Genomic DNA, 57,671 nt, shown 5'->3' with positions numbered 1-57,671 from the left:
ATTTCGAGTTTTTTTCGAATCCTGTATGAATAATAAAGTAGTTTGACTATATTCCTTATTTATTGCAGGAATCATTTGTAAAAATACCTAAATCTTTAGTGGATGAATTGAGCTTGATAGTGAATAAAATGAAAAAGAGACAAGAGTCTGTAAGGCAAAAGATTATCGAGGATTCCGCCCATCAAAATGTTTCTGCAACCTATGCTCTGGAATTGCTCGCTGCCCAGCGTTGGCTGGAGCATTTGGTTGTACATTCTGAATGGGTTGCAATTCTGCTGGGTGATACTGATCAGGGCATTGTCCATGAGGAATTGGCTTAATGCAGAGATGTGGTTAAAAGCCAGAACAGGCAATAATACAAAAAGAGTCGGGAAGTCTAGACTTGAAAGTTTTGTTATAAATCAGCATCACAAATCGTTAAATATCAATTTTTGATGATAAGGTTAAACTGCGTATAATCTTTTTAAAGACGATAAGATATAAAGGATCATTCATGACAACCGATCAACAATTTCCAACACCTGCCAACCTTGGTATTGCGGTATATGCAAATAATGCCGAAGCCATTGGTAATACACCTTTAGTTCGTATCAATCGCTTGATTAAATCAGATGCTACAGTATTGGCAAAAGTTGAAAGCCGTAATCCTGCATTTTCAATAAAATGCCGTATTGGTGCAGCCATGATTGCAGATGCGGAAAAACGTGGTGTACTTAAAACTGGTATGCATATTGTTGAACCGACCAGTGGTAATACAGGGATTGCTCTGGCATTTGTGGCGGCGGCAAAAGGTTATCCCATTACCCTGACTATGCCTGCAAGTATGAGTCTGGAACGTCGTAAGGTGCTGAAAGCCTTGGGTGCGAACCTTGTACTGACTGAACCAGCCAAAGGCATGAAAGGTGCGGTGGATGAGGCGGTACGCTTAGCCACTGAAAACCCTGAACAATATTTCTTACCACAACAATTTGAAAATCCAGCCAATCCACAGATTCATACAGATACTACAGGTCCTGAAATCTGGAATGCCACAGGGGGTAATGTTGACATTTTAGTGGCGGGTGTGGGAACTGGCGGCACCATTACAGGGATTTCACGTTATTTTGAGCAAGTGCAGAATAAGCCATTGTATTCAGTGGCAGTTGAACCAGCTGAATCACCAATTATTACCCAAACTAAAAATGGTGAGAGCATTACACCTGCACCGCATAAAATTCAGGGGATTGGTGCCAACTTTATTCCTAAAAACCTGGATTTGGACCTGGTTGATGAAGTCCTGCCAGTGAACAGTGCGGATGCGATTGACTGGGCAAGAAAGTGTGCAACGCAAGAAGGAATTTTAGTGGGTATTTCAAGTGGTGCGGCATTGGCGGCAGCGGCCCAGATTGCTGAACGTCCAGAAAATGCAGGGAAAACCATTGTGGTGATTTTACCTGACAGTGGTGAGCGTTATCTATCTTCAGTGTTATTTGAGGGCTTGTTTGACGAGGCTTAATCAGTCGTTGAATATAAAAAACCATGCCTTTAGCGCATGGTTTTTTTATTGTCCAATTTAAAGTGCTTTTTTTAAAGCCTTTTCATGTCGCTTCACCGATCTTGCATATTTCTTGCCTTTGTGTCGTGTCCAGAAACTGCGTTGATAACCTGTTGGTCCAACATTGTAATAGGCAACGGCTTTTGACCAGCTTCCCGCAGATTTATAGTAGGTCGCAAGGACCTGGGTGCCACAGTTAATATTGACACTTTCATCATAAAGATTGCCAGGACAGGCCTGACGCCAATGACTTGGAATGATTTGGGTCAGTCCCACCGCGCCCGTCGGTGAGCGTGCGGCGCTATTGTAGTTGGATTCCTGTCGAATAATCGCCGCAATTAAAAGTGGCGAAACATCGTAACGCTCTGAGCTTTGAATGATGATTGGCGATACGCGATTGGCGGTACTAGGTGAAACAGAATAAGCGGTTTGTAATCCTGATGAGAGTTGATTGGAACGATTGGCAAATGATCCGCTTAGACTGCTGCATGCAGACAGGGTGATAGCGCTCAGAACCAGCCCGATTCTTAAAAGCAGCAAGATGGGTTTTTCAAGAATGTATTGTTGAGTTGTTAGGATTTGCAAAGCAAACAACCAGAAAAATAAAATGATGAGTCATGGTATTAAGCCAAATTGAGGGAGTCAATAGCGATTATTTTATCGTTCTATGTCTATGCGAATTAAACACCAGGGCAATAAAAAAGCCCCGACATCCTGTCGAGGCTTTCTCATATTTGGTTTCTTACCGCCAACTCCTGTCAACGACCACGTCCTGTGCTTCTTGTTGTTCTGAATGAGACTTCCTGTCTCTCTATGATTTGTATATTAGGGGATAAACCTGCTATCAGCTATTCGCCAATCACCGCAACCTGTGTACGCTTTAACCTACAAAATACAGGGTCATGGCCAGATGGTTACATTTTATCAGTGGGGGTTGAGGCATGCAGCAGTATGTCCCGCAGAAAATCATATGCAATGCCCAACGTTTCAGGTTTTTTAAAGGCGGTCATTACAGGGAGTCTAAAAAAGACTAAAATCAAATTAGACCTGTAGAAAAAGCTGATTTATGTCGGACATTGTCAAAACCCATATTGAATATGGTTCAAAATCATTTACCGCGATTTTATGGTCATTGTTCTTTGCAGGGTTTGCCTCTTTCTCATCCCTGTACTGTGTGCAGCCGATGATGCCGATTTTTGCAAAGTTCTTTCAGGTCAGCCCGACACATAGTAGTTTTCCATTATCCTTTTCCACCATTGCCCTGGCCATTGGCCTGCTGTTTACAGGCTTTATTTCTGATCGTTTCGGGCGCAAACCGATTATGGTGTTTGCCTTGTTCCTTGTTTCGGTTTTATTGCTGGTCAGTGCGTCTTTTCCAATCTGGGAAATTTTCTTAACAACTCGTATTTTTATAGGCTTGGCGGTGAGTGGTGTTGCCGCAGTTGCCATGACTTATATTGGAGAGGAGATTGCACAGAAAGATATTGGTTTGGCGATGGGGCTGTATATCTCAGGCACAGCGATTGGAGGGATGGGCGGACGCTTGATTGCAGGGGTATTGGTTGATTTTATCTCATGGCAATCAGCAACTTATATTATTGGTTTTATCAATCTTATCATTGCCTGTCTGTTCTATTTACTCTTACCCAAGTCCCAGCATTTTCAACCCTATCCTTTTCGATTTTCCCGTTTTAAGGCAGCGTTTGAACAAAACTTAAAAGACCGTAAATTACGCATCCTGTTTGCCGAGGGTTTTATCCTGATGGGATGTCTGGTCACGGTGTTTAATTATATTAGTTATCACCTGCTGGAAGCACCATTTCAATTATCACAAAGCTGGATTGGTTTAATCTCGATTGCCTATTTGGCAGGAATTTACAGTTCATCAAAAGCAGCACAGTGGAGCTTTAAATATGGTCGGGCCAAAGTTTTACCCCTCATGTTATTGATGATGATGGCTGGATTGTTGATTACCCTGATTCCAGCGCTTTGGGCCATTCTGTTGGGACTGATTATTTTTGCCTTTGCCTTTTTTGCAGCACATTCCACCGCCAGCAGTTGGGTATCTGTGCAGGCAATTCAGTATCGGGCGGTGGCTGCATCGCTGTATTTATTCTGCTATTACATCGGTTCCAGTTTGCTGGGAAGTAGTGGTGGCCTGATCTGGGAAAACTTTGGCTGGATTGGGATCAATCTCAGTGTGGTGTTAGTATTGGCTTTTGGCCTGATTTTATCAATTCATCTAAAGGCTTTATAATAAAAATAACATGATGAAATGTGTAGAGATGGCAAGAAATGCAATTCTTGAGCAATATCCATTATTAAGAACGATTCAGTTGGTAACGAATGGTTATTACAGGCCTCATTGAGTACTCACTTGAAAATTTATAGATTGCGAGTGAATTTTAGGCAGATTAATTCTTATCTCTTTGTTTCTGTATGTTTTATAAACAAGGAAAATGAATCAAATTCATGTTAAAATGATCGGCTTTCATCTTTAGATGTCTCTCCTCCATCTGCTAGCCGAGATTCGCAAGCCATGTCTACTGCCTACACCATGCAGACCGCGCCCAAAGCGCTGTTTGATTACGACAAATATTGGGCGTCGTGTTTTGAACCCGCACCATTTTTGCCGATGTCACGAGAAGAAATGGACCTGCTGGGCTGGGATGCTTGTGACTTTATTTTAGTCTGTGGCGATGCCTATATTGACCATCCTTCCTTTGTGTCGGGTGTGATAGGGCGTGTGCTTGAGGCACAGGGCTTCCGTGTCGGGATTATTGCGCAGCCAGACTGGACCAATGTCGAGAGTTTCCGTGTGCTGGGTAAGCCCACCATTGCGTGGGGGGTAACGGCTGGGAACATGGATTCAATGATCAACCGTTATACGGCAGATCGTAAAATCCGCTCGGATGATGCCTATTCTCCAAACAATGAAGCAAATAAGCGTCCAGACCGTGCAGCAACCGTGTATTGCCAGCGTTGTCGTGAGGCATTTCCAGATGTGCCTGTATTGCTGGGAGGGATTGAGGGCAGTCTACGTCGTATCGCACACTATGATTATTGGTCAGACAAGGTTCGTCGTTCCATTTTGATGGATTCAAAGGCCGACCTGTTGATGTATGGTAATGGTGAGCGTGCCATTATCGAGGTGATGCACCGCTTGGCCAAAGGTGAAAAGGTGCATGACATTACCGATGTTCGTGGTACAGCATTTATCATTAATAAACATAATAAAGCCTCCAAGGCAAAATTCGTTGAAATTGCCAGTAACGATGTCGATACCATTGGACGTGTCGATCCCATCATCAATCCGTATGTGATGACAGAAGACATTGATGGTTGCGAGGTTGAGAAAGAAAAAGGCAATTCCTTAGCCCAATATCAAAATTTCCAGAAAGAAATTGTGGCAAATCCAATTGTACGTGAGGGCGATCAGTTAGACCCTGATACCCAGATTGTGCAACTGAGAGCTGCACCATCCAAGGCAATTAAGCATAAACTGCCACCACGTGAACTGGCGGTGATTCGTTTGCCCTCATTTGAAGAGGTGGCGAATGACCATGTGCTGTATGCCCATGCCAACCGTATTTTGCATCTTGAAACCAATCCAGGCAATGCGCGTGCCCTTGTTCAGCGCCACGGTGAGCGTGATGTGTGGATTAATCCACCGCCGATTCCACTGACCACAGAGGAAATGGATTACGTGTTTGACTTGCCGTATGCACGTTTACCACACCCTTCCTATGGGGATGCACGTTTCCCTGCATTTGACATGATCAAGTTCTCTGTCAACATCATGCGTGGCTGTTTTGGTGGCTGTACATTCTGTTCGATTACGGAGCATGAGGGGCGGATTATCCAGAACCGTTCGGAAGACTCGATTTTACGTGAAATTGAAAAGATCCGTGATACTGCACCGAATTTTACAGGCATTATTTCAGACTTGGGTGGTCCAACCGCCAATATGTACCGTCTGCACTGCAATGATCCTGAAATTGAGAAGAACTGTCGTAAGCCATCCTGTGTCTACCCAGGCGTATGCCAGAACCTGCACACTGATCATGCGCCACTGGTTCAGCTGTACCGTAAGGCACGTGAAATCAAGGGTGTGAAGAAGATTCTGATTGGTTCAGGCCTGCGTTATGACCTTGCGGTACTCAATCCTGAATATGTCAAGGAACTGGTACAGCACCATGTCGGTGGTTACCTGAAGATTGCGCCTGAGCATACCGAACAGGGGCCACTCTCCAAGATGATGAAACCTGGAATTGGTACCTATGACCGCTTTAAGCAAATGTTTGAGCGTTTTAGTAAGGAAGCGGGTAAGGAACAGTATTTAATCCCATACTTTATTGCTGCACATCCAGGTACAACCGACTATGACATGATGAATCTGGCGGTCTGGCTGAAGAAGAACGGTTTTCGTGCCGATCAGGTACAGACGTTCTATCCATCACCAATGGCTACTGCCACCACCATGTATTATTCAGGTAAAAACCCACTGTCAAAGGTGGCGCGTTACACTGAAAATGTGGATATTGTTAAGGGTGAGAAACGTCGCCGTTTGCATAAGGCATTCCTGCGGTACCATGATCCAAACAACTGGCCTCTATTGCGTGAAGCCTTAAAGGAAATGGGACGTTCGGATTTGATTGGAAATTCCAAACAGCACCTGATTCCGACCTACCAGCCACAGGGAACCGCTGAGGGGGAATATAAGTCTGCTCGCAAGAAGAACTCCACTGTGTCGGGAGATTCCGCAAAACGTACAGGACAGCCGCAATTAGGCCAGAAACGTCCACAAAAAGGGCAGATTCTGACCCAGCATACGGGCTTGCCACCGCGTGAAACAGGTGAGAAACGTCCTTTCTCGGCAAAGCCAAAACCCAAGTCCAAGACCCATCGTTAAGTTGAGTTTGGGAAAGCCTGAGTCTTTCATGCTTTCCCTTTGATACACAAATGAGAGGGTAGTCACAAATGATTGGTAAAACTACAATTTATAGAAACATATACTGACAATATCGAGTTGAATATTCCCCGCAGGATGATTATAAATAAAGGTGAAGGACACTTTTACGACTTTGGTCGGCTGTTCAAACACGATTAAAAAATTTAAGTTTGTACTGCGAAAATGACTTTACTATCGCTCGCTGTTGATTAAAAAGTATTGATTAAAAAAATTGGCATCAAAGCCAAAATGATTATAAAAAATCTAAAGGGATTGGTTAGAAATGTATTATTTCATAACAATAGTTGGACTACTGTTTATTACAGTATTTGCAGTTCGAAGTTTGCACCAAAATCGGCGTCAGGACAGCCCACTGAAACGACGTGGTATCCTGAATATTTCTGAACAGATTACCCTGATGCGTTTAAAGGCGGTTTTGCCACGGCATACCGTATTGGCGCATGTGTCTTTTGATGCCTTGCTCACCACAAAGTTTGCCCATACCCGCCGTAAGTATCAGGGGCTAGTTGCCGATTTTGTGGTGCTGGACCAACAGCATCAGGTGCTTGCCATCATTGAGATTGCAGACGAGTCCTATGTTAATCGCCTGCAACAAAAACATTATCAGGACAGTCTGCTGGAACTGGCTGGATACCGTGTATTGCGTTACAGCGCGATTCCAACTGAACAGGAATTACGGAAAGACCTGATTCCTGACCTGTTCGCGCCTGCTACACCAAGAACCGCTACACCAGTGACCATGCCACAGGCGGCGGAGCGCGCGATAAAATACAACGTTCTGGCGGTGAAATCGTCCTAGTCTGGACGCACTGCCGTGACGGTCATTTCCACCAGAACATCAGGCGTATAGAGCTTGGATTCCACACAGGTACGCGCTGGGGGATGCCCCTCAGCAATCCACGCATCCCAAACCGCATTCATGGCCGCATAATCTTTTTCAATGTCTTTCAGGAAAATAAACACAGATAGAATATGGGTTTTGTCTGTGCCTGCCTCAGACAGTAAACGGTCAATGTTGTCTAAGGTTTGCTGGGTCTGTGCGCCAATATCCAGGCTGGTGTCATCTGCCAGTTGTCCAGCCAGATGAACCTGATTTCCTGAAATTGCAACTTCGCAATAGCGTGAGGTGACACGTAGTCGTTGCACAGACATAATGGTAACCTAATTAAAAAAAACATAGGATGATTGTACTGCATGCCCCTCGCCACAGTGTAATTTTGTTTGACATCCTCCCCGACCTAAAGGACGGGGATTCCTACTGCTAGACGCTCATGTCCGAGCGCAAGAATATTCAGTGCGGAATTTACATCCCGATCATGGAGCGTACCGCACTCCATACACTGCCATTCTCTTACTCCTAAGCCTGCTCTACCTTTCGGACTACTACAGCGTGAGCCACAGCACGAACAAGTTTGGGTGGTATAGGCCTCATTGACTTCTTCATACCATGCCCCTGCGTTCTCGCATTTATACTTAAGCATGGTTCTTAGTGTTGTCCAACTTGCATCTAATACAGACTTAGCTAATTTAGTCCGTGCTAGTGCTTTGGCATTCACATTGCCAATGAAGATTGCTGCATGTTCATTCACCAGTTTATGACTGAATTGATGCAACATGTTTTGACGTATATTTTTAATCTTGGCGTGAATCGCTTTGACGCGCTTTTTATTTCTCGCACGTTGAGCTATGCCAAGTTTTTGTTCATATTGCCGATAGATTTTAGGGGCTTTGAGCTTTACTCCATCTGAACAAGTGGCTAAATCCTTTAAACCCAAGTCTATGCCAATTGAGGTTTTAGCGCTGGTTTTCTCTGTTTTAATTGAATCAACTACAAGACAGACATACCAACGCCCACGACTATCCTCTACAAACGAGCCTGTTTTAACATTGTATTTGCTTAGTCCGTAGCTGTCCCATAGTTTGAATTGATGCTTGCCGTATTGAACATATCCATCAGCATATTTGATTGCTACTTTCTTGAACGGTATCCAGCCCAATGAACGCCTAGCTGATTTTTTATTGCTGACTCGCCATTTCAGTTTTGCTTTTTTGAATTGCTTGCGTCTTGTCACTAATTCTTCTGTCACTGCCTGAATAGTTTGACTGTGCAAGTTGCATTCTTTCGATGTGCCTTTTGTGTATTTGGCAATGTCGTATGCTGAAAAGAATTGTTGTTTTCGTTGTAGATGTTTAAAACACAAATCATTCACGTAATTCCAGACAAAATTCACCTCAGATGCCATTTCGTTTAGCACCTTGCAATGTTTGTCTTTTATGCGTAATTTAAGTGTTTTCATACTTAAAATATATTTGGTCTATGAGTAATAGTCAAGAGATTAGAACAGGTCGCCACTGTGTTTTTAATATGCACGTTCATTTAGTCTTTGTGGCTAAATATCGGCGTGATGTTTTTACTAAAGCAATGCTTGAAACGATGCGTGAAGTATTTGAGCGTGTATGCTTGGACTTTGAAGCTGAGTTGGTAGAGTTTGACGGTGAACATGACCATGTACATTTGCTCGTCAATTATCCACCTAAAGTCGCTATTTCTAGTTTGGTAAATAGCTTGAAAGGTGCATCTAGTCGAATTTTACGAACCAAACACCCTGAAATTAAAAGCAAATTATGGGGTAATGCCTTGTGGTCGCCTAGTTACTTCGCTGCATCATGCGCAGGTGCACCTATTGGGATTATTAAGCAGTATATTCAACAACAGCAAACACCGCATTAATGGCTTACGCCAGTCGCTTATATCCTCGGGCTAAACCCCGAGGTTTTACGCTCCAATGGATAAATCAGCCAGCAAAGCTTTCCATGCGAACCAGCCTGCGTTGCTGGAAAAATAAAATGGAGTGTTGCTGCGGGCAAATGATCATATTGCCAAGATTCAGCAACTGAATTTTTGCTCCTCTCAATTGAGTCAGGCAGAAGTCTCGCGCATTCAAGATATTATAATTGTATGGATACAGTTTAGTTGAACACAGTAGGGAGAAAAGTGCAATCCTGAAAATTTTATGGGTGGGGAAATTGAGAAAGGACACCAGAAGTGCCCTGTAATATTCGGATTTGATCGTCACGCCAACCACAGGAGCAGATGCTAAAAGTGAGGATTTCTTTAGCATCAGCAAATCACATGGATAATGTGATTGCGCTGCCTAGAGTACTGAAAAGCGCATAAAAAGCAAACATAAATTTAAACAAAAACCATGCTTTTGAGTAAAAAAACGCCACTACCACAAGCAAAGCTGGGGTTCCTGCTGGGCGTGCTGTAATTGATACAAGCCCACGCCAACCAGCCGAAACTGTAAACTGGGTTCAATATGCATTTCATTCAGCAATTGCAACACCACCTGCCACAGGTCCTGCTGCGATTGCAGGGGCTGTTTAAAGCTTTTACTGTGCTGTAAAACCTGAAAATTCTTTAACTTCAACTTGACGTTGACACCACGGGCCGTCAACTGCTTCTTATTCAGGCTACGCCAGACCTGTTCTGTCAATGGCTGCCATGTATGGCTGCATTGATCAAGGGTGTAGTCAGCATCAAAGGTGATCTCCTTGGAAATTTGCTGGCGTTCCCGTTCAGCCTTGACGGGGCGTTGGTCAATGCCTTGGGCATATAGATAGAGCTGTTTGCCATATTTGCCAAAATGGTGAATCAATATATTTTCATCAATTTGTTGCAGTTGACCCAGGGTGTGCAGATTGAGTTGATGCAGCTTTTGTTGGGTCACTTTGCCGACGCCGTGAATTTTACTGACGGGCAAATCCTGAATAAAGCTGAGTACCTGTGAGGGCTTGATCACAAACAGGCCATTGGGCTTGTTCCAGTCGGATGCGATTTTTGCCAGAAACTTATTCGGGGCAACGCCTGCGGAAGCGGTCAGCCCAGTGGCTGCCAGAATATCGGCACGGATCAGTGTTGCAACCTCGGTGGCGCTAGGGATGTTTTTTAGGTTCTCGGTCACATCCAGATAGGCCTCATCCAGTGACAGCGGTTCAATCAGTGGGGTATATTGCTGAAAAATCTGGTGAATTTGTTCAGATACCTCTCGGTATTTCTCAAAGTTGGGTTCAAGTACAATCACCTGTGGGCAAAGTTTTCGCGCCTGTCCCATCGACATGGCGGAACGCAGGCCAAAGACACGGGCAGGGTAGGATGCGGCGGCGACCACGCCACGGGTATGATGAAAGGCCACCACCACAGGCAGGTCCTTGAGTTCGGGACGTTCCCTTAACTCAACTGAGGCATAGAAAGCATCCATGTCGATATGGATGATCTTGCGCAGCTCATTTGCCATCCTGAATGCCTTGTTGTGTTAAAAAGATGCGCCACTGTTTGGGAGAGTCGGCATAAACATTTAAATCGACAGGTTTATCAATACCATCAATTTTGCCATTCTGGGTATGTTGCCAAAACAACCATTGTCGTCCATCTTTCAGCTTGGGCTGTTCCTGATAATCACGTACCCAAAGCGGTGTATTAACGAAGCTACCCATCAGCACAATATGGTAAAAACTCTTGGAAATATAGAAAATGGGCTGCTTGCCATAATGCTGCTGTAGCTGGTCATGCATGACCTGAATTTCCCTGAGTAACTTCTCCTTGGTAAAGGTGTTGATACAGTTGCTGTCATATTCAAGGTCAATCACAGGCGGCAGGGCATCCGCTTTGTTGGGTACGGTGGCGATAAAGTTTTCCGCCTGCACCTTGCCATCCCGACATAAACGATAGAAGTGGTAGGCACCAACATGCAGGCCCTGTTCGCGTGCCTTAAGCCAGTTTTCCTGAAAGTTTCGGTCCTTAAAATCACCACCCTCGGTGGCTTTTAGATAGACAAACTGGTACTGCACTGGAGAGATCTTTTTCCAGTTAATCTCACCCTGATGGTGCGAAACATCAAAGCCACGAATGGCGTAGTCCTGCGCAGAGGCTTTCTGCTGATGGAACAGGCCGAAATAGCTCACCACACCAAGCATGACAGCCAAGCCAACACTGGCATAGGTTGGATAATATCGGGAAAGTGGATGTTTCGCAGGTTTCTTTGCCATGTTGTCAGCTATATTTTTTTCACGCATTTAGTCTGCCATTTCTTTTGGAATTTGCCAAAATACCAGTGCGGTGACCAGGTTGATACAACCCAGTGTGATTAATGTGGCATGGAACGCAGTGGTGAGGGAAGCGGTTGAGAAATGCTGACCAAACACATTAATCAAGGTTCCTGCCAACGCCACCCCAATACTCATGGATAGCATCATGATCATGGAAAGGAAACTGTTGCCACTGCTGGCATCCTGTTGCGGCAGGTCTTTCAGGGTTAGGGTGTTCATCCCGACAAATTGCAGCGAATTTAGTGTACCAAAGATAAACAGGTGCAGCACTTTAAGCCATAGTGGGGTTGCTGCTGTCATTAGGGCGAAACTGGCGATACATAATCCAACCAGAACGGTATTGGTCAGTAGAAAACGGCGGTAGCCAACACGCTGGATCAAAGGGCGGATAATTGGCTTAGAAAATAATGAGCCCAATACCAGTGGAATCATCATTAAACCTGTGAAGAACGGTTCAAAACCAAAAGCCACCTGTAGCATCAGCGGTAAAATAAAGGGAATGGCGTTACTGCCCAGACGTGCAAAGAAGTTGCCTAAAACCCCAATCGAAAAGATTTTGTAGCGAAACAGGCGGCCATGAAACAACGCGTTTTGATGGCTATGCGCATGATAGGCATAGCCAATGGTGGCAATAGTTCCTATCACCAGCAGGCTAATGCTGACAAGGCGGGAATATTGGGGTGCCGCAATATTTTCAATACCCAACGACAGGCCGACCATCGCGATCATCAACAGAATGAAACCACTTAAATCAAAGGGTTTTACCGTGGGTTCGGTCTGGTTCGGCATGACTTTCAGGGTCATGATCATGCCAAGTACGCCCATCGGCAGGTTGATCAGGAAAATCCAGTGCCATGTCGCCACTTCAACTAGCCATCCTCCTAAAGTTGGACCCATCAATGGGCCAATCAACCCAGCCAGACTCATTAAACTCATGGCGGAAAGGAACTGCGAGCGTGGAATAATCTTCAGCAATGCCAAACGTCCCACGGGCATCAGCAATGCGCCACCAACGCCTTGTATTACCCGAAAAAACAGCAGTTGATTCAGGTTCTGCGATAACCCACAGCCCAGTGAGGCAAGGCTAAAAATCATCATTGAGGCAAGGTAGACATTGCGAATCCCAAAGCGGTCGGCCAGCCAGCCACTCAATGGAATACAGGCCGCCACAGACAGCACGTAGGCCACGATCACCCCATGCATCTGCAAGGGATTTTCATTGAGCTGGGCCGCCATGCCTGGAATTGCGGTGTTGACAATGGTGGTGTCCAGCGCCTGCATAAAGAAGCCAATGGAAACCAGTAACACCAGCAGTCGAAATTCAGGCTGTACCGCTTGATGGGTGGTTGTGGACATGCAATATCATGAATAAAGGTTTTAGCTTAGTTTAAGGCAACCCTGATGAAAATAAAGGCTTAAATTGTCAAGGAGCTGTCATGAAATTGACATGAGACTGTCATCCAGCTTGAATCTCAAGGCATTAGCTTAGCCGTACAAAAGAAATGTATGGGAGTTGATGATGAAATTTAAGATTTCAGTTTTATTGACGGCACTGTTGTCGATGGGGATGGTTGGCTGTGAAGATGATCAGGACATCTTGACGAAAGAAGAAGTGCAGCCAAAACCAGAAGTGGTTGAGCCGAAGCCTGAACCTAAGCCAGAGGTTGAAGCAACGCCAGAGCGTATTCAACTCAGCTTGCTGGGGCGTTATGAGGCGGGTGCGTTTGGTGTCAGTGCTGCGGAAATTCCAGCCTATGATCCTGCAACGAAACGTGCGTTTATTGTCAATGCCAAAGCAGGCGCATTAGATGTCCTTGATTTATCCAATCCAGCTCAGCCTGTGTTGCTCAAATCGCTGACTGTAACGGATATTGCTGCGGGTGCAACCGTGAATAGTGTCAGTATTCGTCAGGGGATTATTGCGATTGCCATTGAAGCGGGCAAGAAAACCGATACAGGTTTTGTGGCTTTTTATCAGGCAAGTGATTTAAGCCGTTTAAGCTATGTGCCTGTGGGGGCATTGCCTGATATGTTGACCTTTAGCCCAGATGGTCAAACGGTATTGGTTGCCAATGAGGGTGAGCCGTCAGACGATTACCAAATTGACCCAGAGGGTTCAATCAGTGTGATTAATGTCAGTGACATTCATAAACCAAGCGTGAAAACGGCAGATTTTAAGGCATTTAATAGCCAAACAGCAGCATTGCTTGCCAAGGGTGTGCGTATTTATGGGCCGAACGCCAGCGTTGCCCAGGATTTAGAGCCTGAATATATTGCGGTTTCCAGTGATGGCAAAACCGCCTGGGCAAGCCTACAGGAAAATAATGCGATTGCGGTGATTGATATTGCCACAGCAACCGTGACTTCAATTGAGGCATTCGGACTGAAAGATCATGGTTTAACGGATAGCTCATTTAAATCCATGCTGGATAGCAGCAAAAATTCAAGTAATGCCTTGGATGTGAGCGATTTTGATGGCAAGAAAACCGTACAGGATATTCTGATCAAGGCATGGTCGGGCCTGAAAGGCATGTATCAGCCAGATAGTATTGCTGCATATACCGCAGCGGATAATAAAACCTATTTGATTTCTGCCAATGAAGGTGATTCACGTGCATGGGGTGAGACGACCGTAGAATATTTTGGCCTGACCAAACCAAAAGATTTTGAGAAAAATAAATTAAAACGTTGTGATAATGACAACAGCAAAGGCTTTGTTGAAGAATGGCGTGTGAAACACCTCGTGCATAAAGATGGTTTTGACCGCCGTTGTGCCGATGATTTACCTGCACATTTACGTGATCTCGCTGCAGGTGCGCATTTGAACCCAACAGTGTTTGGCTATTGTGGCGCAACCAAGGGCAATGCAGGCGATTGCCGTGATGATAACCAGTTAGGTCGTTTAAAAGTGACATGGACACAAGGTTATCAAACTGAAAATGGTAAACCTGTGTACTACTCCAAAGCAGGCGATAAAATCGGGGTCAATGGTAATCCACTCACTGACTATTTGATGTATGACGCGTTATATGTATTGGGTGGCCGTTCATTCTCGATTTGGGACACGCAGAATCAGGTTAAGATTGCCTATGATTCAGGCGACTTTATTGAACAGTACCTGAATAGTGATCAGTGTAAGTTGGGTAAGGCGCGTAATATTCCATGTAAAAACTGGTTTAACAGCAACCATGAAAAAGGCAATACACTGGGTGGGCGTAGCAGTAACAAAGGCCCAGAACCAGAAGGTCTGACCATTGGTAAAATTGGCAATAAACAATTCCTGTTCTTGGGTCTTGAGCGTATGGGTGGGGTGATGGTCTTTGATGTGAGCCAGCCAAAACAACCGATTTTTCAGGACTATTTAAACACTCGTGAAATCTGGGATGAAGCAGATCCATCAAAGAACTTGTCTGCACATGGCGATCTAGGCCCAGAGGGATTGATCTTTATTGCCGCCAAGGATTCACCAAATGGCAAACCAATGTTGATCGTTGGTAATGAAGTCAGTGGTTCAACCGCGATCTATCAGGTCAATACACAGTAAAAAATAAAGCGGATCAGATGATCCGCTTTTTTATGTTCTTTTTAAACCCTGATATGTTCAGGACTATTCAGATTTTTGATGACATTGGAAATCTGCTCAGGATTTTCACAAATAATCAGTTTGGCACGATGCTGGGGCGGTAAAAAGCCCTCATCAACGGCATGGTCAAGCTGGGCAATCAGCGCATCATAAAAACGGTTGACGTTATAGATAATCATGGGTTTTTGGTGCTGGTTGAGCTGTCCCCAGGTGGCGATTTCCAGAATCTCCTCGAACGTTCCCAATCCGCCTGGCAGGGCGATAAAGGCGCTGGCACGTTCCGCCATCAAGGCCTTGCGTTCATGCATGCTTTTGACGATATGCAGTTCGGTCAACTGGCTGTGCGCAATTTCATAGTCCAGCATAAATTCGGGAATCACCCCCACCACTTCACCGCCATGCTCAAGCACGGTGTCGGCAACCTGACCCATCAGGCCAATGCTGGCCCCGCCATAGACGATTCCGAAACCCTGGGTGGCAATATGCTGGGCCAGTTCAATGGCTGTGTCACGGTAAATGGGTTTGTTGCCTGTACGGGAACCGCAATATAAGGCAATCAGGGATTGGGTAGTTTTGATGGGAGATGTTTCGTTGTTTTCAGTCATTTTTACAATACTATTCATTCAGTTTATTTTTACCTTATCATTTTCACTGTCGTTGTCTAGGTTAAATGACTTTTATGACAATTTGATGCACACTTTCCATACAAGCTTCTCTGTAAACTTTAGAAAAAAATTACCAAGATCATGCTTATAAAAATGATGAATTTCACCGCAATCTTGCCTATACTGAAAATCCTTTTATTAATCTATGTACCTCTATGAGTAGTGGTTGTTGTCGCTCCGCTTTGTTCTTTTTTCCTATAAAAAATGTTTTGGCTACCTGTGCCGACCTTTTAGATTTTAAATTTCATCATAACACTGCCAATTTTGCAGAGGAGTCAGCTCAATGATTCTGGAATGGATGTCCGACCCCTCTGCATGGGTTGGTCTGGCGACATTGGTTGTACTTGAAATTGTACTGGGTATTGATAACCTGGTGTTTATCGCCATTTTGGCAGAGAAACTACCACCTCACCAACGTAACGCCGCACGTAGAATTGGTTTAGTGCTCGCTTTGCTAATGCGTCTGGTGCTGCTCGCATCTATTGCATGGGTAGTGACCCTAACCGAACCACTATTTCATATATTTGACCATGCTTTCTCAGGTCGAGACCTCATCCTGTTGTTCGGTGGTGTGTTCCTCTTGTTCAAGGGAACCATGGAACTGCATGAACGGATTGAGGGCAAGCAGGCATTAAAAGAAGAAAACCCTGTCCATGCCGCGTTCTGGATGGTGGTGGTTCAGATCGTGGTGCTGGATGCCGTGTTCTCACTCGACAGCGTGATTACTGCCGTGGGGATGGTGAAAGAGCTTTCCATCATGATGATCGCAGTGACCATTGCGATTGGTATCATGCTGCTGGCGTCACGCCCGTTGATGGATTTCGTCAATAAGCATCCAACCGTGGTGATCCTGTGTCTTGGCTTCCTGATGATGATTGGTTTCTCGCTGGTGGTTGAGGGCTTTGGCTTCCATATTCCGAAAGGCTACCTCTATGCAGCGATTGGTTTCTCTGTACTGGTCGAAATAGTCAACCAAACCATGCGCCGCAATCAGGAGAAACTGGTCACCACCACAGATTTACGCTACCGCACCGCATCGGCTGTTTTGCGTATGCTGGGCAGTAAAGGCAATGGTGGTGAAGGGCAGAACAACGAGTCTGAAGATGTGTTGGCGACACAGGCCTACGCCAAGGAAGTGTTTGATGAGGACAATGGCGTGTATCACAGCGTACTGGTACAGGGCGTATTGGGGCTGTCTGAGCGTCCTGTAAAATCAGTGATGACACCACGTCCTGAGCTGGAATGGCTTGACCTTGCGGCTGACCCAGCCGAATTGAAAGAACGTTTGATGGCAATGACCCATTCACGCCTGATCATTGCACGGGGTGAGCTGGATAATATTGAGGGTGTGGTACTGACCCATAAAATTCTCAATGAATACATTGAAACAGGAACGATTGATTTCAGTAAACATCTGCGTGAACCTGTGATTGTGCATGAAAATGCGCAGGTGTTGATGGTGATGGAGCAACTGCGTCAGGCACCCTTGCAAATGGCAATCGTACTGAATGAATATGGTTCGATTGAGGGCATTGCCACACCAATTGACGTACTGGAAGCGATTGCGGGTGAATTCCCTGATGAGGACGAACTTGAAGCGGCGGCGGAAAGCCTTGAAGATGGTTCCATGATACTGGAAGGTTCAACCGATATTCGCCATGTTTCATTGCTTCTGGGTAAAGACCTTGTAGATGAAAGTGAGGAATACTCAACTCTGTCGGGTTATCTTTTGTTCCATTTGGGCCGTTTACCTGAAAATGGTGAGACGGTTGAAGCAGATGGCTACCGCTTTGAAGTGGTGACCATGGATGGACACAAGATTGAGAAAGTGCGCATTATCGCGGAAGAGAAACAAGCAGAGAAGTAATTAGTTTCCATCTCAATAGCCTTTGAGTTTGATCTTGTTGTACAAGATTTTCTCAGGGCTATTTTTATTTGAGAGTTGAAAATGACCTCCTTAGAAAACTGTCCATGCGGGCAGGGGCAATATGTGGTGTGCTGCCAGCCTCTGCATTTGAAACAGAAAACGGCCCAAACGGCCGAACAATTGATGCGTTCACGCTATAGCGCCTTTGCCTTGCAGCAGATTGACTACATTCTGGAAACCACGGCGTTGGGGCAGCAGGCTTTTTTAGACCGTGCCGCGATTGCGGATTGGAGTCAGGCGAATCAGTGGCTGAAACTGGAAGTGGTACAACACCAGCCCAAGCTTGATAAAAGCCATGCCTTGGTAGAATTCAAGGCCTATTACCATGATGGAAAACAGCAACACATTCATCATGAAATTTCACATTTTGTGTTGCATCAGCAACACTGGTATTTTCTTGATCCAACGCTGGATATGCAGATCACCATGAAACAACCCTGTATCTGTGGCTCGGGGAAAAAATTTAAGCAATGCTGTGCGCAATTCATCTAAGTTTGACTTAAAATAGCGCACACTTTTATGCCTGATTTAAGGATGTAGGCAGATGTTACTCACCGTGATTTATATAATTGCCATCACTGCGGAAGCCATGACAGGCGCACTGTCGGCAGGGCGACGGAGTATGGACTGGTTCGGTGTGGTGCTGATTGCCTGTGTCACTGCACTGGGTGGTGGCTCCGTGCGTGATGTGTTGCTGGGACATTATCCTTTAACCTGGGTCAAGCATCCTGAATATCTGGTTTTGACCTGCTGTGCGGCATTTGTCACCATTATTATCGCCAAGTGGATGAAACATTTACGCAGTGTGTTCTTATTGCTTGACGCCATGGGATTAATTGGTTTCACCATCATTGGTTGTCAAATTGCCTTGTCGATGGGGCATGGTTTTGTGGTTTCCGCCGTGGCTGGGGTCTTAACAGGGGTATCGGGGGGTATTTTGCGCGATATCTTGTGTAATGATGTGCCACTAGTGTTCCGTCGTGAGCTGTATGCCAGTATTTCCTTTGTTGCCGTGATTTGTTATTGGGTCTGTCTAGAGGTTGGACTACCACATGACCTTACCGTAATTTTTACCTTGGTGTTTGGTTTCACCTTGCGCGTGATTGCAATTTATTTTGGTCTGGAAATGCCAAAATTTATTTATAAGGAAGATGATGCTGAGTCTGCATCTTCAACGGATGAGCATTGACAAGACACCACTTGACGCATAAACAACAACAAAGACTTGTCACAATGCTTTCTCCGCATATGAGCTGCGGTTATAGCAGCGCAAGGGCATTTACGATAACATTAAGTAAATTTTTTATATGACTCGCTGAAATGACCAGCCTTGCACATCATGCAACAGAAAACCGCTCCGTAGCCGAATTCACAGAACAAGCTTACCTCAACTATGCCATGTACGTAATTATGGATCGTGCATTGCCCCATATCAGTGATGGCCTGAAACCCGTACAGCGCCGTATTGTCTATGCGATGAGTGAACTGGGTCTGAAATCAACAGGCAAGCCAAAGAAGTCCGCACGTACCGTAGGTGATGTACTGGGTAAATATCATCCACATGGTGACTCTGCCTGCTATGAGGCGATGGTATTGATGGCCCAGCCATTCAGCTATCGCTATCCGCTAATTGAGGGGCAGGGCAACTGGGGTTCACCTGATGATCCAAAATCCTTTGCGGCAATGCGTTATACCGAAGCCAAACTTTCTGCCTACAGTGAACTGTTGCTGAGCGAGTTGGGACAGGGCACTAGTGAATGGCAGGACAACTTTGATGGTTCGATGAAAGAACCAATCACTTTACCCGCCCGTATTCCAAATATTCTACTCAATGGTACGACGGGCATTGCGGTGGGTATGGCAACCGATATTCCACCACATAATTTACGTGAAGTGGTCAAGGGAACGATTGCCCTGATTCGTAACCCTGAAACCACTGATGAAAAACTGGCGGAATATATTCCTGCACCAGATTTGCCGACCAAAGCTGAAATCATTACCCCGCCTGAAGAGTTGTTAAAGATTCAAACCACAGGGCGTGGTAGCTATCGTGCGCGGGCAGTGTATACGGTAGAAAAAAATGAAATCGTGATTACGGAGCTTCCATATCAGGTTTCAGGCTCTAAAGTTGTGACCCAAATTGCTGACCAGATGATTGCGAAGAAGTTACCTCTGGTCGCAGATATTCGTGATGAGTCGGATCATCGAAATCCAACGCGATTAGTCATTGTATTGCGTTCCAACCGTGTCGATGCTGAAACGGTGATGAGCCATTTATTTGCCACCACTGATCTGGAATCCAGCTATCGCGTCAACCTGAACATGATTGGGGCAGATGGCCGTCCGCAAGTCAAATCCATTCGCCGAATCTTGTTGGAATGGATTGAGATTCGTAAGCAAACTGTGACTCGCCGTTTGCAATACCATTTAAATAAAATCGAAAAACGTTTGCATATCCTGGCAGGTCTTTTAATTGCCTATCTTGATATTGATACCGTGATTCGCATCATCCGTGAGGAAGACCAGCCGAAACCTGTGTTGATGCAGCATTTCGGTATTGATGACATTCAGGCCGAAGCCATTCTGGAACTCAAGCTTCGTCATTTGGCCAAGCTTGAAGAAATGGAAATCCGCCGTGAGCAGGAGGAGTTGGAGGCAAAAGCAGCCATTATCCGTGAACAACTGGCAAATCCAGAATCATTGAAAAGTCTGATTATCAATGAACTGAAAGAAGATGCGAAAAAATTTGGTGATGACCGACGTTCGCCAATCGTTGCGCGTGCGGATGCCGTCCAGATTAAGGAACAGGATTTAATGCCTGCCGAAACCGTGACGGTGGTGTTGTCCGAGGCTGGCTGGGTACGTGCCGCCAAAGGTGCGGAAGTTGATGCGGCCAACCTGAATTATCGTGCAGGTGACCAATACTTGAGCCATGCAGTTGGTAAAACCAATCAACGGGTGTATTTCCTCGATGAGACAGGGCGTAGCTATGCCTTGCCAATCAGCAGTTTGCCATCCGCACGTGGTTTGGGTGAGCCTTTAAGTTCCAAGCTTGCACCTGCAAGCGGCGTATCTTTTATTCAGGTCTTTATTGCAGATGATAACAGTGAGCTGCTTGCCGTCAGTTCAAATGGCTATGGCTTTAAAACCCAAGCCGCACAACTGGATACCAATGCCAAGGCAGGTAAGGCGTTCTTGACGGTTGCAGACAAGGCAACGGCCTTGCCCCTACTTCCAGTTCAGCAGGCCACACATGCCGCCATCCTGAGTTCATCAGGCCGTTTACTCATCATTGACTTGGCCGAACTGCCTGTCCTGAACAAAGGAAAAGGTAACAAGTTGATACAACTTGAGGAAAAAGAGCAGATTTTATCCATGACAACCCTGACGTTAGATGAAATAATCCAAGTCGCTGCAGGACAACAGCACTTAAAACTGAAAGGGGATGATCTCCAAAAATATATAGGAAAAAGAGCAACAAAGGGGCAACTTTTACCACGAGGATATCAAAAAGCAAATAGACTCCTCATTCAGAGATAAGGCTAGTATTCTGTGATATAAATACGTTATATATGACAATGTATTCATATTGTTTGAATAGATTGACACGGCAATTCACAAAGTTAAAAAAATGTTTTGTCATGGAAGTAACATTGTTACTATTTTTAAGGATTACCACTCGGAGATAATGGCATTATGGAAAAGATTTGGTTTGCTGAATACAAAAAGACAGGAATTCCAGAAACAGTTGCACTACCTGCTGAAAACACCTCACTTGTTGATATTTTTGAACGCAATTTCCAAAAATTTGGTTCACGTGATGCCTTTATCTTTATGGATAAAGTTTTAACGTATAATGAATTAGAAGTCGCCAGCCGTAAATTTGCCACCTACCTGCAAAGTCTGGGCTTGAAAAAAGGATCGCGTGTTGCGGTGATGATGCCGAACGTATTCCAGTATCCAGTGGTGGCATTGGGTGTGTTCCGTGCAGGTCTGGTCCTTGTGAACGTGAACCCACTCTATACAGCGCGTGAGCTTGACCATCAGTTAAATGACTCAGGTGCTGAAGCACTGGTGATCATTGAAAACTTTGCCAGCGTATATCAAAGCATTATTGGCAAAACACCTGTGAAGCATGTGATTGTTGCCTCTGTGGGGGATATGTTGGGGACGCTTAAAGGCACCATCGTAAACTTCGTTTTACGCAAGGTCCGCAAGCAAATTCCAGCATGGAATATCCCTGGTCATGTGAAGTTCAACACTGCGTTGAACAAGGTGAGCCCAAGCAACTACAAGCGTCCAAGCCTGACTTTAAGCGATACGGCTGTACTTCAATATACGGGCGGTACCACAGGTGTTTCTAAAGGTGCTGAGTTAACACACCGTAACTTGGTTTCTAACCTATTACAATGTGATGGTATTTTCTCAAGCAAGTTTGGTGAGGGTGATGGTTCAAAAGACGACCGTATTGTCTGTGCATTGCCGCTTTACCATATCTTTGCATTCATGGTGTGCGCGCTTTACGGTATGTATAAAGGTCAAGCCAATATCCTGATTCCAAACCCACGTGACCTACCAGCAGTCGTTGGCGAATTACGTAAATACCAGCCTTCATTCTTCCCGGCAGTAAACACATTGTTCAATGCTCTGGTGAATAACGAAGAATTCAAACAGCTTGACCATAGCAAATTGAAGATGGCAATGGGTGGTGGTATGGCGGTATTGCCATCGACTGCTGAAGCGTGGAAAAAAGTAACAGGCACCATCATCATTGAAGGTTATGGATTGTCTGAGACTTCACCTGTTGCAACGGCAAACCCTCCTGCAACGACTGAGTTTAGCGGCACGATTGGTATTCCATTGCCGTTGACCGAAGTTGTCTTGCTTGATGATGATGGTAATGAAGTTGCTTTAGGTGAACAGGGTGAAATTTCGATTCGTGGTCCTCAAGTCATGAAAGGCTACTGGAACCGTCCTGATGAAACTGAAAAAGTCATGACGAAAGATGGCTTCTTCCGTACTGGCGATATCGGTGTCATGGACACACGCGGTTACTTCAAGATCGTAGACCGTAAGAAAGACATGATCCTGGTATCTGGCTTCAACGTTTACCCAAGTGAAATTGAAGAAGTGATTGCAAAACATCCGAAAGTATTGGAAGTGGCTGCAATTGGTGTTCCAGATGAAAAATCAGGCGAAGTGCCGAAGTTGTTCATTGTGAAGAAAGATCCATCTTTAACCACTGAAGAAGTGCTTGCTTATGCAAAACAAAACCTAACTGGCTACAAGTGCCCGCGTTATGTTGAGTTTATGGAAGAACTACCTAAATCAAACGTTGGTAAAATCCTGCGTAAAGATTTACGTAAACCAGCTTAAGCTGTGCTGTAAAAAACGCCGCAATTGCGGCGTTTTTTTATTTATGATTAGATTTCATTAACCAACGATCAATATAAGGACGGCCAATTCCCACAATTCCTACAAATACCAGCATGGTGGCAAGCTGAAAACGCAAGCGGCTCGGGTCGATTGCATTAAAGCTAAAATAATTGTCGGCAAAGACATACAGCGCAATCACCACTAGCCAGTGCCAAAGAGTGAAACGCTGAATCCCCACCGCATAAAAGGCAATGGTCAGCACCACAAAAGTTCCCAATGTAGACTGCCAGTTTAAGTTGGCACAAATCACGCTCAGCAGAAATGCCATAATAGGCAGAACCACTTTCAGCACGCGATCAACCAAAAGCTGATGCTGCCGTTGTTTGGCAAGGACATCAAACATTTCTTTTTGATTTTGAGGTTGCATAACTTGACCTTAAAACAGTATGAAAAAACAGAACTTTTACACAAAGAAAATATTTAAAGGAAACACTTGGCGAACAAGCACAAATGAAAATTCAATAGATTATGAGTTATGATAGCATGATCAGCAGAACTTCAAATGATGGATGTGAGCATGCAAGGTATTAGCGGCATTATATTGATGATTATCGTCGCATGTTTGTTGCCGTATGTTTTTACCCTGATTGCAAAAGCAAAAGGTGGCTTCCAAGCAAAGGATAATCAGAATCCGCGTGAATTTTTGGCGAAAACGACAGGTCTAGCCGCCAGAGCCAATGCAGTACAACAGAATAGTTTTGAAAGTCTACCCTTATTTATCGCTGCAATTTTAATGGCCGAATATATGGTTGTGCCTGAGAAATTTATTCTGAGCTTAGGCTGGGCATATATCGTATTTCGCATTATTTATGGCATCTGTTATTTAGCGAACCTAGCCACTTTACGTTCGATTATTTGGTTTTTTTCAATATTTTGTCCAATTTTATTGTTTGTGATTACGATTAAAGTGACCTAAATTGATGTTGAGTATAAAATTCTTTAACGCTCAGCATATCTAGCATCATTTTTATGGTATTCACGCTATAATCTGTCGGATTTACATCTAAGTTCACAAGATAAAAGAGTGTTGATATGAGTTATAGCAATATTCCTGCGGGTAAAGACGCACCAAATGACATCTATGTCATCATTGAAATTCCTGCAAACGCAGCGCCAATCAAATACGAAATCGATAAAGATTCTGATGCGTTGTTTGTAGACCGTTTCATGGGTACAGCAATGTTCTACCCAGCAAACTACGGTTATGTACCAAATACATTATCTGAAGATGGCGATCCATTAGACGTACTTGTTGTAACTCCACACCCTGTTGCTGCGGGTTCAGTAATCCGTTGCCGTCCAGTGGGTAAACTGAATATGGAAGATGATGGTGGTATCGATGCGAAACTGATCGCAGTTCCACATGAGAAGTTATCTCCTCTCTATAAAGATGTGAAAGAATATACCGATCTTCCACCTTTATTGATCAGTCAAGTTGAGCATTTCTTCCAGCATTACAAAGATTTAGAACCAGGTAAATGGGTAAAAATCAGTGGTTGGGAAAATGCTGATGTTGCAAAAGCTGAAGTGTTGAAAGCAATCGAAGCTGCTAAAAAATAATTTTAAAAGATAAAGTCTGATTTTATCACCCTAAAATCAGGCTCATATAAAAAAACCGCCATTCAATTGAATGGCGGTTTTTTTATGAGTTGATCTAAATTGAATTAGAACAGTTTCACAGGAATATCAAGGAACAAACGCCATTCATTGGTTGAGCCAATGACATTGCTGACATATTGACCAGAAACATTATTATAGGTATCACTTGAACGTAAGTAAGAATAGCGAACACGTAGGCTTGCATCTTTCAATGCACCTGTTTGAACAGTATATTTGACTTGGTTAAACAACTCATGTTCTTCGGCTTGGTCAATGATTTTTGAGCGATCTGTTATTTTAGCGATATCAATATCCCAGCCATAAACAAATGCAGTTGTCCAGTTTAGACCAGGTAAACCGTGATTTTTAAAGTTATAGTTATATTGTAGCCCGACAGATTTTTCATCATTACCATTAAAGTCACCTAAATAGGAATTAGGCACATAGATACTTTGTAAACCATCAGCATTATAGCCATAGTCATACCCAGTATTACCTGTGTTATCTTGATAAGAAAGCATGACGTTATGTACATCTTTGCCATAGCCCACTGAAACAGCCCAAATCGAGTTTTTACGGTTTGCTAGATCATCTGTGGTATGTGAATCAGTGAGCGCATCTTTATCCCATTTTGTATGATAACCCATGGCATCAAGTGTTAAGGTACTCTTGTCTTTTAAGCTTTGGGTAAAGTTTACATTGGCATAATGACGTTCTAACTTATCTTGAACGTCTAAGCCATAATACGATGAATTGAGTTGATCATTAAATTTATATTTAGCACCCCAAACTACTGCACGATCAAGCCCTTGACCTGTCACATCTTTATCGGTACTAATTTGGTTTGACATTTGGTTTTTTGTGAACTTACCTGCAACCACATTTAGATTTGGAATTTCATTACTTTCAACGAAAACACCTGTGTAATACTCAGGTACTAAACGGGCTTGATTACTTGCCATGACAGGAAGTGTTGATACCTGTGTACCATAAGTCACGGTTGTGTTGGAAAGACGTGCTTTCACATTGGCACCACCACGAGCCCAATGATCATAAGCAAATCCACGATCATCTACAGGAATCATTTGATTACCCGTATTATTATTCGGACCAAGCTTAAAAGATGCATCACCTACTACGCCAACACCAAAGCCAATAATACCCTTTGTAAAACCTGATTGAAGATCAAAAATGGCAGTTTGCGCTGTTGAGCTTGTATCATTTGTTAAACCGTCTTTTTTATCACGATTGAAAAAGCCTGTGCGGAACAATACTGAACCATTTGCATCCTCAACAAAACCTTTTGCTTCGCTTTGTTCGCTTGCGTATGTTGAGGAGATCAATGCGGCATTAATCAAAACCGCCAATATAAGTTTCTGTGCCTTTGGCATGGTAAGCCTCGTAAATAACAAATTTGGGGAGAGAAACTGAAATTTTGACCAATTGTATAAGTTATGCATAAAAAAGATAGATTTTTATTAAAATAATTTAATTATTTTTAAATAAAATACTTATAGAATATTGTGATTTATTTTTTATTAAAACTAATGATTTTTTGAATTTAATACCTTGATTTTTATTAACTTTAATTTTATTTGTTGACTATTTTTTTTGATGGATTTTTTCTGGCCTGTTTTTAATAAAACACGTGATTATTTTATGTATTTTTTCTTTTAATTTAATTATTTACTACTTGGTTGAAAATAGCTCATTTGGCTAGTAAAAAATACCAGCCCGATGAATGGTATTGCTGCTATCACTAAAAGGAATTGGTTTCATCTAGGGCAGTATTCTATTTCTTCTGCACTTTTATTGATCATTTTGATTGGAATGGCTCATAAATATCAGTGCTAACCCATCCAGCGAGTTTTTATTATTTAAAAAAAGCATTGTTTTTGTGCGAAAAATAGTCTGGTTTTATTTATGTGCCTTTAAATGGTTCAAATTTCAGCCAAAATCCTGCATCAAGCTTATAAATAATGAGGGTGAAAATGCTTTTTAGTTCTTTAATAATAGAAATATATGATTTTATTGGCTTTTATTGAGTTGGCATAACCTTTGCAAGATACATTTTGATGCAATTTAAAACATAAATCAGTCAAATATCCATCATGGGGAGATCAAATGATGAAACTTGCATATAAAGCAGTGGCCTTAAGTGTTATGGCGATGGCTTCAACTTTGGCAATGGCTGAAGAATCGAATGCGCTGTCTCAGGCAGGTGTAAGCTTTGCAGGAACCGCTGCCTTAACTTCAGATTACCGTTATCGTGGTGTGACCCAAACTCAAAATGACCCTGCGGTGCAAGTTGGCTTTGCATTAACGCATGAATCAGGCCTTTATGCGGGTGTCTGGGGTTCCAATGTAAATTTTGGTGGTGCTGATCCACATCTTGAGCTAGACCCATATGTTGGTTATGCAACTGAACTGCCATTTGCAGGCAAACCCACTTTGGATGTTGGCCTATGGTATTACGGTTACCCAAGCGCATCAGATATCAACTGGCTTGAGCTTTACGCAAAACTTGGATTCAAGGATGTATTGACCTCTGGTGACAGCTTGCTGGGTGCAGTCAACTATACCAATGACTTTGCTGGTCTGGACGAGAATGGCTGGTATGTAAATGCAACCTATAATGTGCCGTTTGCCGCTGGCTTTGGTGGTGTGGCAAGCGTTGGCTATACCAAGGTGGATAACTACGACTTTAGCGACAGTGGCAGTGAAGATGACATCTATGTTGACTGGAAAGTGGGCCTAACCTATAACGTGAAATCTGTTTCTGGCTTGACTGCTGAATTGGCTGCGATTGGCACCAATATTGATGCCAATGCCCAACCATACAAACGCGGTACAGAAACGGGTGCGGTGTTTACCTTAACCAAGGCATTCTAATGTGGCTAGGGATGTGTTGAACTTTCATTTATAAAGGTTTGCCAGATCCTCTAGCGAAAAAAACAGCCAGCACATATGCTGGCTGTTTTTTTATATCCGAAATTCGCCTAATGTGAGTGATCCATTCACTATAGGGAAAAGCATCCCTGCACTTTTAGGGCGCACAGGAACGCTAAAAAAAGCGCCGTTTTCATGCGCCAACATTCTCCATGAGCGCACACTATTACCGCACCATATCGGTAAATTCTGAGTAAATATTAAAATTTATCAGGAAAGGTACTCATAATTAATTTTATATCTAATTGTTATTTAATGTAAAAATATATTATTTCACAAAATTTTTTCTAAAGGTCCTGTATCCCATAAAAACTGGCACAGCATTTGCTGATTACACAGTGATGCAATTCAAAACATGAATCAGTTGAACATCTATAATATGGGGGAGATCAATATGATGAAATTTGCATGCAAGGCTATTGCTTTAAGTGTTATGGCTGCAATGTCAACTTTTGCTTTGGCTGAGGATAGTAAGCTTCCATTCCCAGGTGAAGTCACAGGTAATATTAGTGCTGTATCCAGCTATAATTTACGTGGCATTACCAATGCACCTGAAAATAGTGGTCCAGCTGTACAGGGTGGGCTGGACTATGGCTACAATGGCTTCTATCTAGGTTATTGGTTTTCAACCCTGGATTATTCATATGCCTGCCTAAACCCAGCAGGTTGTACTGCGACAGATGAGAGAAATTCATTTGAAAATGATTTTTATGCAGGCTATAAAGGAAAAATCACAGATAATCTAGGCTATCAAGTTGGTGGAACAATTTATTATTACTATCCTGGCTGGGAATCAACAGGATATGAAACTTTCCTGGGTCTAAGCTATAAAGAACTCACCGTAACGGCTCAAACGCTACTCAACAACGTTACTTTCGGTAACAAGGGTGACACCTATTTCCTTGCGACTTATGCACCTGCATTGCCTGCTGGTTTTACAGGTAAGGCGCAGATTGGTGCTTATTATTATGGGGATGATGATGAGTTCACCGCAAAAACAGAAAACACTTTTGCTTTCCGTCATGCAACGCTTGGTTTGTCTCATGCTTTAGGTGAAACAGGTGCAAACTGGAGTCTGGATTACATTCTGGGTGGCTATGACCGTACTGAAATCAAACAAAAGAACAAGGTTGTGTTGGGACTGGCTTACGCTTTCTAATAACAATAAAAATCAAAGCGACCTCTAAGGTCGCTTTTTTTATGGCCTGATTTAGGCTGAATTACCCCGATAAGACAGTGCTTCAGTTAAGTGCGAACTTGAAATGATTTCACTTTCTGCCAAATCCGCAATGGTTCGTGCCACCCGTAACACCCGATGGTAGGCACGGGCTGAAAGATTTAGGCGCTGTTGGGCCATCTCAATAATTTTGCTTGAGCTGTCATCCAGACAGGCATATTGCTCCAGCAAAGTAGGTGAAAGTGCCTGATTTAAACATTGTTGCCGCTGAATTTGCTGTTGATAGGCTTTCATCACCCGCTGACGCACCGTTTCAGAGTTTTCACTCGGTGTCCGTTCTTGTAATTCATTTGCCTGCAAAGGCGGTACATCAATATGCAGGTCAATACGATCCAGCAATGGGCCAGAAATACGGTTTTGATAGCGTTGGATACTTTCAGGTGAACATTGGCAGCGACTGTCCTGATTAAAGGCATAGCCACAGGGGCAAGGATTCATCGCGGCAATAAACTGGAAATTTGCTGGAAAGGTCATTTGCCTTGCAGCGCGAGAAATGACAATTTCTTTGGATTCAAGTGGCTGGCGTAAAACCTCAAGGACTTTTCGGTCAAACTCAGGCAGTTCATCCAAAAATAACACACCTAAATGGGCCAGGGTAATTTCACCTGGTTTAGGTTGTGAACCACCGCCTACCAATGCAATTGCCGAAGCAGTATGGTGGGGTGCGCGAAACGGCCTCTGCCCGAAGGTGTGCTGAGCATTTGCAACTGAGTAAATGCTGGCAACCTCTAAATTTTCCTGTGCATTTAATGGCGGCAAAATAGAGGGTAAACGCGAGGCGAGCAGGGTTTTACCTGTGCCTGGCGGACCCTTAAATAACAGCGAGTGTCCACCAGCGGCGGCAATTTCCAGCGCACGGCGGGGGCGTAACTGTCCTTTGACATCGGCGAGGTCAAATGGATAACGTGAGGATGCCGCCATTGATTTTTGTGGTGCAGCTTTTAGTAGCGAATTGCCCAGAAAATGTGCACACACCTGCTGTAAATGACTGGCTGCATACACTTCAAATTCAGGCAGTTGGCTGGCTTCATCGAGATTAGCGGTTGGCAGTAACAAGCGATGTCGTGCCTGTTGGCAAGCCATGGCAATGGTCAATGTTCCTGAAACAGGGCGTAAATGCCCATCCAGGGCAAGTTCACCAATAAATTCAAAACCATCGGTACAGTTTTCGGGTAACTGTCCAGAGGCGATCAGAATACCCAGTGCAATCGGCAAGTCTAAACGGGAACCATCCTTGGGCAGGTCTGCGGGTGCCAGATTAATGGTTAAACGCTTGGTTGGAAACAGAAAACCACTATTGATAATCGCAGAGCGCACGCGGTCCTTGCTTTCGCGGACTGCGGCTTCAGGCAACCCCACAATGGTTAGGGAGGGTAGGCCTGAGCTGATATGGACTTCCACTTCGATCTGGGGGGCATGTAGCCCCAGTAAGCCTCTCGTATAAATTTTGGCAAAAGACATTTTGTTATTGTTCCATCATGGTGCTTTATTGTTAGTCATTGTTCAGTATTGGTTGCACTAAGTTGGTGCTTATTTTTTGTTCTGCACCATTTCTTCAAGTGTTTTCATTTGCTGTTGTAACTCTCTCAGGCGCTGGTTGGCCAAATTCAGTGCTGTTCGCTGACGATCCAACTCCTGTTTTGAAACCAGGTCCAGTTTTTCGATGCTTTCATTCAGGAGGGCACGTAAATTTTTTTCTAAATCTTTTTTCGGCTGGTCAACTTGCTGCAAAATGGCTTGTAAAAGTGTCTCAATCATAAAGTGCTCAATCGGTTATGGGTATTTGTTGCCCAGTGTATCACTGCTCACCGCATTCCCATAGCCTTGTGCATCATGGCTGGATGAGTGACTGATAAATTTAGCTAAATAGTCGCAATTGAAACTTATTTTCGTTAGGGTATCTACATCTTCAAGGCTAAATAGGTTATAAAGAAAGCTTGTGTCCAGTATTTAAAAACCCCAACCTTTAAATATTGGCATGAAAATTGAACATAAAACCTTACTGGTGAAAATAAGCCGAAGGAAAACAAACATGAAGCTTGTAACTGCAATTGTAAAACCATTCAAATTGGATGACGTGCGTGAAGCACTTTCTGATATTGGTGTTCAAGGGATTACCGTAACTGAAGTCAAAGGTTTCGGGCGTCAAAAAGGTCACACAGAACTGTACCGTGGTGCAGAGTATGTGGTTGATTTCCTACCAAAAGTAAAGATTGAAATTGCGATTAGCGATGAAATGGTTGATGCGGTGATCGAATCAATTACCCGTGTCGCAAGCACAGGAAAAATCGGTGACGGAAAAATCTTTGTCACCAATCTAGAACAAGTCATCCGTATTCGTACTGGTGAGACTGGGCCAGACGCTGTCTAAATTGGCATAAAGTTTGCTGAGTTAGAAATTAAGACAGATAACTCACAAAATAAGGTTGGGGGACACGAATGAAAAAAATGCTTATGGCGCTCAGTCTATCTGGCGCACTCTTAGGTGGCTCTGCTGTGGTCTGGGCAGAAGACGCCGCATCTACACCAGTCGCTGCTGAACAAACTATGGCGGCAACTGATACCGCGGCTGCAACGCCAGAAACTGTGGTGACTGAGGCGCCTGCAATTGAAGAGGCAACTCCTGCCGCTGAAGCTGCACCAACAGTGGATACAGGTGACACGGCTTGGATTCTGGTTTCAACAGCGTTGGTTCTGTTAATGACCATTCCAGGTCTGGCTTTGTTCTACGGTGGTATGGTACGTAAGAAAAACGTACTGAGCACCATGATGTTCAGCCTTTCTGCGGCAATTTTGGTCAGCTTGATCTGGGTGATTGCAGGTTACTCACTTGCGTTCTCTGGTACTGGCGCATACTTTGGCGACTTGTCGAAAGCCTTTCTGAATGGTGTTGCATTCGATGCCTTGAGTGGAACTATTCCTGAAAGCCTGTTTGTTATTTTCCAAATGACCTTTGCCATTATTACTGTTGCGATTATTAGCGGCTCAATTGCAGACCGTATGAAATATTCAGCATTCATGGCATTCATCGCAGTTTGGGTGATTCTGGTTTACGCACCAATCACACACTGGGTGTGGGCAGCGGATGGCTGGTTATTCAAGGCAGGCGCACTGGATTTTGCTGGTGGCACAGTAGTTCACATCAACTCAGGTGTTGCTGGTCTGGTTGCTGCTTATATGCTGGGTAAACGTACAGGCTTGGGCCGTGAGTCAATGGCGCCACATAACCTGACTTTAACTGTTGTGGGTGCAAGCCTGATCTGGGTGGGCTGGTTCGGCTTTAACGGTGGTAGCGCATTAGGCGCTGGCGCTCGTGCAAGTATGGCAATCCTGGTCACTCAAGTTGCCGCAGCCGCAGCCGCATTCTCTTGGTTGGTGGTTGAGCGTGTCGTTCGTGGTAAAGCCTCAGTTCTTGGTGGTGCTTCTGGTGCGGTTGCTGGTTTGGTTGTGATTACACCTGCTGCTGGTTTCGTCGGTGTCGGGGGTGCGTTGGTGATGGGTCTGATCGGTGGCGTGGTTTGCTTCTGGGGGATTACTGCACTGAAACGCCTACTTAAAGCAGATGATGCATTGGATGCCTTTGGTCTACATGCTGTGGGTGGTATGGTGGGTGCCGTATTAACAGGTGTCTTCTATAGCGATGAAATTATCAAGGCGGCTGGTGTGGTTCTTGCTCCAACATTTGCAGGTCAATTGTGGATTCAAGTTGAAGGTGTGTTGGCAACCATCGCATATAGCGCAGTGGTGACATTCATTATCCTTAAAGTGATTGATCTGGTGATTGGTATCCGTGTCAGCGCTGATGACGAACGTATGGGTCTTGACCTAAGCCAACATGGCGAACGTATCGAATAACTGATTATTCAGTGATCCAAAAACAGCCCATCAGGGCTGTTTTTTTGTGTCTTTGCCCTTGAATTTCCTTTTATGCGATGATTAAAACCGTGCTCTGCTTTTGCTCAGGTTCAGCAATTGCCTAAACTTTGCTACACTTAAGCAAAGTGATAAATAACTGCGCCACTATGCATTGTCCATTTTGTAACGCTGCTGATAGTAAAGTGATTGACTCCCGTCTAGCCGCTGAAGGCTGCCAGATTCGCCGTCGCCGTGAGTGTGTTGTTTGCGGTGAGCGTTTTACCACCTTTGAGAGTTATGAAGTGGTGATGCCGCGTGTGATTAAATCAGATGGAAAAAGTGAACCCTTTGATGAGGAAAAACTCCGCCGCTCATTGATGCATGCCCTGCAAAAGCGTCCTGTGACCCAGGAGCAAATTGAAACGGTGCTCAGTGATATTCAGTCGCAGATTCGCCGTCTGGGTGAGCGGGATGTGAAGTCGAGAACCATTGGTGAGATTGTCATGCAGGCACTGTTTGCGCTGGATCATGTCGCCTATGTCCGTTTTGCCTCTGTTTACCAGGATTTTCAGGATGTTGAAGCATTTCGCCGTCAGATTGAGCAAATGCAGCAACGTGAAAATGAAAGCTGAGTTAGAGAAATCATGTCGGAATTAAAGTCAGATCAATATTGGATGCAACGTGCCATTGAGTTGGCTCGGCTTGGACAATATTCAACAAAACCAAATCCGAATGTGGGCTGTGTCCTTGTCAAGAACGATCAACTGATTGGAGAGGGTTTCCATCCTAAGGCGGGGCAGCCGCATGCGGAAGTTTTTGCATTGCGTCAGGCAGGTGACAATGCCAAAGACGCAACCGCTTATGTGACCCTGGAACCCTGCGCGCATTACGGCAGAACACATCCCTGTGCCGAAGCCTTGGTGAAAGCACAGGTCAGGAAAGTGGTGGTTGCCTGTTCAGACCCAAATCCACTGGTGGCAGGGAAAGGTGTGCAAATCCTGCGTGATGCGGGGATTGAGGTTGCAATAGGTGTTTGTGAAGCGCTTGCAAAAACACTCAACTCTGGTTTTTTAAAGGCTATGTCCACAGGCTTGCCTTATGTACGTTTAAAAATTGCATCCAGTCTGGATGGACGTACCGCGATGGCGTCGGGTGAATCGAAATGGATTACAGGCCCGGCCGCGCGGCAGGATGTACAGCATTGGCGTGCAGTTTCTGGTGCAGTGATTACGGGCATTCAAACAGTACTGGCAGATGACTGCGAACTTAATGTGCGTTCCTTGGACAATATTGATATTGAGACCGTGGTACAACCCAAACGTATCGTGTTAGACCGTCAGGGACAGTTGCCACTTGTTGCCAAGATATTACAAAATCCTGAAACAGTGATGGTGATGACACCATTTCGTCAGGAACTTGCCGATTTAGGCGTGATACAATTGTCGCCGCAACCTTTAAGTCAATTATTGCAGGCCTTGGCTCAACAATACCAAATTTATGATGTATTGGTTGAGGCTGGCGCAACGTTGTCCACCGCCTTTTTACAGCAGAGTTTGGTTGATGAAATGATCAGTTACGTTGCACCCACCTTACTTGGTCAATCTGCCCGTGCAATGTTCAATGCTGAATTTAGCCAGATGGCAGAGCAACTGCGGTTTGAGTTGGTCGATATCACCCAACTTGGGCAAGACATTCGCCTGAGATTGCTCCCTATCCAAGAGATGATATGAATCCAGAACCATCGGTTTATCACAAACGTCGGCACGCAGCACGTACCACTGACGAATATCTTTTTCATCAGCTCGTTCCCTATCTCGGTAATAAGCGTCGTCTATTGCACCTTATTTTGGAGGCGCTTGAGATTACGGGAACACTGAATAGCAAGAAAAAGAACCCACCGATTTTTGCTGATTTCTTTGCGGGGAGTGGTGTGGTCTCGCGTTTGGCGCGCCAGAATGGCTATCGTGTGATCGCCAATGACTGGGAACCCTATAGCCATGCCTTGAACCATGCCATTTTGGCCTGTGTTGATGCGCCTGCTTTTAAGGAACTGGGTGGCTATCAAAAGGCCATTGATTATCTCAACCGTCTGCCTGAAGTTAAGGGTTGGGTTACGCACAACCTCTGTCCGCGCAATGACGATGTGTATGATCCAGCACGTGACCGTTTGTTCTTTAAACGCCGTAATGGCATGCGGATTGATGCGATTCGTCAGCAAATCGCAACCTGGCAGGCACAGGGTGCAATCAATGATGTGGAAATGAGTGCATTACTAGCACCATTGCTGTATTCGGCAAGCTTTGTCAGCAATACCAGTGGCGTATTCAAAAGCTTCCATCAGGGCTGGGGGGGTAAGACGCAAACAGCACTGGAACGGATTGAATCCTTACTGTGGCTGACCCCAAGCCGTTTCTGTGAGATTGGCGATACGAAGCGTCCTGCGGCTGAAATGTGGTGTGTGGATGCCCAACATCTAGCCAATCAAATGAGTGGCTTTGAGGTGGATGTAGCGTATCTCGACCCACCCTATAATCAGCACGCCTATAGCAGTAATTACCATGTGCTCAATGCACTGACTTTATGGGATCAGGTTGATCTGCCACCACCTGATACCAAAGGCTTTAAGAGTGGAATTGACCGTGCCTGGCGTAAACAGCGTCCGAGTCAATATAACTCATCCAAATATGCCAGAGAGGCGTATGAGAAGTTATTGGAAACCATTAATGCCCGCTATATTTTGACCAGTTATTCGACTGATGGAAATATTGAACCGAAAGACCTGCTGACCGCCAATTTAAAACGCGGCAAGGTCACATTGCTGACTCAGGATGTTCCTCGCTATCGGGTCAGTAAACAACGTCAGTCTGAACGGGCACGGGTACTTGAATTTATCGTGATTACCGATACCCATGCCAAGTCTGGTCCACCATTGCGACAGCTTTTAGGACAGTTGTATCACTTTGCTGAATTGGGTGGGGTGGATACTACAGGCAATAGTACCCAATTGGCCTTGTGGTAAAAGAGGCGTTAGGAGAGATTTTATGTTTACAGGCATTATTGAAAGTTTAGGTAAGGTTGAGAGCCTGCAAAGTGTAGGCGGTGATGTTCGTCTACGTATTCAAACTGATTTGGATATGTCTGATGTACATTTGGGAGACTCAATTGCCACCAATGGAATTTGCCTGACGGTCATTGAGTGGGGCGAAAACTGGTATGCGGCGGATGTTTCGCGTGAGAGTTTAAACCGTACCACACTAGGCCAATGGAAAGTTGGTCAGGCGGTGAATGTTGAAAAGGCGATGCTGCCGACCACACGTTTTGGTGGGCATATTGTCAGTGGGCATGTCGATGGTTTGGGTGAAATCACCCTGGTACGTCAGGATGCACGTTCTTTGTATTTTGAGGTCACCGCGCCTACTGAGTTGGCAAAATACCTGGCAGAAAAAGGTTCTGTGACGGTAGATGGCATTAGCCTGACCATTAACCATTTACGTGGCAATATCCTGAGCCTAAACCTGATTCCACATACCGCTGAGCGTACCAATATTGGGACATGGCAGGTTGGAAGCAAAGTGAATCTGGAAGTAGATGTATTAGCTCGTTATATTGAGCGTTTATTGTTGGGTGATAAGGCCGCAGAGCAAAAAACCGAATCGAATATCAGTATGGCGTTTTTAGCGGAAAATGGTTTTCTGAAATAGAATGGCAAGCAAAAAAAGCCTAGTTTGATGAACTGGGCTTTTTTATCATTTCTCGTCTGAGAACTGACTGTTTTTCAATATGTAGTCAATTTCGTCCTGAGCCAGTGCATGAAGCTTGGCACGGAATACAGTTACTGCCTGTTCAATCAAACTTTCCGCTTCCAGTTCCAGTCGAACACGGACACTTTCCAGCTCAGACAGAATTTGCTGATCTTCAATCACAACGCGCTGACCTTGGGCGTAATCAACGCTTGGCTGTTCAGGATTGACCTGATAACGTGCAGTTTGTTGTGCAATTTCCTGATCAATGTGTTGTCGAAGAGCAACAAGATTTTCAGTTTGCTGTTCAAACTGCTGTTCTTCATCTGCCTGTAGCTGTGCTGCATAAGCCGCTTCGGCAGCACGTTTTTCCGCCAATGCCTTTTCCAAAGCCTGCTGTTTGCGGATACGTGCTTGTTCGATCAATTCTGCCTTTAAGTCGGCATAGGCCTGATCGATGCGTTGTTGGGAACGCTGCTGTGCTTTCTCTTCGTGTTGCATCCATGTTTGAATCAGGGTTTGCGGTAGCAATAGATCACAGATACGTGCCAAATCTTCCTGATAAGTCTGGCGGACTCTTTCAGGTGCATTTAACCAGCGTTTTTTAAAATCCTGACCTACATTTAATGCCACGCGACACTCCTCAAAATGATGCTTTTTGTTGCAGACTTATAATTTAAATGTTCGAGGTTCGATACCCAAACGACGATACATTTTAAACTTTTCCCGACCAGCCTGTTTCGCGGTTTCATTATTTTCAATAATTTCGATAATGTGGCGAAAATCCTGAGTTTGTTCAAGTGCATGATTGTTAAAATTAAACACGATCCAATCATTGGATGGTGGCAATTGTTCTGAAATGCAGACGGAACTATGCGGTTGATGAATACCATGCGGTATAAAACTCTGGGGATCAAAAGTCCAAAGCTGTTCATCTAGTTCGGTTTGTAATTCTGGATCAGCACAATACCACCAGATATGGGGATGCTGATTCAGGATTTTTCGACATAAACGGCAAGCACTTTCGACTTGCCGTTCGGTACTATTTTCAAACAGATAAAAACTGATTTGTGCCATGTGTTAGCTGTTCGTTGCAATACGATTGGCTAAAAATTGCATCAGTAGGGGGACTGGTCGGCCTGTTGCACCTTTGGCGGCACCTGACAACCATGCTGTGCCCGCCACATCCAGATGTGCCCAGCGATAGTCACGGGTAAAACGTTCAAGGAAACAAGCCGCCGTAATGGCACCGCCATGAGGGCCACCAATATTGGCGATATCGGCAAAAGGAGAGTCCAGCAACTCCTGATATTCTTCCATCACTGGCATACGCCATACACGATCCAGTGACTGCTCGCCTGCCTGTTGTAAATCCTGGGCAAGTTCATCATCTGGTGTGAATAAACCACTGACCACTTTACCCAGCGCCACCACACATGCACCTGTCAGCGTCGCAATGTCAATCACAAGGGCAGGGTTGAAACGTTTGATATAGGTCAGTGTGTCACAAAGTACAAGGCGGCCTTCGGCATCAGTATTCAGAATTTCAACGGTTTGACCGCTCATGGTGGTCACGATGTCACCTGGACGGGTGGCATGCCCTGATGGCATGTTTTCAGCCGCAGCAACCGCACCGACCACATGAATTGGGAGTCGGGCTTCGCATAATGCGCGGATTGTACCCAGTACCGAGGCCGCGCCACACATATCAAACTTCATTTCATCCATACCCAAGCCTGGTTTAAGTGAAATGCCGCCTGTATCAAAAGTCACGCCCTTACCGACCAGTACCACAGGTGCCTGATCTACCTGGGTATTGTATTCCAACGTGATCACGCGCCCTGGACGTTCTGAGCCTTTGCTGACGGCAAGGAAAGCATACATGCCCAGGTCAGCCATTTGCTGCTCATCCAGTACCGTGACTTTGAGTAGGTCTGGATATTGTGCGGCAAGGGCAAGGGCCTGATCAGCAAGATATTCTGGGAAGCAAAGATTCGGCGGGCAGTTGCCTAAATCACGCGCATAGTTTTGACCTGACTGAACTGCATGAATCAGGTTGAGTTGGGCATCATTCAGTGGGCTTTCGCTTGCAACCAGATCAATGCTTTCCAACACAAATTCATTCTTCTTGGATTTAAATGCATCATAGCCATAAGCTGCCTGTGTCAGGTTCAAGGCAAACAATCCATGTAAATCAGTCGGTAACGCCGAAATGTCTAGCGTGATGTGCTTAAATTTATTTTGTGATGATTTGATAATGGATTGTGCGAGTTTTGCTAATTTAATGGCTTTTAATTCTGCACTTTTCCCAAGACCCAATAGTTGGGTGTTTGGCTGTACCGCAATATTGGCAATTAACGGCAGGCTTTCATTAAAACCCGCCTTAAACTGAGTGGCATTGAGAATGTCATCTAGCTGGTTGATTTGATAAGCATTTAAATTCTGTTGTAATTGTTCTGAATCAACCAATATCCACAAAGATTCACTTGATGTTTGTGCTGGAAATGCAGTTTGCAGTGTAAATTTCATTGTCTGTTTCGAACCTAATGGACAAAAAAGAAAGATAAGTCCATTAAACACTTTCAGATATGAGGTTGCAATCGGCAACAAGCGATAGGTTTTATATTTTTAACATTCGGGTAAACTACAGTTTCCTTTCGACTGACTCTATCTGGAAGCATTACCTTGATTATTCGGCGTTACCTCGTCAAACAAGTGGTGTCCACCTCGCTGGTGGTGACTGCCTTGCTCACCTTAATCATTATGGGCGGTCAGTTGATCAAGATTTTTGGACGTGCTGCACAGGGTCGTTTGGACGGTGGTGTTCTGCTGAGCATCATTGCCTATCGCTTGCCTGAGTTTTTAACGTTGATCCTGCCATTGGGCTTTTTTATTGGCCTGATGCTGGTGTTTGGTCGTCTGTATGTCGATCATGAAATGGCGGTGCTGAATGGCAGTGGCGTGAGCCGCAACCAGTTGGCACGACTCTTATTGCCAATGACCCTGGTATTTTTGATTGTTCAGTCTATCTTGATGTTTTGGGGAGCATCTTCGGGAATACGCGCCTATGAAAGCCTGATGCAGACTCAGGCTGTGCGTGCGGGCTTTGATCTGGTTCGACCAAAGGAGTTTATCTCTTCTGGGCCGTATACCATTTATGCAGGTTCGCTTTCGGAAGACCGTAAGAATTTAAAGGATATTTTTTATTACCAAAAGTCGGATCGGGAAGATAAGCCTGATGTGATGATTCTGGCGAAAGAAGCCACCCGTGTGGAAATGGCCAATGATACCGCCAATGTGGTTGATCTGGTTCAGGGTCGCCGTTACGAAATCTATCCAAACCAGCCTCGATATACCCAGGCCGAGTTTCAGTCCTATCGTTTACGTCTGGAAAATGATAAGGATGTCAAATTTGAAAGTGATGATGTGGAAGCATTGCCGATGAGCAAGCTATGGCAAAAGCGCGATGATTCCGTGGTGCGGAGTGAGCTGGGCTGGCGGATTTTTGGTCCATTGGTTATGGTGATTGCCCTAATGCTGACCGTGGCTTTATCTGAGGTTAGCCCACGGCAGGGACGTTATTACCGTCTGATCCCTGCCATTTTCATTTTTGCCAGCCTGATTGTGTTGATGATCGCGATTAAAACGCGGATTAGTAAGGAACAGCTAGATATCTGGGCCTATCCAGTGGTGTTGTTGGTATATGCAGGTGCTGCGGCAATTTTTGCCCGTAAACAGAAGCTGGCACCCAAAATCAAGAAAAGTATGCAGCGAGTGGGGTTGTGATGTTAGCACGTCGAATAGTCGCCAGACATGTCACCAAAACCACGGTTCTCGCCATGCTAGGAACCACACTGGTACTGTCTTTTCTACAGGTGTTGTTTACCTATCTGGGTGAGCTGGGTTCACTTAAGCCCGATTACAACGCATGGCAGGCGTTCCTGTTTGTGATGTGGGGTGCGCCGCGCTATCTCTATGAAATCCTGCCTGTTGCGGCATTGATTGGTTCGGTTTTAGGGCTGGGGGCATTGGCATCCAATAGTGAGCTGATTGTGATGCGTTCAGTGGGCATCAGCCTATGGCGCATTGTGGGTTGGGTAATGCGTTCAGCTTTATTGCTGATCATCCTGTCGTTTGCCTTGAGTGAATGGGTGATCCCATATACCAATGAAAAGGCGCAGAGCATTAAAACACAGCGTAGTGTCGCATCCTTGGGTGAGGTAAAGGGCTATTGGTCACGTGAGGGGCAGCGCTTTATCTATATTGACTATGCCAATGCCCAAGGGCAACTTCGTGATATTAATGTCATTGATTTTGATCAAAACTACCGTTTGCAGTCTTTTGTCAGTGCCAAACAAGGGCAGTTTGTCAAAGATGGACAGTGGACTTTAAAAGAGTCGCATCAGGTCGATTTACTGGCTCAGGGTAATGCGATCAAGACTGATCATGAGCAACAGCCACTGGGACTGGCATTACAACCTAAATATGTACATATGGTTACGCTGGACCCAGAGGATTTATCGCCAAGCCAACTGATCAGTTTTATGCGCTACCTGAAAGAATATAGTCAGGTGCCAAAAACCTATGAATTGGCATTCTGGCAAAAAGTTGCTTCACCCTTTGCCCTGATTACGCTGGTATTGATCGCCTGTTCCTTTATTTTTGGTCCATTGCGTCAGCAATCGATGGGTTTCCGTCTCGTAATTGCATTATTTACAGGACTGGGCTTTTTCTATTTACAGGATTTTTTGGGCTATGCCAGTCTGGTGTATGCGCCTTCCCCAGCGTGGTTTGTCTTGCTGCCAATCCTGTTGATGTTTGTGGCAGGAAGTTATTTGCTCTATCGCGCACGCTAGAAGTCTGAATGGTTTGAATTGATAATCATTATTGATTAAAGCGTCTGCAAGATCATGGAGAAATTTGTCAAATTTCGGTAAACTATGCCGATCAAATGATAGACAAACAGAGAGTCCATTATGACGGATGCAAATGCTGGCAAAATTCCTCACGTTCTGGTCATTATGGATGGCGTGGGACATCGTGAAGCGGTTGAGGACAACGCTTATCTGGCGGCAAAAACGCCAAACCTCAGCGCCATGAAAGCCAGGCATCCCAATAGTTTAATTTCTGGCTCTGGTGAGGATGTGGGCTTGCCTGATGGACAGATGGGCAACTCAGAAGTGGGGCATATGAATCTGGGTGCAGGTCGTGTGCTGTATCAGGATTTTACCCGTATTACCAAGGACATTCGTACTGGTGATTTCTTTGAGCATGAAGTGCTGGTGGATGCGGTGGAAAAAGCCAAGGCAGCCCATGGTGCGGTGCATGTGATGGGGTTGTTGTCAGAGGGTGGTGTACACTCGCATGAAGACCATATCGTTGCCATGTGTGAGCTTGCGCTAAAACGTGGTGCAACAGTATATCTACATGCATTCCTCGATGGTCGTGATACACCACCACGCAGTGCCAAGCCATCGCTGCAAAAACTGGATGCCATGTTTGCCCAATACCCAAATCAGGGGCGTATTGTCTCAATGATTGGCCGCTATTTTGCAATGGACCGTGACAATCGCTGGAACCGTGTTGAAGAAGCCTATCGCTTGATGACCGAGGGTGAGGCAATCCGTGTTGCCACTTCTGCGCTTGATGGCTTGGAACAGGCCTATGCGGCGAATGAGAACGATGAATTTGTTCGAGCAACCCGTATTGGTGAAACCGTCAAGGTACAGGATGGTGACAGCATTGTATTTATGAATTTCCGTGCTGACCGTGCCCGTGAAATCACCCGTGCCTTTGTTGAAAAGGATTTCGCAGGCTTTGAACGTAAAGTTGTTCCGCATTTGTCAAAGTTTGTGATGCTGACCCGTTATCAGGCCAGCATTGATGCGCCTGTTGCCTATATGCCTGAAGAACTTAAAAATTCCATTGGTGAATACCTGTCTGGTTTAGGCAAAACCCAGTTGCGTATTGCTGAAACTGAAAAATATGCCCACGTCACGTTCTTCTTTAGTGGTGGTCGTGAAGATGAATATACAGGTGAAAAGCGTATCCTGATTCCATCACCAAACGTGGCAACCTATGACCTGAAACCTGAAATGAGTGCCATAGAAGTCACTGATGAACTGGTGAATGCCATTAATTCAGGTGAGTTTGACCTGTTGGTGGTGAACTATGCCAACGGTGACATGGTCGGGCATACGGGTGTGTTTGAAGCTGCGGTAAAAGCGGTTGAGACAGTGGACACCTGTTTGGGACGTGTCTATGAGGCTGTCATGGCAAACAAAGGGCATATGTTAATTACCGCCGATCATGGTAATGTAGAGCAAATGCAGGACTACGACAGTGGACAGGTTCATACCCAGCACACTACTGAACTGGTTCCATTTATCTATGTTGGGCCAACGCAGGCAACCATTGCTGAGGGTGGGGTTTTGGCAGATGTCGCGCCAACATTGCTTCATTTGATGCAGATTCCTGTACCGCCAGAAATGCAGGGCAGGAATTTAATTACTTTGGAATAAATTTCCCTTAGCTCCTCTTTTTAAAAGAAGAGCTTGTTTAGAAAGGTGAACCAATGAACCAGCACAACAACATCCACAGGGCTTTCTATGCAGGTTTGTTGATGTGTTGGGGACATATCCTATATGCAGCACCAAGCCCACATCCATCGGGCTGGGTGGAGGAGACTGCATCGCATAGCACCGCCGAAGTGCCAATTGAGTCAATTCAACAGTTTGTACAAATCTATGGCATTGTACGGGACAACTATGTTGACCAGAAATCTGATGATGCCCTGTTCCAGCAGGCCATTAAGGGATTGGTCAGTGGTCTGGATCGCTATTCCCGTTATCTGTCTGCTGAGGAATATCGCCAGCTGATTCAATATACCGAGGGTGATTTAGCTTCTGTTGATTTTAATTTAAATTATGACAGCTTTACCCGCTTATGGCAGATTCATGACCTAAAAACAGGGTCGGATTCCAATAAGCTGGGATTACGTAATGGGCAAACCATCCTGAAAATTGACAATCAGGAATTAAAGAGCCTGAATCAAGATCAAGTGCAGGGTTTACTTTATGGATCGATTGGCAGCACCCTGCAAATACAACCTGAAAACAGCAATAGCACGGTAATTCTGGTTCGGAATAAAAAAGTTGAAACTGATATTGAACCTGTTTTATTACATAATCAGGTACTGGTACTCAAAATTCGGGTATTCCAGCAGGATACAGCCAATGAAATCAAACGACTGATTGAAGAATACAGTTCAACCAAGTTAAAGGCAGTTGTGCTGGATTTACGCAATAATCCAGGTGGACTGCTTTCCGCTGCGGTTGAATCCGCAGACTTATTTTTGAATCAGGGACTCATTGTCACCACAAAAAGCCGTTCTGAGGGCGATCAGCAGTTTCAGGCATTGCCCTCCAATGAGTTTCAGAATATTAAACTGGGGATTCTGATCAACCGCCGTTCCGCATCAGCGGCTGAAGTGTTTACCGCAGCCCTGAAAGAACATAAACGGGCATGGGTGATTGGGGAGAACAGTTATGGTAAAGGTGTGGTACAAAAACTGTTTCCACTTCCAAGTGGCGCAGCCCTGCAAATGACGGTATCGCATTATTACACCCCAAATGGCCACATGATTGAGGGACAAGGGATTCAGCCAAACCAGACCTATCACTTGCCACCAGAAATGAAAGAGGACAGTTATTTAGACCATGTCACTGAACTGGTGCTGAAAAGTAAGCTTTAACATAATAAAACCCCTTTTTAAGGGGCTTTATTTTTAGATCAGCGTATTACTCATCATCTTCAGTATCGAGTCCAAATTTTTTCAAACGATAGCGTAAAGAGCGGAACGTCATCCCCAGTTTCTTGGCCGCCAGAGTACGGTTCCAGTGGGTGAGATTAAGTGCATTGAGCAGGATTTCTTTCTCAATATTCTCTAGATAACGTTCCAGCCCTTCAGGTGGAAGCTTTTTAGAACTCATTGCAGGGCTAGCGCTTTGATGAGTCTGTTCATGTTCTTCCTGCGTTGCAAAGGGCATGCTGATAGGAGTCGCAATTGAGCCGCGTAATGGGGCTGTTTGCAAGTGTGCAAGATCGATATTTTCGTCATCACTGAGGGTGATGGCGCGTTCAATGATATTGCGTAACTCACGCACATTGCCTGGGAAATATTGTTGTAACAGGAATTGTTCTGCACGAGAAGACAGGGTTTTTGCAGGGAGTTCCCATTCCTGGCTAATTTTCTGGATAAAGTGATTCGCCAGCAGGAGAATGTCCTGGCCACGCTCACGCAAAGGTGGCAGCACGATATCCATGACGTGAATACGGAAAAATAAGTCCTGACGGAAGCGGCCTTGTTGAACCAGAAGTTCAAGATCCTGATGGCTGGCACTGATCACACGGAAATCAACATCAATTTCCTGGTCTGAGCCGACAGGGCGGATCTTCTTCTCCTGTACGGCACGTAATAATTTGACCTGCATATTGAGTGGTAGTTCTGCGATCTCATCCAGAAACAGGCTGCCACCGTGTGCTGACAGAATTAAGCCCTGTTTGTCCTGTGCTGCACCTGTAAAACTGCCTTTCTTATGTCCGAACAGTTCACTTTCCATCAATTCGGTTGGAATGGCACCACAGTTAATTGCAATAAAAGGCCCTTCACTACGGTTACTTAGACGATGAACCAGATTGGCAACGACTTCCTTACCTGTTCCAGACTCGCCCGTGATAAATACAGGTGCCTGAGAACGGGCAATTTTCTTGAGTGCGATACGTAATTGTTGAATTGGTGCCGATCGCCCAATCAGTAATTTATTTTCTAAAGCTGTTTCAGCCGCTTCCTGTTCAGGTTGCGGGCGATTTAACGCTTTTTGAATCAACTGGTCTAAATGTGTTTGATTGACAGGCTTACTGACAAAATCAAATGCACCCGCTTTCAATGCCGCAATGGCAATATCCATATTGCCATAGGCAGTTAGTACCGCAATCGGTGTATTGGGATAGTTCTGTGTTACGTGTTTGACTAAATCGAGACCATTACCATCTGGAAGGTTTAGGTCTGTTAAACAAGCATCATACTGAAATTCAGTAAAAAACTTTTTTGCTTGCTCTACACGATAGGCGAGATGGGTTTTAATCCCCATTCGTGCAAGCGTCATTTGCATGAGGAGACATAAGTCTTCTTCATCGTCTACCAGCAAGACGAGTGGTTGTTTAGCTGCCATTTCCCCGAAAACCTAATCTAAATCAATGGATTTTTGAGCATTCAATCCTGAAACATGCTCCTTGTTGTCGCTCAACATAGGTGAGCTTTGCATGATTTGCCTCACAAAAGCTATGAGATAGGTACAATCCTAAACCAGTTCCTTTAATTTCGGTACTAAAAAATGGCTTGAATAGCTGAGATATATCGCGTTTTGCCACCCCTGTACCAAAATCAATGACATCAATGCAGATTCGCCCCTCTTTTAAATGCACCTGCACCTCAATATGTTCCGCATCTGCGGCATTATGTCTCAATGCATTGCGAATCAGGTTGATCATGACCTGCCTTAACTGTTTTTCATCAAACAGGATACTGGCTCGTTCAGGAAGATTGAGCTGAATCTGTTGTTTTACATCAGCCAAATCTTCATTGAGTAGGCTACCAAAAAAATCAGTCAGGTGAATGACCTGCGCCTCTGTGGGCTTGTTGCGTGCCATTTCCAGCGTATCCTGAATGATGCTGTCAATCCGCTTGGCCTGTTTGCCAATCATGCGTGAAAGCATGTCCTGTTGATGGGCATCACTTTCCTTGAGCAGTTCATTGGCCTGTACAATTGCAGCCAGAGGGTTGCGAATTTCGTGAGCGATACTGGCGGAGAGCTGTCCTAAGGCCGCCAGTTTCAATTGCTGGACTTGCTGGTTAAGTTTCTGTGCATCTTTTAAAATCAATAAAATGAGGAATTGTTCAGGAACGACGAGGTGCTTAACCTTTATATTGACGGTATAAGGGCTTTGTTGGGATTCAAAACTAAATTCCTCACCATCTTTCAGGTCACTGAGCCTGATCAATTCGAACAGGTCGGCCTGCCATTTGATCAGTGGTGTTTTTTCCGCCGAAATAGGAAAATGAACACCCAGCAGGGTATTGGCGGCGGGATTGCTGAGTACAATATGGCTGCTTTCATCCAGCACCAGATAACCATCCTCGATCTGTTCGAGAATATAGCGGTTAATGTTCTGGAGTTGATGGATCTCGATAGATTGGTGGAAAGTTAAGGTTTCCAGAATTTTAAAGCGTTGCACTGCAATACGGCCAATCGCATGCACCACAAAAAATAGAAAGGCAAGGAGAGCGCTATTGCCGAGATGATTTAAATTATTGTAGTCAAAAAAGTTGCCAAGAAAACGCTGGTAAACCACCATAATTACCGCGAACAGCGTGACGATTAAGGATAACTGGGCATTAAGCAGAATGGCGGATGAAAAAATAATAATAACGTAGAGCAGGCTAAGCTGGAGGTTTGGCCCACCTGCTGAAAATGTAATTAGGCTCAGGCAAATCACGTCAACAATAAACACAAAGATCAGTTGCTTGGTGATTTGCAGTGGAAGCAGTTTCAGTAAAAAGAGCTGGAAAATATTGACGCAGGTATAACACAGCAGTGTATAAAAATAGAGAAAGGGGTATTGATAGTTGTTGCCCAGTTGTTCTGCGGTAAGCACATAAATCAGGATCAGGCTGACTGAAATAATCAGGCGATAACCACTATACCAAATCCCTAGTCGATAGATAGTCTGTGATACAGAGGAGGCAATTTGTCCCAACATAGGCGATGACTAATGATTAAGGTTTAATGAGTCCATATCGAATCGCAAGGTGGGTGAGTTTGACATCGCTATCAATTCCCAGTTTTTCAAAAATACGATAACGATAGGTGTTTACGGTTTTTACACTAACGAATAATTTATCTGCAATTTCCTGGGCACTGATACAGTTGACCACCATCATTGCCACCTGCATTTCACGTTCAGAAAGAGCATCAAATGGAGATTGTTGGGTGTCGGAAAGATAGGAACTGGCGAGTTGTTCGGCTATGTCGGCACTGAAATATTTACCGCCCTGCATCACCTTGTTAATGGCACGCACCATTTCTGTAATCGGCGCACCTTTGGTGATATAACCCTTTGCCCCAGCCTTAAGTAACAGGGATGGATAAGGTTCTTCTGCAAGGCCACTCACCGCAATTACTTTGGTGTCAGGTGCGGTCTGTAATAGCCGACGTGTGGTTTCAACCCCACCAATCCCAGGCATGTTTACATCCAACAGCACCACCTGCGGATGTTTTTGCCGAACTAGGGCAATGGCTTCTTCTCCAGACTCAGCCTGCCCAACAACATCAACATCTGGATGGTCTTCCAGCATACGGCAAATGCCTGTGCGTACGAGCTCATGATCATCAACAACAAGAACAGTGATCAAGAAGACCTCCTTTTTTTCAGAAAAACTGGTTTTTTTGTTACATAAAGCAAAATTAGCTTGCATTGAAACGACAAAATTAGCAATCCTATTCTCCGTTTCTAGCGAATAGTTGTACACAATTGTGTCTATAAAAGCTTTACCCGATTTGTTCAAATGTAAGGCATAATGATAGTAAGCGCAAATGTGCAGCGTCCTGAGTTGAGTATTGTGTCGTGAAAAATTCTAAAAAATCTGTCATGCATGTGTTGGGCATGTCTATTTTGTTGGCGTGGAGTTCAACAAGCTTTGCCGAGCTGGTGGTCAATAACAGTCCAGTTGCTTCGGGTACAAATGGTTCTGCGTCGTTAAACTGGTCTGCGAATGATGCCAGCCAGTTAATGGAGGAAGATGAACCTTTAGAGATTAGTCCGCAAGGCTCGACCTCTGTGACGACAACTTTGCGCAGTGGTGGTTCTGCAACCATTACATCGTCGAGTAGCCCTAAAAATACTGTACAAATTCGCGACACTTTTAGCAACAGCATCAATTATAGTAGCCAGCCTTCAGTCAATGCCCGCGCTGCGCTGGTGATGGATGCGCAAACGGGTGAAGTGCTGTACAGCAAAAACAGCAACATGTCTGTGCCAATTGCGTCAATTACCAAACTGATGACAGCCGTTGTGACTGCTGACGCACGTTTAAATATGTCTGAAGAAATTACATTGCAATCCATTGATTTTGCGGGTGCAGGTGGCAAAAACTCCAGTTCAACCCTGCGTGTTGGCGACACAATGAACCGTGCAGAAGCATTGTTGTTTGCCTTGATGAAGTCTGAAAATCCTGCGGCAGCCGCTTTGGCTCGTACCTATCCAGGTGGCCGTCCTGCCTTTATTGCAGCCATGAATGCCAAGGCAAAGCAATTGGGTATGAGCTCTACCCGTTTTGCTGAATCAACGGGGCTGGACCCTCATAATATTTCATCAGCACGTGATCTAGGCATTCTAGTCAGTGCAGCTTCACAATATGGCTTGATTCGTCAGTTCTCTACCACGCCAGCCTATGACTTCAATCTAGGCTATCGTATGTTGAAGTCAAACAATACCAATGCCTTGGTGCGTAATGGTGGCTGGAACATTAACCTGTCAAAAACAGGTTATATCAATGAGGCAGGGCGTTGTGTGGTGATGCATACCACAGTAAATTCGCGTCCAGCGGTTGTGGTATTGCTTGGTGCATCCAGTTCACAGGCACGTACCAATGATGCAACCAATCTATTGAATTGGGTTGCGACACTGCCAAAACGTATTTAATACTGCGTAGATCAGTTTTTAAAATAAAAACTCTTCATCAAGAAGAGTTTTTTTATGCCAAAATGAAGCGACATAATTTGTCTTGTATCAACGCATGATACTGGTTTTTAAAATAAAAATCAGTTAATGTTGAATCATAACACTGGCTTTACAGTGCTTAAGTTTTACATCAGAAAAAACAAACAATTGAGTGATAAATAAATTAGGGGAACAACATGGGCAGCTATGTGATTCGTGAGAAATACTTTGGTTATAACGATGAAACTTTCTACGTAGCTGGCAATCGTATTGCTAATGTTTTTGATAATAAGCAACAGGCTGAATTAGCTTATAAAAAACTTGAGATAGATGGAGCGCGTGATTTTGCATTATATGAAGTTGAATCCCTTTTTGATGCTGATGAAGCATTATTGCAGCAATTAGATGATTTCGTATATTCACGTTGTGGTGAACATATCTGCGAAGCAGGGGATATCTCTGACGATGTATTACCAGTAAGTTTAAGTGACGATGATACCTTTGAATTTATTCAGCTTGCTGGAATGCAAAAATTCCAATTGGTTGAATTCGAAAATCAAGTCAAATTTTATGGTTTATGGTCTGTAAAAAAACAACGATGGGTTGAGGAACATGATGAATGCTTTGCGGGTTTAATATATTTAGAAAATTTAGATGCTTTTAAATCTAAAGTTGAGCATATTTTTGCTGATTATGATTATTCAGCAATTGAACTAAAAGGTAGCTTAGAAGAACTTTCAGCGCAACCGATTTTATTGCAGGCAATGATTAGTGCACAATCTGGTTTAAGTTATGATGAAGCAAAACAAACTCTTGTCATTGATGCTTGGCAAGATGAAGCATTGTATGCTGTGAATTCGCTACTGAAGCAACCTTTGTTTGAAATTAAAGAAATTGGTCTAGAAGAAATTCAAACGATTGAAAAAGAATTGGCCAAGCAGTATAGCTATGATGAAGATGACTGGGGAGACGAAGAAGAGGGTGAAGACTTTGATGCCGAAGCCCTTGTTGAAGAACTCATTCAAGAGTTGGCAGAAGAACTGGACTTAAGTGATGAGCAGCGGGCTGAACTGTTTAAGGAAATGAAAAAAGAATCTTAACGCCTGAAGATTAAAAAAAACCTGCCGTAGCAGGTTTTTTGATCTATCAATGATAGCTTACATATTTGAAAGAATTGAATCTTTCACTTGGGCCATGGTGGCATCGATGGACAACATGACTGCATCAGCACATTGCTTGATTGCAGTATCAGGATCTTTCAAACCGTTACCTGTCACAGTACATACGATCACAGAACCCTCAGCAATTTTACCTGCTTTGATGTCACGAATAGCACCACCAATAGAAGCAGCAGAAGCTGGCTCCACAAACACACCTTCATACATTGAAAGCAGGCGTTGCGCTTCAAGAATTTCAGCATCCTGTAACTCATCAAACCAGCCTTTAGAATCACGTACCACCGCTTTGGCATGGTTCCAGCTTTGCGGATTACCAATACGAATCGCTGTTGCAACAGTTTCTGGATTCTCTACAGGCGCGCCACGTAAGAATGGCGCAGCACCAGCAGCTTGATAACCGACCATGGTCGGTAAACCTTCTGGTTTAGGGCCAGTAAATTGATCAGTTGATGCATCATAGATCACTTGTTCAAACTGGTCAGCAGGCTGGTTTGCAACTGCTTCTGTATAACCCATCCAGTGTGCAGTAATATTCCCTGCATTACCGACGGGCAAGCAGTGATAGTCAGGTGCACGACCTAAAGCTTCCACGATTTCATAGGCAATGGTTTTTTGACCTTGCAAACGGTACGGGTTGATTGAGTTTACAATCGTTACAGGGGCTTGGTCAGCCACTTCTTTGACCAGACGCATGCCGTCATCGAAGTTACCGCGGATTTGCATAGTGATCGCGCCATACATCATCGCCTGTGCCATTTTACCCATGGCAATCTTGCCTTCTGGAATGAGGACAAATGCCTTGATGCCTGCACGGGCCGCATAAGCTGCCGCCGCTGCTGAAGTATTACCTGTAGAGGCACAGATAATCGCTTTAGAGCCTTCCTCAACTGCCTTGGTCACCGCCATAGTCATACCACGGTCTTTAAATGAACCTGTTGGGTTCAGACCTTCGTATTTGACATAGATTTCAACATTTTTGCCAATAATACGTGGAATGTTCTCTAGTTTGATTAGTGGAGTATTACCTTCACCCAAAGAGATTGCACGTGTAGTTGCAGACACAGGTAAACGGTCACGATAACGGTCTACAAGACCAGTATAACGATTGGCATTCGACATGATGGTGTTCCAATATGAGGTAGAGCGGGGAGAGGGAAGTCATTTTCCCTCAACCTGATTAACTATCGAGCGATTCTAAACGAATTCTGATGATTTCGCCATGAATTGTAGGTAATGCCTGAATTTGTGCAAGCGCTTCATCCATCTTGGACTCAAGCACTGGATCAGTCAAAATCACAATCGGAATTAAATCCTTTAAGCGTGATTGCTGCATAATGGCATCAATACTGATCCCCGCACGGCTGAGAATGGTGGTGACATCGGCCAATACACCCGTCTGGTCTTCGGCATTGAGGCGAATGTAGTATCCAGTGGTCATTTCCTCACGGCTGAGGATTGGCACATTGGTGAGTGCTTCAAATGCCAGTTGAGGAATCGTTCCTGCACCATCTTCGGTATAGGAAATATCACGCACAATATCAATCACATCGGCGACCACCGCAGAAGCGGTTGGACCTGCACCTGCGCCAGCACCGTAATACAACGTAGGACCAACTGCATGAGCTTGCACAAGAACGGCATTCTTAACACCATTGACATTGGCAATCAGTTCTTCGGATGGGATCAATGTTGGATGGACGCGTAACTCAATTCCATTGGCTGCACGGCGTGCAATACCCAAATGCTTGATGCGGAAACCAAGATCTTCTGCATATTTCACATCTTGTGCGGTAATCTTGCTGATGCCTTCGGTGTAGACTTTGTCAAACTGTAGCGGAATACCAAAAGCACAAGAGGCTAAAATGGTGAGTTTATGGGCCGCATCAATGCCTTCAACATCAAAGGTTGGGTCAGCTTCGGCATAGCCCAGTTCCTGAGCTTCTTTTAACACATCTTCAAAGGCACGGCCTTTTTCACGCATTTCTGTCAGGATAAAGTTGCCTGTACCATTGATGATCCCTGCCAGCCATTGAATATGGTTTGCTGCAAGGCCTTCACGGATCACCTTGATAATTGGAATACCGCCAGCAACCGCCGCTTCATACGCGATCTGTACGGCATTGTCTTCTGCCGCCTTAAACAGTTCATTGCCATGTTCAGCAAGCAAAGCCTTGTTTGCGGTAACCACCTGCTTGCCATGTTTAATGGCTTCCATGATGACTTCATAGGCAGGATGAATGCCACCCATGACTTCAACCACGACATCTACATCAGGTTGACGTACGATGTGCATCAGGTCATCATTTTGTTGAATACCCTCAAGATTTAAGTCTGGACGTGGACGGCGTGTACCCACATGGGTAATTTGAATTTCTCGACCAGTACGGCGTTTAATTTCAGCAGCATTTTCTTGTAATAATTTAAGGGCTCCACCACCAACAGTACCAAGACCGAGTATCGCCAGACGAACTGGTTTCACGTCACACTCCATTTTATTCAATCGTTTTAATGAAGCTTGATCATAGCTAAAAAACTGCGTAGACACTAGGGCTAAGATCACTTTAATCTGTCGCCCAATTCGTTCTGGTGTATATGGAGTGGGAATAATTTATTTTTCAAGTCGCTTGATGATCTCGTCAGGGGTCATATAACCACCCAGATATTCACCCTCAACATTGTAAATTGCTGGGGTGCCATTTACGCCCATGTTGAGACCCAGTTGATATTGGTCACGTACTGGGTTTTTACATTCTCCAGCGAGGACAGGTAAACCCTGAACGGCTTGATCAAAGGCGGCCTTACGGTCTTCACTACACCAGATCGCGGTCATGGTTGGCATAAACTGTTCGCCACGAGGCCATGCAATGTAACGTACTTCAATGCCTTTGGCCGTAATCTCTGCAAGATGTTCATGCAGTTTGTGGCAGTATGGGCAGCTTGAATCGGTAAACACATAAATCACATGTTTGGCTTTACCGCCCTGCGCTGGATAAACAATCAGGTCTTCTGTTTTAAGGGCGGCCAAGTGTTTTTTATTCTCTGTTGACTGCAATGCCTCACTGACATTATGCAACTGTTTGTCGCCTAAACGAATTACATCACCCTGAATAATATACTGCCCGTCAGCCGTGGCATAAACTGAACCCATCCCTTCCAGACTCACCCAGTATAAGTTGGGCACTTCGGTTTTTTTCACCGCCAAAATTTTGGCATTGATATTGGCGGTTTTAAAATGCTTTTCCAGCGTTGAAACCAGACGCTGCTGGGTATTGCGTTCATTTAAGGTTGATGCTTCACCAGTTGCAGGCGCACTCGCTGTCAGGGCATCTTGTTTTTGTGCTGAGTTTTCTTTTGAGCAAGCACTTACCAATAATGTCGATGCTAATGTACATGCAAGTACAAGCTTGGAACGGGTAAACAACATAAGGAACCTTTTTTGTTCATATTCATATATTCAGGGGCTTAGCATAACAAAAAAATGCCATGACTTCGTTAAATCTTGCTGATGCATTGTGAACAAAATCAAGTTTTATCCCAATCTTGGACAAGTGGTGGTTTTATCCCCGTGGATGGTATTTACCATGCAACTCCTGCATACGGTGTTGAGCAACATGGGTATAAATCTGGGTGGTGGAGAGGTCACTATGCCCAAGCAGCATTTGCACCACACGTAAATCCGCGCCGTGATTGAGAAGATGGGTGGCAAAGGCATGGCGCAGGGTATGCGGTGATAACTCCGCCTGAATATTGGCCTGTAGCGCATAGCGTTTAATCGCGTACCAAAAGTTCTGGCGGCTCATGATGCCACCGTGCTGGGTGAGAAACAGATAATCGGTACTGCTCTTGTAGAGCTGCGGACGTGATTCCGTCAGATATTTTTCAATCCAGTCACAGGCATATTGTCCGAGTGGAACAAGACGCTCTTTATTGCCCTTACCTGTGATGCGTAAAAAGCCCTGCTTTAAATTGATCAGTTCCATGCGTAAATTGAGCAACTCAGAGACACGTAAGCCGCAGGCATACAGCACTTCCAGCATGGCGCGGTCACGTAGGCCTAGGGCGGTGTCAGTGTCAGGCGCATTGATCAGCGATTCAACATCCTGTTCTGATAAATCCTTTGGCAATGCTCGACCAATTTTAGGGGATTGATGGGTGGCAACAGGGTTGTCATCCCTGATTTTCTGTTCCCTTAAAAACTTATAAAACTGTCTCAGTGCCGATAGGCAACGTGCAATTGAACGGGGACTTTTACCAGACTTGGTCAGCGCAATCAGCACATCGGCAATGTCATCACTCGACCATTGCGGTAATGAAACCGATGTGTGCAATTCACTGCACTGAATCAGGTCGGAGAGATAGGCATTACGGGTATGGGGGCTAACGGTTTGTGCCACCAGATAGTCACGAAAACCCTGTAGAAAACTCAGGTGTTCTGGAATGGTGACCGCAGTGGGAATACGGGGTTTTTTATTTAACATAACAGCCAGTGTCCTTGATTCATCTGCACTGTAAAAGAAAAATTTTGTGTTGTCGATCTATCAAAAAAGGAAATGCCATTGATATTGTTTTTGGTAATTATTCTCATTTGCCTGTATACTTGCAATAAAAGAGTCAAGGGTTAGAAGCGGTGCGATTGTCAGCATTAAAAGTCAAGCAAACGGCGATAATCACTAAGGTGAATCGCCTGATCGATGAAACTGGACAGCCAGATCTTGTAGCAGTGCGTTTAGAGAGTTTGGGCTTTGTGCCAGGAACTCAGGTGCAGGTAATTACCAAAGGTGTGTTTGGTGGCGATCCGATTCTAATCCAGATTGGCTTTACCCGTTTTGCATTACGCAAAACTGAGGCTGAGAAAATTGAAATTCAACCTGAAGGAGCACTTGCATGAGTGATGCGTTACGTGTTGCCCTTGTGGGAAATCCAAACTGTGGTAAGACTTCTTTATTCAATCACTTAACTGGAACGCGCCAGAAAGTTGCCAATTATGCAGGGGTCACAGTAGAGCGTAAGGTTGGACATTTCCAGTTGCCGTCAGGTCGGAGTGTTCGTGTCCTGGATTTGCCAGGAACCTATAGCTTAGAGGCCACCAGTCCAGATGAGGAAATCACCCGTGATGTCTGTCAGGGCAAGATCGCGGAAGAGGGGCAGCAGGATGCCTTTTTGTGCGTGGTGGATGCAACCAACTTAAAGTTGCATTTGGGCTTGGTGCTGGAAATCATTGAACTGGGCCGACCAATACTGGTGGTGTTGAACATGATGGATGAGGCACGTCGTCGTGGCATCCAGATCAATACCCAGAAACTGTCAGAACGTTTGGGCGTACCCGTGGTCGAGACTGTAGCAGTCCGTAACACAGGCATTGAAAACCTTTTACACGCACTGGATCAGGAGAAATACACGGTTCCACAAACAGAACTCAGTGGTTTGAAGGGTGGGCACCACCAGAAAATTGAAACCATTTTCAGGGATGTGGTGAATTTTGTTGATCAGGAAGATAGGCGCACAGATTTTCTTGATAAGATTTTCCTGCATCCAGTGCTGGGCTTGATTAGTTTGGCTGTGATGATGTTTATTGTCTTTCAGGCGGTCTTTGCCTGGGCTGCACCATTCATGGATGGGATTGAAAGCCTGTTTGGCTGGCTTGGAGAAACCCTAGGACAACATATTTCCCAGCCATTGCTGCAAAGTCTGGTTGTGGATGGCATTATTGCAGGAGCTGGTGGTGTGGTGGTGTTCCTGCCACAAATCCTGATCTTATTCTTCTTTATTCTGGTACTGGAGGAATCAGGTTACTTGCCACGAGCAGCGTTCCTGTTAGATAAGTTGATGTTCAAGGCTGGTCTGAGTGGGCGCGCCTTTATTCCATTGCTTTCAAGCTTTGCCTGTGCCGTGCCTGGAATTATGGCAACCCGTAGTATCAGTGATCCACGTGATCGTTTTACCACGATTATGGTGGCGCCGCTGATGACCTGCTCAGCACGGTTACCTGTATATGCCTTGCTGATTGCGGCCTTTATTCCAGCGCAAACCGTGTGGGGCATTTTTAACCTGCAAGGTCTGGTGTTGTTTGGCCTGTATATGTCAGGGATTTTTAGCGCGCTTTGTGTTTCCATCGTGATGAAATTCCTGCAAAAGGACAAATCACAACATGCGTTGTTGCTTGAGTTGCCAAGTTACCGTATTCCAGACCTGAAAAGTGTCGGGATTGGACTGCTGGACCGCGCCAAAATTTTCTTAAAACGTGTCGGTGGCATTATCTTTGCGCTGTCGATTTTGCTTTGGTTCCTGTGTACTTTTCCGCAGGCACCAGAGGGTGCAACCCAACCTGCAATTGACTACAGCTTTGCAGGGATGCTGGGGCATGTGATCCAGCCTATTTTTGCCCCGATTGGCTTTAACTGGCAAATCTGTATCGCCCTGATTCCAGCGATGGCGGCCCGTGAAGTGGTGGTGGCTGCACTGGGTACTGTCTATGCCCTGTCTGGTGCAGATGATGATGCAGTGGCACAAGGCCTGGCACACTTGATTAGTGCTGATGGTACAGGCTGGTCGCTGGCAACAGGTTTGTCTTTGCTGGTGTGGTTTATCTATGCGCCGCATTGTCTGGCAACACTGGCAACGGTACGTCGTGAAACGGGTTCATGGAAGCATGTGGCGGCGATGACTGCGTATTTGTTTGGATTGGCCTACTTAATGTCGTTTTTTACCTACCAGATTGCATCACGCATTTGGGGGTAGCAAATACCACCTGACCTCCCTTTAACAAAAGGAGGGAATCATTGGAGAGATGCTTATGTTTGAGTACTTGATTGTTGCTGTATTGGTGCTGTGGAGTGCTGTGGTAGTATTTAAGAAAGTATTTCCTCAAACAGCAAATGCAGCATTTCTGGCGTTGTCGAATCTGTGCCAGCATTTAGGGTGGCAACGTCTGGCCACATGGTTAAAACCTAAAATGCTGGTGGGTTGTGCTGGGGGCTGTGGCTGTTCTACTGATGAAAAAGAGACGAAAAAGTCACAGGCGATCCAAACGGTAAAGTGGCGTTAGCAATATAAGGGTTGCCCATATTTAAGGATATGGGCGATTTTTTTACTTTTACGCACTGACAC

53 protein-coding genes and 1 pseudogene (1 of these 54 cut by a window edge) are annotated in these 57,671 nt (G+C 44.8%); 33 read left to right on the top strand and 21 right to left on the bottom strand.

Going from position 1 to position 57,671, the window contains the following annotated elements:
* The 3 genes from F973_RS13915 to cysK form a co-directional block, all read left to right on the top strand.
* On the top strand, positions 1-46 hold the 3' end of the coding sequence (locus F973_RS13915) for an IS630 family transposase (protein ID WP_004760103.1). 449 nt of this gene lie to the left of the window's left edge; the window shows 46 of its 495 coding nt (coding positions 450-495); the start codon falls outside the window, past its left edge; it ends in the stop codon at positions 44-46.
* Between the two features lie 82 nt (positions 47-128).
* Entirely contained in the window at positions 129-320 is a 192-nt protein-coding gene (locus tag F973_RS13910; RefSeq protein WP_004762429.1) for a hypothetical protein, read from the top strand.
* Positions 321-493: 173 nt separating this feature from the next.
* Positions 494-1,495 carry a cysteine synthase A gene (cysK, locus tag F973_RS13905; RefSeq protein ID WP_004762428.1) on the top strand — a complete coding sequence of 334 codons (1,002 nt, stop codon included), beginning with the start codon at positions 494-496 and terminating at the stop codon, positions 1,493-1,495.
* 57 nt (positions 1,496-1,552) lie between these two features.
* Here the strand turns inward: cysK and F973_RS13900 are convergent, their stop codons facing one another.
* On the bottom strand, positions 1,553-2,119 hold the full coding sequence (locus F973_RS13900) for a lytic transglycosylase domain-containing protein (protein ID WP_004762427.1): 567 nt from the start codon (positions 2,117-2,119) through the stop codon (positions 1,553-1,555).
* Between the two features lie 317 nt (positions 2,120-2,436).
* Here F973_RS13900 and F973_RS15145 point away from each other — a divergent pair.
* From F973_RS15145 to F973_RS13880, 4 genes and pseudogenes are all read left to right on the top strand, one after another.
* A pseudogene (locus F973_RS15145) lies at positions 2,437-2,587 on the top strand (MerR family transcriptional regulator); the annotation flags it as partial.
* A gap of 13 nt (positions 2,588-2,600) precedes the next feature.
* Positions 2,601-3,791 (top strand): MFS transporter, encoded by a 1,191-nt coding sequence (locus F973_RS13890; RefSeq protein WP_004762425.1) that lies wholly within the window; start codon positions 2,601-2,603, stop codon positions 3,789-3,791.
* 282 nt (positions 3,792-4,073) lie between these two features.
* The gene (locus tag F973_RS13885) at positions 4,074-6,446 is read left to right on the top strand and encodes a YgiQ family radical SAM protein (RefSeq protein WP_004762423.1); all 2,373 of its coding nucleotides are present in this window, start codon (positions 4,074-4,076) and stop codon (positions 6,444-6,446) included.
* A 322-nt stretch (positions 6,447-6,768) separates the two neighbouring features.
* The gene (locus tag F973_RS13880) at positions 6,769-7,305 is read left to right on the top strand and encodes a DUF2726 domain-containing protein (RefSeq protein ID WP_004762421.1); all 537 of its coding nucleotides are present in this window, start codon (positions 6,769-6,771) and stop codon (positions 7,303-7,305) included.
* Here the strand turns inward: F973_RS13880 and F973_RS13875 are convergent.
* Positions 7,302-7,658: a RidA family protein gene (locus F973_RS13875; RefSeq protein WP_004762420.1), complete on the bottom strand. Its 357-nt coding sequence runs from the start codon at positions 7,656-7,658 to the stop codon at positions 7,302-7,304. The two genes, F973_RS13880 and F973_RS13875, sit on opposite strands and share 4 nt — an antisense overlap.
* 86 nt (positions 7,659-7,744) lie before the next feature.
* Entirely contained in the window at positions 7,745-8,803 is a 1,059-nt protein-coding gene (locus F973_RS13870; protein WP_034432698.1) for an RNA-guided endonuclease InsQ/TnpB family protein, read from the bottom strand.
* A 20-nt stretch (positions 8,804-8,823) separates the two neighbouring features.
* Here F973_RS13870 and tnpA point away from each other — a divergent pair, with 20 nt between their 5' ends.
* Complete coding sequence (gene tnpA, locus F973_RS13865; protein WP_004761731.1) at positions 8,824-9,237, top strand: IS200/IS605 family transposase; 414 nt, start codon at positions 8,824-8,826, stop codon at positions 9,235-9,237.
* A gap of 499 nt (positions 9,238-9,736) precedes the next feature.
* Here tnpA and dinB read toward each other — a convergent pair whose 3' ends face one another.
* From dinB to mdtD, 3 genes are read right to left on the bottom strand one after another with little or no spacing between them, the layout of a single operon-like run.
* A complete protein-coding gene (gene dinB, locus F973_RS13860) occupies positions 9,737-10,792 on the bottom strand; it encodes a DNA polymerase IV (protein WP_171062371.1) in 1,056 nt (351 codons plus the stop codon).
* A gap of 1 nt (position 10,793) precedes the next feature.
* The gene (locus F973_RS13855) at positions 10,794-11,555 is read right to left on the bottom strand and encodes a glycoside hydrolase family 25 protein (protein WP_034432785.1); all 762 of its coding nucleotides are present in this window, start codon (positions 11,553-11,555) and stop codon (positions 10,794-10,796) included.
* Between the two features lie 27 nt (positions 11,556-11,582).
* Positions 11,583-12,971: a multidrug transporter subunit MdtD gene (mdtD, locus tag F973_RS13850; protein WP_004762413.1), complete on the bottom strand. Its 1,389-nt coding sequence runs from the start codon at positions 12,969-12,971 to the stop codon at positions 11,583-11,585.
* Positions 12,972-13,134: 163 nt separating this feature from the next.
* Here mdtD and F973_RS13845 point away from each other — a divergent pair, with 163 nt between their 5' ends.
* Positions 13,135-15,159 (top strand): choice-of-anchor I family protein, encoded by a 2,025-nt coding sequence (locus tag F973_RS13845; RefSeq protein WP_004762412.1) that lies wholly within the window; start codon positions 13,135-13,137, stop codon positions 15,157-15,159.
* Positions 15,160-15,200: 41 nt separating this feature from the next.
* Here the strand turns inward: F973_RS13845 and F973_RS13840 are convergent, their stop codons facing one another.
* Positions 15,201-15,821: an LOG family protein gene (locus F973_RS13840; protein ID WP_004674232.1), complete on the bottom strand. Its 621-nt coding sequence runs from the start codon at positions 15,819-15,821 to the stop codon at positions 15,201-15,203.
* 325 nt (positions 15,822-16,146) lie between these two features.
* On the opposite strand from F973_RS13840, the gene F973_RS13835 reads away from it, so the two are divergent.
* The 5 genes from F973_RS13835 (at position 16,147) to F973_RS13815 (ending at position 23,166) form a co-directional block, all read left to right on the top strand.
* On the top strand, positions 16,147-17,730 hold the full coding sequence (locus tag F973_RS13835; protein WP_004762409.1) for a TerC family protein: 1,584 nt from the start codon (positions 16,147-16,149) through the stop codon (positions 17,728-17,730).
* An 81-nt stretch (positions 17,731-17,811) separates the two neighbouring features.
* On the top strand, positions 17,812-18,282 hold the full coding sequence (locus F973_RS13830) for a YchJ family protein (RefSeq protein ID WP_004762407.1): 471 nt from the start codon (positions 17,812-17,814) through the stop codon (positions 18,280-18,282).
* 52 nt (positions 18,283-18,334) lie between these two features.
* On the top strand, positions 18,335-18,979 hold the full coding sequence (locus F973_RS13825) for a trimeric intracellular cation channel family protein (RefSeq protein ID WP_004680789.1): 645 nt from the start codon (positions 18,335-18,337) through the stop codon (positions 18,977-18,979).
* A 131-nt stretch (positions 18,980-19,110) separates the two neighbouring features.
* Positions 19,111-21,330 carry a DNA topoisomerase IV subunit A gene (gene parC / locus F973_RS13820; RefSeq protein ID WP_004680788.1) on the top strand — a complete coding sequence of 740 codons (2,220 nt, stop codon included), beginning with the start codon at positions 19,111-19,113 and terminating at the stop codon, positions 21,328-21,330.
* 156 nt (positions 21,331-21,486) lie between these two features.
* Positions 21,487-23,166 (top strand): long-chain-fatty-acid--CoA ligase, encoded by a 1,680-nt coding sequence (locus tag F973_RS13815; protein WP_004762404.1) that lies wholly within the window; start codon positions 21,487-21,489, stop codon positions 23,164-23,166.
* A gap of 37 nt (positions 23,167-23,203) precedes the next feature.
* On the opposite strand, the gene F973_RS13810 is transcribed toward F973_RS13815, so the two are convergent.
* Positions 23,204-23,593, bottom strand: coding sequence for a hypothetical protein (locus F973_RS13810; RefSeq protein ID WP_004762403.1), 390 nt, complete (start codon positions 23,591-23,593; stop codon positions 23,204-23,206).
* Positions 23,594-23,743: 150 nt separating this feature from the next.
* Between F973_RS13810 and F973_RS13805 the strand changes: the two genes are divergently transcribed.
* Together F973_RS13805 and ppa are read left to right on the top strand one after the other, a co-directional pair.
* Entirely contained in the window at positions 23,744-24,142 is a 399-nt protein-coding gene (locus tag F973_RS13805; RefSeq protein WP_004762400.1) for an MAPEG family protein, read from the top strand.
* A gap of 116 nt (positions 24,143-24,258) precedes the next feature.
* A complete protein-coding gene (gene ppa / locus F973_RS13800; RefSeq protein WP_004674242.1) occupies positions 24,259-24,786 on the top strand; it encodes an inorganic diphosphatase in 528 nt (175 codons plus the stop codon).
* 104 nt (positions 24,787-24,890) lie between these two features.
* Here ppa and F973_RS13795 read toward each other — a convergent pair whose 3' ends face one another.
* The gene (locus F973_RS13795; RefSeq protein WP_004762398.1) at positions 24,891-26,216 is read right to left on the bottom strand and encodes an OprD family outer membrane porin; all 1,326 of its coding nucleotides are present in this window, start codon (positions 26,214-26,216) and stop codon (positions 24,891-24,893) included.
* Positions 26,217-26,949: 733 nt separating this feature from the next.
* On the opposite strand from F973_RS13795, the gene F973_RS13790 reads away from it, so the two are divergent.
* Both F973_RS13790 and F973_RS13785 read left to right on the top strand, forming a co-directional pair.
* Entirely contained in the window at positions 26,950-27,717 is a 768-nt protein-coding gene (locus F973_RS13790) for a TorF family putative porin (RefSeq protein WP_004762397.1), read from the top strand.
* 451 nt (positions 27,718-28,168) lie between these two features.
* On the top strand, positions 28,169-28,933 hold the full coding sequence (locus F973_RS13785) for a TorF family putative porin (protein ID WP_004762396.1): 765 nt from the start codon (positions 28,169-28,171) through the stop codon (positions 28,931-28,933).
* A 51-nt stretch (positions 28,934-28,984) separates the two neighbouring features.
* Here the strand turns inward: F973_RS13785 and F973_RS13780 are convergent, their stop codons facing one another.
* Both F973_RS13780 and F973_RS13775 read right to left on the bottom strand, forming a co-directional pair.
* Positions 28,985-30,472 carry a YifB family Mg chelatase-like AAA ATPase gene (locus tag F973_RS13780; protein ID WP_004762394.1) on the bottom strand — a complete coding sequence of 496 codons (1,488 nt, stop codon included), beginning with the start codon at positions 30,470-30,472 and terminating at the stop codon, positions 28,985-28,987.
* Between the two features lie 69 nt (positions 30,473-30,541).
* Positions 30,542-30,769 carry an accessory factor UbiK family protein gene (locus tag F973_RS13775; RefSeq protein WP_004762393.1) on the bottom strand — a complete coding sequence of 76 codons (228 nt, stop codon included), beginning with the start codon at positions 30,767-30,769 and terminating at the stop codon, positions 30,542-30,544.
* Positions 30,770-31,043: 274 nt separating this feature from the next.
* On the opposite strand from F973_RS13775, the gene glnK reads away from it, so the two are divergent.
* The 6 genes from glnK to F973_RS13745 all read left to right on the top strand — a co-directional run bounded on the left by glnK (position 31,044) and on the right by F973_RS13745 (position 36,567).
* On the top strand, positions 31,044-31,382 hold the full coding sequence (gene glnK, locus F973_RS13770; RefSeq protein WP_000780326.1) for a P-II family nitrogen regulator: 339 nt from the start codon (positions 31,044-31,046) through the stop codon (positions 31,380-31,382).
* Between the two features lie 68 nt (positions 31,383-31,450).
* Entirely contained in the window at positions 31,451-32,866 is a 1,416-nt protein-coding gene (locus tag F973_RS13765; protein WP_004762391.1) for an ammonium transporter, read from the top strand.
* Positions 32,867-33,033: 167 nt separating this feature from the next.
* Positions 33,034-33,498: a transcriptional regulator NrdR gene (nrdR, locus tag F973_RS13760; RefSeq protein WP_004762390.1), complete on the top strand. Its 465-nt coding sequence runs from the start codon at positions 33,034-33,036 to the stop codon at positions 33,496-33,498.
* Positions 33,499-33,510: 12 nt separating this feature from the next.
* The gene (gene ribD / locus F973_RS13755) at positions 33,511-34,596 is read left to right on the top strand and encodes a bifunctional diaminohydroxyphosphoribosylaminopyrimidine deaminase/5-amino-6-(5-phosphoribosylamino)uracil reductase RibD (protein WP_004762388.1); all 1,086 of its coding nucleotides are present in this window, start codon (positions 33,511-33,513) and stop codon (positions 34,594-34,596) included.
* Positions 34,593-35,885 carry a DNA adenine methylase gene (locus F973_RS13750; protein WP_004762387.1) on the top strand — a complete coding sequence of 431 codons (1,293 nt, stop codon included), beginning with the start codon at positions 34,593-34,595 and terminating at the stop codon, positions 35,883-35,885. The genes ribD and F973_RS13750 overlap by 4 nt, the downstream gene beginning before the upstream one ends.
* Before the next feature lie 22 nt (positions 35,886-35,907).
* Positions 35,908-36,567, top strand: a complete 660-nt coding sequence (locus F973_RS13745; RefSeq protein WP_004762386.1) for a riboflavin synthase — start codon at positions 35,908-35,910, stop codon at positions 36,565-36,567.
* A gap of 45 nt (positions 36,568-36,612) precedes the next feature.
* Here F973_RS13745 and F973_RS13740 read toward each other — a convergent pair whose 3' ends face one another.
* The 3 genes from F973_RS13740 to F973_RS13730 are packed head-to-tail and all read right to left on the bottom strand — an operon-like array spanning position 36,613 to position 39,135.
* Entirely contained in the window at positions 36,613-37,239 is a 627-nt protein-coding gene (locus F973_RS13740) for a cell division protein BlhA (RefSeq protein ID WP_004762384.1), read from the bottom strand.
* A gap of 36 nt (positions 37,240-37,275) precedes the next feature.
* Positions 37,276-37,683 carry a DNA polymerase III subunit chi gene (locus F973_RS13735; RefSeq protein WP_004674261.1) on the bottom strand — a complete coding sequence of 136 codons (408 nt, stop codon included), beginning with the start codon at positions 37,681-37,683 and terminating at the stop codon, positions 37,276-37,278.
* A gap of 3 nt (positions 37,684-37,686) precedes the next feature.
* Entirely contained in the window at positions 37,687-39,135 is a 1,449-nt protein-coding gene (locus F973_RS13730) for a leucyl aminopeptidase (RefSeq protein ID WP_004762383.1), read from the bottom strand.
* 156 nt (positions 39,136-39,291) lie between these two features.
* On the opposite strand from F973_RS13730, the gene lptF reads away from it, so the two are divergent.
* The 4 genes from lptF to F973_RS13710 all read left to right on the top strand — a co-directional run bounded on the left by lptF (position 39,292) and on the right by F973_RS13710 (position 44,359).
* Positions 39,292-40,392: an LPS export ABC transporter permease LptF gene (gene lptF / locus F973_RS13725; protein WP_004762381.1), complete on the top strand. Its 1,101-nt coding sequence runs from the start codon at positions 39,292-39,294 to the stop codon at positions 40,390-40,392.
* Positions 40,392-41,462, top strand: coding sequence for an LPS export ABC transporter permease LptG (gene lptG / locus F973_RS13720; RefSeq protein WP_004762379.1), 1,071 nt, complete (start codon positions 40,392-40,394; stop codon positions 41,460-41,462). Before lptF ends, lptG begins: the two co-directional genes overlap by 1 nt.
* Before the next feature lie 120 nt (positions 41,463-41,582).
* Positions 41,583-43,127 (top strand): 2,3-bisphosphoglycerate-independent phosphoglycerate mutase, encoded by a 1,545-nt coding sequence (gene gpmI / locus F973_RS13715; protein ID WP_004762377.1) that lies wholly within the window; start codon positions 41,583-41,585, stop codon positions 43,125-43,127.
* A 53-nt stretch (positions 43,128-43,180) separates the two neighbouring features.
* Entirely contained in the window at positions 43,181-44,359 is a 1,179-nt protein-coding gene (locus F973_RS13710) for a S41 family peptidase (protein WP_004762375.1), read from the top strand.
* A 46-nt stretch (positions 44,360-44,405) separates the two neighbouring features.
* Here the strand turns inward: F973_RS13710 and F973_RS13705 are convergent, their stop codons facing one another.
* Genes F973_RS13705 through F973_RS13695 form a run of 3 tightly spaced genes read right to left on the bottom strand, consistent with a single transcriptional unit; the run spans position 44,406 to position 48,079 of the window.
* The gene (locus F973_RS13705) at positions 44,406-45,839 is read right to left on the bottom strand and encodes a sigma-54-dependent transcriptional regulator (RefSeq protein ID WP_004762374.1); all 1,434 of its coding nucleotides are present in this window, start codon (positions 45,837-45,839) and stop codon (positions 44,406-44,408) included.
* 22 nt (positions 45,840-45,861) lie between these two features.
* Positions 45,862-47,427 carry a sensor histidine kinase gene (locus F973_RS13700; protein ID WP_004762372.1) on the bottom strand — a complete coding sequence of 522 codons (1,566 nt, stop codon included), beginning with the start codon at positions 47,425-47,427 and terminating at the stop codon, positions 45,862-45,864.
* 16 nt (positions 47,428-47,443) lie between these two features.
* Entirely contained in the window at positions 47,444-48,079 is a 636-nt protein-coding gene (locus F973_RS13695; protein ID WP_034431290.1) for a response regulator transcription factor GacA, read from the bottom strand.
* Between the two features lie 212 nt (positions 48,080-48,291).
* Between F973_RS13695 and pbpG the strand changes: the two genes are divergently transcribed.
* The gene (gene pbpG / locus F973_RS13690; RefSeq protein WP_155756473.1) at positions 48,292-49,368 is read left to right on the top strand and encodes a D-alanyl-D-alanine endopeptidase PBP7/8; all 1,077 of its coding nucleotides are present in this window, start codon (positions 48,292-48,294) and stop codon (positions 49,366-49,368) included.
* Positions 49,369-49,583: 215 nt separating this feature from the next.
* Complete coding sequence (locus F973_RS13685; protein ID WP_004762368.1) at positions 49,584-50,486, top strand: hypothetical protein; 903 nt, start codon at positions 49,584-49,586, stop codon at positions 50,484-50,486.
* A 57-nt stretch (positions 50,487-50,543) separates the two neighbouring features.
* Here F973_RS13685 and thrC read toward each other — a convergent pair whose 3' ends face one another.
* From thrC to xerD, 4 genes are all read right to left on the bottom strand, one after another.
* Positions 50,544-51,683 carry a threonine synthase gene (gene thrC, locus F973_RS13680; RefSeq protein ID WP_004674289.1) on the bottom strand — a complete coding sequence of 380 codons (1,140 nt, stop codon included), beginning with the start codon at positions 51,681-51,683 and terminating at the stop codon, positions 50,544-50,546.
* Between the two features lie 58 nt (positions 51,684-51,741).
* Positions 51,742-53,043: a homoserine dehydrogenase gene (locus F973_RS13675; protein WP_004762367.1), complete on the bottom strand. Its 1,302-nt coding sequence runs from the start codon at positions 53,041-53,043 to the stop codon at positions 51,742-51,744.
* Between the two features lie 129 nt (positions 53,044-53,172).
* Positions 53,173-53,988 (bottom strand): DsbC family protein, encoded by an 816-nt coding sequence (locus tag F973_RS13670; RefSeq protein ID WP_004674293.1) that lies wholly within the window; start codon positions 53,986-53,988, stop codon positions 53,173-53,175.
* Positions 53,989-54,121: 133 nt separating this feature from the next.
* Positions 54,122-55,042, bottom strand: a complete 921-nt coding sequence (gene xerD / locus F973_RS13665; protein WP_004762365.1) for a site-specific tyrosine recombinase XerD — start codon at positions 55,040-55,042, stop codon at positions 54,122-54,124.
* A gap of 149 nt (positions 55,043-55,191) precedes the next feature.
* Here xerD and F973_RS13660 point away from each other — a divergent pair, with 149 nt between their 5' ends.
* From F973_RS13660 to F973_RS13650, 3 genes are read left to right on the top strand one after another with little or no spacing between them, the layout of a single operon-like run.
* Positions 55,192-55,452 (top strand): FeoA family protein, encoded by a 261-nt coding sequence (locus tag F973_RS13660; RefSeq protein ID WP_004762363.1) that lies wholly within the window; start codon positions 55,192-55,194, stop codon positions 55,450-55,452.
* Positions 55,449-57,302, top strand: coding sequence for a ferrous iron transporter B (gene feoB / locus F973_RS13655; protein WP_004762362.1), 1,854 nt, complete (start codon positions 55,449-55,451; stop codon positions 57,300-57,302). The genes F973_RS13660 and feoB overlap by 4 nt, the downstream gene beginning before the upstream one ends.
* 55 nt (positions 57,303-57,357) lie before the next feature.
* Positions 57,358-57,609 (top strand): DUF6587 family protein, encoded by a 252-nt coding sequence (locus F973_RS13650; RefSeq protein WP_004762360.1) that lies wholly within the window; start codon positions 57,358-57,360, stop codon positions 57,607-57,609.
* Positions 57,610-57,671 lie beyond the last annotated feature (62 nt).

Origin of the sequence: Acinetobacter sp. CIP 102129 (genome assembly GCF_000368305.1) — a bacterium.
Lineage (GTDB): Bacteria > Pseudomonadota > Gammaproteobacteria > Pseudomonadales > Moraxellaceae > Acinetobacter > Acinetobacter parvus.
This window is presented reverse-complemented; position numbering and strand designations above follow the sequence as displayed.

What these genes read in the sequence shown, in the direction of transcription:
- F973_RS13910 (WP_004762429.1), top strand. Translation starts at nt 129, where the DNA reads ATGAAAAAGAGACAAGAGTCTGTAAGGCAAAAGATTATCGAGGATTCC.
- cysK (WP_004762428.1), top strand. Translation starts at nt 494, where the DNA reads ATGACAACCGATCAACAATTTCCAACACCTGCCAACCTTGGTATTGCG.
- F973_RS13890 (WP_004762425.1), top strand. Translation starts at nt 2,601, where the DNA reads ATGTCGGACATTGTCAAAACCCATATTGAATATGGTTCAAAATCATTT.
- F973_RS13885 (WP_004762423.1), top strand. Translation starts at nt 4,074, where the DNA reads ATGTCTACTGCCTACACCATGCAGACCGCGCCCAAAGCGCTGTTTGAT.
- F973_RS13880 (WP_004762421.1), top strand. Translation starts at nt 6,769, where the DNA reads ATGTATTATTTCATAACAATAGTTGGACTACTGTTTATTACAGTATTT.
- F973_RS13875 (WP_004762420.1), bottom strand. Translation starts at nt 7,658, where the DNA reads ATGTCTGTGCAACGACTACGTGTCACCTCACGCTATTGCGAAGTTGCA.
- F973_RS13870 (WP_034432698.1), bottom strand. Translation starts at nt 8,803, where the DNA reads ATGAAAACACTTAAATTACGCATAAAAGACAAACATTGCAAGGTGCTA.
- tnpA (WP_004761731.1), top strand. Translation starts at nt 8,824, where the DNA reads ATGAGTAATAGTCAAGAGATTAGAACAGGTCGCCACTGTGTTTTTAAT.
- F973_RS13855 (WP_034432785.1), bottom strand. Translation starts at nt 11,555, where the DNA reads ATGGCAAAGAAACCTGCGAAACATCCACTTTCCCGATATTATCCAACC.
- mdtD (WP_004762413.1), bottom strand. Translation starts at nt 12,971, where the DNA reads ATGTCCACAACCACCCATCAAGCGGTACAGCCTGAATTTCGACTGCTG.
- F973_RS13845 (WP_004762412.1), top strand. Translation starts at nt 13,135, where the DNA reads ATGAAATTTAAGATTTCAGTTTTATTGACGGCACTGTTGTCGATGGGG.
- F973_RS13840 (WP_004674232.1), bottom strand. Translation starts at nt 15,821, where the DNA reads ATGAATAGTATTGTAAAAATGACTGAAAACAACGAAACATCTCCCATC.
- F973_RS13835 (WP_004762409.1), top strand. Translation starts at nt 16,147, where the DNA reads ATGATTCTGGAATGGATGTCCGACCCCTCTGCATGGGTTGGTCTGGCG.
- F973_RS13830 (WP_004762407.1), top strand. Translation starts at nt 17,812, where the DNA reads ATGACCTCCTTAGAAAACTGTCCATGCGGGCAGGGGCAATATGTGGTG.
- F973_RS13825 (WP_004680789.1), top strand. Translation starts at nt 18,335, where the DNA reads ATGTTACTCACCGTGATTTATATAATTGCCATCACTGCGGAAGCCATG.
- parC (WP_004680788.1), top strand. Translation starts at nt 19,111, where the DNA reads ATGACCAGCCTTGCACATCATGCAACAGAAAACCGCTCCGTAGCCGAA.
- F973_RS13815 (WP_004762404.1), top strand. Translation starts at nt 21,487, where the DNA reads ATGGAAAAGATTTGGTTTGCTGAATACAAAAAGACAGGAATTCCAGAA.
- F973_RS13810 (WP_004762403.1), bottom strand. Translation starts at nt 23,593, where the DNA reads ATGCAACCTCAAAATCAAAAAGAAATGTTTGATGTCCTTGCCAAACAA.
- F973_RS13805 (WP_004762400.1), top strand. Translation starts at nt 23,744, where the DNA reads ATGCAAGGTATTAGCGGCATTATATTGATGATTATCGTCGCATGTTTG.
- ppa (WP_004674242.1), top strand. Translation starts at nt 24,259, where the DNA reads ATGAGTTATAGCAATATTCCTGCGGGTAAAGACGCACCAAATGACATC.
- F973_RS13795 (WP_004762398.1), bottom strand. Translation starts at nt 26,216, where the DNA reads ATGCCAAAGGCACAGAAACTTATATTGGCGGTTTTGATTAATGCCGCA.
- F973_RS13790 (WP_004762397.1), top strand. Translation starts at nt 26,950, where the DNA reads ATGATGAAACTTGCATATAAAGCAGTGGCCTTAAGTGTTATGGCGATG.
- F973_RS13785 (WP_004762396.1), top strand. Translation starts at nt 28,169, where the DNA reads ATGATGAAATTTGCATGCAAGGCTATTGCTTTAAGTGTTATGGCTGCA.
- F973_RS13780 (WP_004762394.1), bottom strand. Translation starts at nt 30,472, where the DNA reads ATGTCTTTTGCCAAAATTTATACGAGAGGCTTACTGGGGCTACATGCC.
- F973_RS13775 (WP_004762393.1), bottom strand. Translation starts at nt 30,769, where the DNA reads ATGATTGAGACACTTTTACAAGCCATTTTGCAGCAAGTTGACCAGCCG.
- glnK (WP_000780326.1), top strand. Translation starts at nt 31,044, where the DNA reads ATGAAGCTTGTAACTGCAATTGTAAAACCATTCAAATTGGATGACGTG.
- F973_RS13765 (WP_004762391.1), top strand. Translation starts at nt 31,451, where the DNA reads ATGAAAAAAATGCTTATGGCGCTCAGTCTATCTGGCGCACTCTTAGGT.
- nrdR (WP_004762390.1), top strand. Translation starts at nt 33,034, where the DNA reads ATGCATTGTCCATTTTGTAACGCTGCTGATAGTAAAGTGATTGACTCC.
- ribD (WP_004762388.1), top strand. Translation starts at nt 33,511, where the DNA reads ATGTCGGAATTAAAGTCAGATCAATATTGGATGCAACGTGCCATTGAG.
- F973_RS13750 (WP_004762387.1), top strand. Translation starts at nt 34,593, where the DNA reads ATGAATCCAGAACCATCGGTTTATCACAAACGTCGGCACGCAGCACGT.
- F973_RS13745 (WP_004762386.1), top strand. Translation starts at nt 35,908, where the DNA reads ATGTTTACAGGCATTATTGAAAGTTTAGGTAAGGTTGAGAGCCTGCAA.
- F973_RS13735 (WP_004674261.1), bottom strand. Translation starts at nt 37,683, where the DNA reads ATGGCACAAATCAGTTTTTATCTGTTTGAAAATAGTACCGAACGGCAA.
- F973_RS13730 (WP_004762383.1), bottom strand. Translation starts at nt 39,135, where the DNA reads ATGAAATTTACACTGCAAACTGCATTTCCAGCACAAACATCAAGTGAA.
- lptG (WP_004762379.1), top strand. Translation starts at nt 40,392, where the DNA reads ATGTTAGCACGTCGAATAGTCGCCAGACATGTCACCAAAACCACGGTT.
- gpmI (WP_004762377.1), top strand. Translation starts at nt 41,583, where the DNA reads ATGACGGATGCAAATGCTGGCAAAATTCCTCACGTTCTGGTCATTATG.
- F973_RS13710 (WP_004762375.1), top strand. Translation starts at nt 43,181, where the DNA reads ATGAACCAGCACAACAACATCCACAGGGCTTTCTATGCAGGTTTGTTG.
- F973_RS13705 (WP_004762374.1), bottom strand. Translation starts at nt 45,839, where the DNA reads ATGGCAGCTAAACAACCACTCGTCTTGCTGGTAGACGATGAAGAAGAC.
- F973_RS13700 (WP_004762372.1), bottom strand. Translation starts at nt 47,427, where the DNA reads ATGTTGGGACAAATTGCCTCCTCTGTATCACAGACTATCTATCGACTA.
- F973_RS13685 (WP_004762368.1), top strand. Translation starts at nt 49,584, where the DNA reads ATGGGCAGCTATGTGATTCGTGAGAAATACTTTGGTTATAACGATGAA.
- thrC (WP_004674289.1), bottom strand. Translation starts at nt 51,683, where the DNA reads ATGTCGAATGCCAATCGTTATACTGGTCTTGTAGACCGTTATCGTGAC.
- F973_RS13670 (WP_004674293.1), bottom strand. Translation starts at nt 53,988, where the DNA reads ATGTTGTTTACCCGTTCCAAGCTTGTACTTGCATGTACATTAGCATCG.
- xerD (WP_004762365.1), bottom strand. Translation starts at nt 55,042, where the DNA reads ATGTTAAATAAAAAACCCCGTATTCCCACTGCGGTCACCATTCCAGAA.
- feoB (WP_004762362.1), top strand. Translation starts at nt 55,449, where the DNA reads ATGAGTGATGCGTTACGTGTTGCCCTTGTGGGAAATCCAAACTGTGGT.
- F973_RS13650 (WP_004762360.1), top strand. Translation starts at nt 57,358, where the DNA reads ATGTTTGAGTACTTGATTGTTGCTGTATTGGTGCTGTGGAGTGCTGTG.